The sequence below is a fragment of the Spirulina subsalsa FACHB-351 genome (assembly GCF_026130165.1).
Classification (GTDB): Bacteria; Cyanobacteriota; Cyanobacteriia; order Cyanobacteriales; family Spirulinaceae; genus Spirulina_A; species Spirulina_A subsalsa_A.
In genome coordinates this window covers 1-57,671 of the sequence record NZ_JAIHOM010000010.1, presented here as the reverse complement: position 1 = coordinate 57,671, position 57,671 = coordinate 1, and the positions used below count along the sequence as shown (strand labels likewise).

Annotated in this window: 40 protein-coding genes and 1 pseudogene (1 of these 41 running past the window's edge); 21 read left to right on the top strand and 20 right to left on the bottom strand. The window is 48.0% G+C overall.

Annotated features, from left to right (window positions below):
- Positions 1-688, bottom strand: the 5' portion of a protein-coding gene (locus K4A83_RS03210; RefSeq protein WP_265262958.1) for a class I SAM-dependent methyltransferase. It extends 533 nt beyond the left edge of the window; 688 of the gene's 1,221 nt are visible here — the first part of the coding sequence; it begins with the start codon at positions 686-688; the stop codon falls past the left edge of the window.
- 243 nt (positions 689-931) lie between these two features.
- Between K4A83_RS03210 and K4A83_RS03205 the strand changes: the two genes are divergently transcribed.
- The gene (locus K4A83_RS03205) at positions 932-1,105 is read left to right on the top strand and encodes a hypothetical protein (protein WP_265262957.1); all 174 of its coding nucleotides are present in this window, start codon (positions 932-934) and stop codon (positions 1,103-1,105) included.
- A gap of 163 nt (positions 1,106-1,268) precedes the next feature.
- Here the strand turns inward: K4A83_RS03205 and K4A83_RS03200 are convergent, their stop codons facing one another.
- From K4A83_RS03200 to K4A83_RS03190, 3 genes and pseudogenes are all read right to left on the bottom strand, one after another.
- Positions 1,269-7,001, bottom strand: a complete 5,733-nt coding sequence (locus K4A83_RS03200; RefSeq protein WP_265262956.1) for a PAS domain S-box protein — start codon at positions 6,999-7,001, stop codon at positions 1,269-1,271.
- A 158-nt stretch (positions 7,002-7,159) separates the two neighbouring features.
- Entirely contained in the window at positions 7,160-9,016 is a 1,857-nt protein-coding gene (locus K4A83_RS03195; protein ID WP_265262955.1) for a response regulator, read from the bottom strand.
- 143 nt (positions 9,017-9,159) lie between these two features.
- Positions 9,160-9,471: pseudogene (locus K4A83_RS03190) on the bottom strand (hypothetical protein); the annotation flags it as partial.
- Positions 9,472-9,672: 201 nt separating this feature from the next.
- Here K4A83_RS03190 and K4A83_RS03185 point away from each other — a divergent pair.
- Positions 9,673-10,371: a response regulator transcription factor gene (locus tag K4A83_RS03185; protein WP_265262953.1), complete on the top strand. Its 699-nt coding sequence runs from the start codon at positions 9,673-9,675 to the stop codon at positions 10,369-10,371.
- A gap of 127 nt (positions 10,372-10,498) precedes the next feature.
- On the opposite strand, the gene dnaK is transcribed toward K4A83_RS03185, so the two are convergent.
- Complete coding sequence (gene dnaK, locus K4A83_RS03180; RefSeq protein WP_265262952.1) at positions 10,499-12,409, bottom strand: molecular chaperone DnaK; 1,911 nt, start codon at positions 12,407-12,409, stop codon at positions 10,499-10,501.
- Positions 12,410-12,743: 334 nt separating this feature from the next.
- Here dnaK and K4A83_RS03175 point away from each other — a divergent pair, with 334 nt between their 5' ends.
- Together K4A83_RS03175 and K4A83_RS03170 are read left to right on the top strand one after the other, a co-directional pair.
- Positions 12,744-14,387, top strand: coding sequence for a YcjF family protein (locus K4A83_RS03175; protein ID WP_265262951.1), 1,644 nt, complete (start codon positions 12,744-12,746; stop codon positions 14,385-14,387).
- A 173-nt stretch (positions 14,388-14,560) separates the two neighbouring features.
- Positions 14,561-16,828, top strand: a complete 2,268-nt coding sequence (locus tag K4A83_RS03170) for an ATP-binding protein (protein WP_265262950.1) — start codon at positions 14,561-14,563, stop codon at positions 16,826-16,828.
- A 119-nt stretch (positions 16,829-16,947) separates the two neighbouring features.
- Here K4A83_RS03170 and K4A83_RS03165 read toward each other — a convergent pair whose 3' ends face one another.
- From K4A83_RS03165 to K4A83_RS03155, 3 genes are all read right to left on the bottom strand, one after another.
- Positions 16,948-17,148, bottom strand: coding sequence for a hypothetical protein (locus K4A83_RS03165; protein ID WP_265262948.1), 201 nt, complete (start codon positions 17,146-17,148; stop codon positions 16,948-16,950).
- 64 nt (positions 17,149-17,212) lie between these two features.
- A complete protein-coding gene (locus tag K4A83_RS03160; RefSeq protein WP_265262947.1) occupies positions 17,213-17,959 on the bottom strand; it encodes a carbonic anhydrase in 747 nt (248 codons plus the stop codon).
- A 328-nt stretch (positions 17,960-18,287) separates the two neighbouring features.
- Positions 18,288-19,202: an ABC transporter ATP-binding protein gene (locus K4A83_RS03155; protein ID WP_265262946.1), complete on the bottom strand. Its 915-nt coding sequence runs from the start codon at positions 19,200-19,202 to the stop codon at positions 18,288-18,290.
- A gap of 320 nt (positions 19,203-19,522) precedes the next feature.
- On the opposite strand from K4A83_RS03155, the gene K4A83_RS03150 reads away from it, so the two are divergent.
- The 4 genes from K4A83_RS03150 to trpE all read left to right on the top strand — a co-directional run bounded on the left by K4A83_RS03150 (position 19,523) and on the right by trpE (position 25,141).
- Entirely contained in the window at positions 19,523-20,380 is an 858-nt protein-coding gene (locus K4A83_RS03150; RefSeq protein ID WP_265262945.1) for a tetratricopeptide repeat protein, read from the top strand.
- Between the two features lie 20 nt (positions 20,381-20,400).
- Entirely contained in the window at positions 20,401-21,444 is a 1,044-nt protein-coding gene (gene fni / locus K4A83_RS03145) for a type 2 isopentenyl-diphosphate Delta-isomerase (protein WP_265262944.1), read from the top strand.
- Positions 21,445-21,544: 100 nt separating this feature from the next.
- Positions 21,545-23,341 (top strand): signal peptide peptidase SppA, encoded by a 1,797-nt coding sequence (gene sppA, locus K4A83_RS03140; protein WP_265262942.1) that lies wholly within the window; start codon positions 21,545-21,547, stop codon positions 23,339-23,341.
- 267 nt (positions 23,342-23,608) lie between these two features.
- Positions 23,609-25,141, top strand: a complete 1,533-nt coding sequence (trpE, locus tag K4A83_RS03135; RefSeq protein WP_265262940.1) for an anthranilate synthase component I — start codon at positions 23,609-23,611, stop codon at positions 25,139-25,141.
- A gap of 76 nt (positions 25,142-25,217) precedes the next feature.
- Here trpE and K4A83_RS03130 read toward each other — a convergent pair whose 3' ends face one another.
- On the bottom strand, positions 25,218-26,507 hold the full coding sequence (locus K4A83_RS03130) for a septal ring lytic transglycosylase RlpA family protein (RefSeq protein WP_265262939.1): 1,290 nt from the start codon (positions 26,505-26,507) through the stop codon (positions 25,218-25,220).
- A 243-nt stretch (positions 26,508-26,750) separates the two neighbouring features.
- Between K4A83_RS03130 and K4A83_RS03125 the strand changes: the two genes are divergently transcribed.
- On the top strand, positions 26,751-27,659 hold the full coding sequence (locus K4A83_RS03125; RefSeq protein ID WP_265262937.1) for a PhzF family phenazine biosynthesis protein: 909 nt from the start codon (positions 26,751-26,753) through the stop codon (positions 27,657-27,659).
- Between the two features lie 48 nt (positions 27,660-27,707).
- On the opposite strand, the gene K4A83_RS03120 is transcribed toward K4A83_RS03125, so the two are convergent.
- The 4 genes from K4A83_RS03120 to K4A83_RS03105 form a co-directional block, all read right to left on the bottom strand.
- The gene (locus K4A83_RS03120) at positions 27,708-28,247 is read right to left on the bottom strand and encodes a GIY-YIG nuclease family protein (RefSeq protein WP_265262936.1); all 540 of its coding nucleotides are present in this window, start codon (positions 28,245-28,247) and stop codon (positions 27,708-27,710) included.
- 171 nt (positions 28,248-28,418) lie between these two features.
- Complete coding sequence (locus tag K4A83_RS03115; RefSeq protein WP_265262935.1) at positions 28,419-29,333, bottom strand: histone deacetylase family protein; 915 nt, start codon at positions 29,331-29,333, stop codon at positions 28,419-28,421.
- The gene (gene cobQ / locus K4A83_RS03110) at positions 29,334-30,827 is read right to left on the bottom strand and encodes a cobyric acid synthase CobQ (RefSeq protein ID WP_407809799.1); all 1,494 of its coding nucleotides are present in this window, start codon (positions 30,825-30,827) and stop codon (positions 29,334-29,336) included.
- A 93-nt stretch (positions 30,828-30,920) separates the two neighbouring features.
- Positions 30,921-31,337, bottom strand: coding sequence for an Npun_F0494 family protein (locus K4A83_RS03105; RefSeq protein ID WP_265262933.1), 417 nt, complete (start codon positions 31,335-31,337; stop codon positions 30,921-30,923).
- A 125-nt stretch (positions 31,338-31,462) separates the two neighbouring features.
- Here K4A83_RS03105 and K4A83_RS03100 point away from each other — a divergent pair, with 125 nt between their 5' ends.
- Positions 31,463-31,897 (top strand): peroxiredoxin, encoded by a 435-nt coding sequence (locus K4A83_RS03100; protein WP_265262932.1) that lies wholly within the window; start codon positions 31,463-31,465, stop codon positions 31,895-31,897.
- Between the two features lie 54 nt (positions 31,898-31,951).
- Here K4A83_RS03100 and K4A83_RS03095 read toward each other — a convergent pair whose 3' ends face one another.
- Positions 31,952-32,314 carry a hypothetical protein gene (locus K4A83_RS03095; RefSeq protein ID WP_265262931.1) on the bottom strand — a complete coding sequence of 121 codons (363 nt, stop codon included), beginning with the start codon at positions 32,312-32,314 and terminating at the stop codon, positions 31,952-31,954.
- Between the two features lie 322 nt (positions 32,315-32,636).
- Here K4A83_RS03095 and K4A83_RS03090 point away from each other — a divergent pair, with 322 nt between their 5' ends.
- Together K4A83_RS03090 and rpsU are read left to right on the top strand one after the other, a co-directional pair.
- Positions 32,637-32,912, top strand: a complete 276-nt coding sequence (locus K4A83_RS03090) for an RNA recognition motif domain-containing protein (protein WP_265262930.1) — start codon at positions 32,637-32,639, stop codon at positions 32,910-32,912.
- Between the two features lie 223 nt (positions 32,913-33,135).
- On the top strand, positions 33,136-33,315 hold the full coding sequence (gene rpsU / locus K4A83_RS03085; protein WP_017306637.1) for a 30S ribosomal protein S21: 180 nt from the start codon (positions 33,136-33,138) through the stop codon (positions 33,313-33,315).
- Between the two features lie 188 nt (positions 33,316-33,503).
- Here the strand turns inward: rpsU and dusB are convergent, their stop codons facing one another.
- Entirely contained in the window at positions 33,504-34,502 is a 999-nt protein-coding gene (gene dusB / locus K4A83_RS03080) for a tRNA dihydrouridine synthase DusB (RefSeq protein WP_265262929.1), read from the bottom strand.
- A gap of 444 nt (positions 34,503-34,946) precedes the next feature.
- On the opposite strand from dusB, the gene K4A83_RS03075 reads away from it, so the two are divergent.
- The 4 genes from K4A83_RS03075 to K4A83_RS03060 all read left to right on the top strand — a co-directional run bounded on the left by K4A83_RS03075 (position 34,947) and on the right by K4A83_RS03060 (position 42,849).
- The gene (locus K4A83_RS03075; RefSeq protein ID WP_265262928.1) at positions 34,947-40,418 is read left to right on the top strand and encodes a CHAT domain-containing protein; all 5,472 of its coding nucleotides are present in this window, start codon (positions 34,947-34,949) and stop codon (positions 40,416-40,418) included.
- Positions 40,419-40,481: 63 nt separating this feature from the next.
- A complete protein-coding gene (locus tag K4A83_RS03070; protein WP_265262927.1) occupies positions 40,482-40,949 on the top strand; it encodes an SRPBCC family protein in 468 nt (155 codons plus the stop codon).
- Between the two features lie 130 nt (positions 40,950-41,079).
- A complete protein-coding gene (locus tag K4A83_RS03065) occupies positions 41,080-42,507 on the top strand; it encodes a tetratricopeptide repeat protein (protein ID WP_265262925.1) in 1,428 nt (475 codons plus the stop codon).
- Positions 42,508-42,522: 15 nt separating this feature from the next.
- Positions 42,523-42,849 (top strand): hypothetical protein, encoded by a 327-nt coding sequence (locus K4A83_RS03060; RefSeq protein WP_265262923.1) that lies wholly within the window; start codon positions 42,523-42,525, stop codon positions 42,847-42,849.
- Between the two features lie 148 nt (positions 42,850-42,997).
- Here K4A83_RS03060 and K4A83_RS03055 read toward each other — a convergent pair whose 3' ends face one another.
- Entirely contained in the window at positions 42,998-48,319 is a 5,322-nt protein-coding gene (locus K4A83_RS03055; protein ID WP_265262922.1) for an AAA family ATPase, read from the bottom strand.
- A gap of 371 nt (positions 48,320-48,690) precedes the next feature.
- Here K4A83_RS03055 and puuE point away from each other — a divergent pair, with 371 nt between their 5' ends.
- On the top strand, positions 48,691-49,617 hold the full coding sequence (gene puuE, locus K4A83_RS03050; RefSeq protein ID WP_265262921.1) for an allantoinase PuuE: 927 nt from the start codon (positions 48,691-48,693) through the stop codon (positions 49,615-49,617).
- A 25-nt stretch (positions 49,618-49,642) separates the two neighbouring features.
- On the opposite strand, the gene K4A83_RS03045 is transcribed toward puuE, so the two are convergent.
- On the bottom strand, positions 49,643-50,620 hold the full coding sequence (locus K4A83_RS03045; protein ID WP_265262920.1) for a threo-3-hydroxy-L-aspartate ammonia-lyase: 978 nt from the start codon (positions 50,618-50,620) through the stop codon (positions 49,643-49,645).
- 124 nt (positions 50,621-50,744) lie between these two features.
- Here K4A83_RS03045 and cobW point away from each other — a divergent pair, with 124 nt between their 5' ends.
- Positions 50,745-51,782 carry a cobalamin biosynthesis protein CobW gene (gene cobW, locus K4A83_RS03040; RefSeq protein ID WP_265262919.1) on the top strand — a complete coding sequence of 346 codons (1,038 nt, stop codon included), beginning with the start codon at positions 50,745-50,747 and terminating at the stop codon, positions 51,780-51,782.
- A 231-nt stretch (positions 51,783-52,013) separates the two neighbouring features.
- Here cobW and guaA read toward each other — a convergent pair whose 3' ends face one another.
- Positions 52,014-53,633, bottom strand: coding sequence for a glutamine-hydrolyzing GMP synthase (guaA, locus tag K4A83_RS03035; protein ID WP_407809798.1), 1,620 nt, complete (start codon positions 53,631-53,633; stop codon positions 52,014-52,016).
- Between the two features lie 252 nt (positions 53,634-53,885).
- Positions 53,886-54,980 carry a cobalt-precorrin-5B (C(1))-methyltransferase CbiD gene (cbiD, locus tag K4A83_RS03030; protein ID WP_265262918.1) on the bottom strand — a complete coding sequence of 365 codons (1,095 nt, stop codon included), beginning with the start codon at positions 54,978-54,980 and terminating at the stop codon, positions 53,886-53,888.
- Between the two features lie 128 nt (positions 54,981-55,108).
- Here cbiD and K4A83_RS03025 point away from each other — a divergent pair, with 128 nt between their 5' ends.
- The 3 genes from K4A83_RS03025 to K4A83_RS03015 all read left to right on the top strand — a co-directional run bounded on the left by K4A83_RS03025 (position 55,109) and on the right by K4A83_RS03015 (position 56,997).
- Positions 55,109-56,233 carry an ATP-dependent 6-phosphofructokinase gene (locus tag K4A83_RS03025; RefSeq protein WP_265262917.1) on the top strand — a complete coding sequence of 375 codons (1,125 nt, stop codon included), beginning with the start codon at positions 55,109-55,111 and terminating at the stop codon, positions 56,231-56,233.
- A 63-nt stretch (positions 56,234-56,296) separates the two neighbouring features.
- A complete protein-coding gene (locus K4A83_RS03020) occupies positions 56,297-56,782 on the top strand; it encodes an acyl-CoA thioesterase (RefSeq protein ID WP_265262916.1) in 486 nt (161 codons plus the stop codon).
- The gene (locus K4A83_RS03015; RefSeq protein WP_265262915.1) at positions 56,779-56,997 is read left to right on the top strand and encodes a PIN domain-containing protein; all 219 of its coding nucleotides are present in this window, start codon (positions 56,779-56,781) and stop codon (positions 56,995-56,997) included. Before K4A83_RS03020 ends, K4A83_RS03015 begins: the two co-directional genes overlap by 4 nt.
- Positions 56,998-57,069: 72 nt before the next feature.
- Here K4A83_RS03015 and K4A83_RS03010 read toward each other — a convergent pair whose 3' ends face one another.
- Complete coding sequence (locus tag K4A83_RS03010; RefSeq protein ID WP_265262913.1) at positions 57,070-57,231, bottom strand: hypothetical protein; 162 nt, start codon at positions 57,229-57,231, stop codon at positions 57,070-57,072.
- Positions 57,232-57,671: the final 440 nt, after the last annotated feature.

Here is a 57,671-nt window from a genome sequence, read left to right as displayed (position 1 = left end):
CGCGGGTATTTTCTAAAGACCAGCGTTCCTTTTCCCGTTGCACCAGAGGGTTATTTTCCGGCAACGTGGCAAAAAGCTCCCGCCCCACCTTTACCCCGTCGGTATAGTCTCCCCGTTGTTGGCCTTGGAGCAGTGCGATCGCCTCCTGCATTAACTGAATTTCCCAACGACCCAACTCCGCGTAAACAAAAACATGAAAAATCCCCCCCGGTGCAAGTTTTTGGGCTAACGCTTGAATACCAGCGATGGGATCCGGGAGATGGTGGAGAACTCCCACACAGTTAATCATCTCAAATTCTCCGGGAATGGGATTCCGTAGTGTCTCGGAACTAGAATCACCCACTTGAGTTAAATCCATCTGGTGGAACGTCACCCGCTCCGCTCCTGACCGACGACAGCGTTCCCTTGCCACTTCTAGCGCTCCCGCACTGAGATCCACCCCCGTCACCGTCGCCTCGGGGTTTAAATGCACCAGATACTCCGTCCCCACACCCGTCCCACAGCCCGCGTCCAAGATCCGAACTGTTGAAGTTTCTGGTTTGCGTCCCGTGCAGAAATTATAGGCGGCGACCCAATTCCAGCGCCAATTATACCCCGGTGGGGGTTCATCTAAAATTGGTTCCGGGGGAAAGGGGTAAGTATCGTAAAGTTTAGCCACCGCTTGGCTAACAGTTTTTGCGTCCGGCATGGCTCAAGGGTTAAGTGTGAGGTGAACAGATCCAGATTAGATTCACAGGGGACTTTGAGCAAGAGGTGGGGCAATCTTGACAAGTTAAGCATGAATGTCCTCTGATCAGGGTCAGTAGTGACCGCATCTTTGATAGAGATCACTCGAAAAGGCGATCGCATTCACTGAATATTGCGCTCCTTATCACATCCGCCCCCCCGTGTTTTCCGACATACTTAATGTATCGAGTTAAATCAGAAAACCATGTTAACTCTACTAGATATCATCCAAGAAATCGCCCGTCTCGGTAAAATTACCCCTGAACTGGGTCAAGAATTGGACATTCTGCTCTGGTCTAGATCCTTTGACGATTCAGAAATCAGCATTTTGCGCCAGCTAGATCAATGGATTAGCTCCGGCCTCGTACAAGTAGACTAATTCCCGGCTAATTTTCCGCCCTTCAACTTCTCTCTGTATTTCACAAAATATTGCGGGATTTCCCCGCTTTAACTTCAAGCATCGCCAACAGTTACCAGTAATCAGTTATTTTTTGACCTGTTGAAATAGATGGAATCCCCGTCCGTTTAAGGCGGGGCGGATGTCAATGATTCTTGATGATTGGGATAGTAAAAAAGAAACAACTCCCTTCTCCGACTCGACTTTGCACCCAAATTTGTCCGCCATGTTGTTCCACAATACTCCGACAAATGGCCAACCCTAAACCCGTACCGCCTTTTTTCCGAGAATCCGAAGCATCCACTTGATGGAAGCGCTCAAAAATACTCTCGATTTTATCCGCCGGAATCCCTCGGCCTTGATCTCGCACAGAGAATACAACACAGGCCACAGAATCGGAGGTTAAACTGTCCGCGAGAACCCTTGCTGGATCTTGGCGTTGGAGATCAAGGGGATTATTGGCATCATAGGACAGAGCCTGCACCGATAACCAGATTGTGCTATCTGCCTCGGAGAACTTAATCGCATTACTCAACAAATTCGTTAACACCTGAATCACCCGATCTGCATCCGCCTCGAATTCAATCGCCCGGATTTCCGCCTCCAAGCGAATCCCGGAGCGAGTAGCCATCACCTGCATTTGCTCTGTTGCTCGGATTAGTAAGTCTGCACTATTGACCTGTTGAGTAATCAGCTTGATTTTGCCCGATTCTAGGCGTTCTAGCTCCAGAATGTCATTGACCAAACGCACCAGACGTTCAGCACTTTCGGCAGCAATTTGAATCACGCGATCGCCCCGTTGAGACTTACAATCCACCAAACCACTCGCCAGTAGATTCAACGCCCCATGAATCGAGGTTAACGGGGTGCGCAGTTCATGACTCACCACCGAAATAAACTCATCCTTCATCCGTTCCACCGCGTAGCGTTCCGTGATATCTTCCCCAATACTCAAAGTCCCCACTACATGACCCTGAGAATCCCGCAACACCGTATTATTCCAAGCAATCCGCCGTTCTTCCCCAAACTTCGTTAATAATGACTCCTCATAGCGCGCTTGTCCCGCATCATGGAGCATCGCCTCAAAATGGTGATGGGTACTTTGACGCTGGGCTGCCGGGAGGAAAAACTCAAACCAATCCTGTCCCATCACTTCCGCTTTATTATAACCTGTAACTTTTAATAAGTAGGGATTCACATAATCCACCTTCCCCCTTGGCGTTAAATTCACCACCAACAGAGGAATATTTTCCAAAAAACTACGCCAGCGCCGTTCCGACTCCCGCAAGGTAGCCTCACTGCGTTTCTGTTCACTAATATCCCGGGCAATAGTCGAAAGTAACTGCACCGTCCCCATTCTTTCCCCCTCCCGCAAGGAACGGTGAGCAATAATCAACTGAGAGAGGGGAATTTCCTGACCATCATGGCTCAAAATCGCCGTTTCTCCGATCCAAGTTCCCTCCCGAATGGCCGTGGGGATACCTTCCGAGCGAATCAGATGATCCGCCCACTGAGGATAAGCCGAAGAGAGTCGCTGACTATGAAAAGAACGTTTCGTTTTGCCCCCCTCCCCTTTACCCCAAGGTAAGGGATGGGGCGGTGTTTCATCTGCATCCCAGAGAGATTCATCCGACGGTACCCCCAGAATTTGCCGGGCTGATTGGTTCATATACACAATCTCACCTTCTGGGGTGACAGAAGAAATAAAGTCTGGGGTAGCCTCAATAATGGCAATCAGTTGATTCCGTTCTGCCTCAGCCTGTTGGCGCTCGGTGATATCCTGCATCACAATCATCCCTGCAAAGCGCTCTCCCTGCTTATTGCGCACCGGGAGCGCCTGATACAAATATAAACGTCCTTGATATTCAATTTCTGCGCTGCGAGTTTCCCCCGCCAAAGCCGCATAATAGAGGGGTTCTAAATCCCGGCACAAATCCGGCGGCAGAACCTCCCAAATCGTGCGATCTTCCAACTGTTCCCGGGATAAGCCTTGAGTCGCCAAACCCACCCCATCGGCGATGGTATAGCGCAAGTCTTGATTAAACAGGAAAACCGCCCCCTTGGGGAAATTACGCACCAAAGTCCGATACTGTTCCTCACTTTTACGCAATTTCATTTCCGTCCGGTGACGCTGCATTAACTCGTTTTGTAGGCGCTCATTGGCCGTTTCCAATTCCACCGTGCGATAGGCCACCCGTAACTCTAGCTCCTCCTTGGCATAATGAAGCATTTGTTCAGCTTGTTTACGCTCGGTGATATCTTTAGCAATCCCTGCCCGACGGTACACTTTCCGGGAGTCCCGATCCACAATAGGAAACCCCCGATCCCAGACCCAGCGCATACTCCCATCAGGTCGGACAATGCGGTATTCAAGATCAAAGCGTAAATTTTGGGGGTTACGAATGGTGGAGATAGCGCGGTGTTTATCCTCTGGGTGAATGGCGGCAAAAAAGGCCTGGGGGTTTTGATACAATTCCCGGCGAGAACGACCCCAAATCTGCTCATAGGCGGGACTGACATAGAGCATCTGAGTTCCATCAATGCGACTCATCCAGAATACATCCTCGATATTTTCCGCCAGTTGTCGGAATTTCTCCTCACTTTCAATCTGAGCGCGATGGGTGCGTAGGGCCATGATGCCATAGCTTAAATCGTTGGCCAATTCACAGAGTAGTTGCACTTCAGCCTCATCAAAGGCTTCGGGTTCCGTGGAATAGAGGTTTAAGACTCCCATCGCGGGGGTTAGAGGGAGAGGGGGGGGAAAACTGCCTGCTATGGTGTCTTCTTTCTCTTCTCCCTTACTGTTCTCTTGAACCCAATGGCCGAGGTTTTGATAACTTTGGTTTAAGGGAATGGCGATCGAGGAACGATAGCCTCGCTTACGGGCTTCTTCTCGCCAGGGGGCATAGTGGGGGTCCGTGAGGATATTCTGTAAAACGGCGGGTTTTCCGGTGCGGATAGCGATTCCCGTGGGGCCGCGGCCTCGTTCTCGATCAGCCCAAGTAATCTGAAGTTGGTCTAAATAGCCCGCTTCCCAACCCGCTTGGGCAACGACGCGGACACTTTGGGCGGAGTCATATTCAGGATAACCGACCCAAGCGAGACGGTATCCGCCCACTGTCACCATAATTTCGCAGATTTGCTGAAAGAGGGCTTCTTCGGTGTCGGCGTGAACGAGGGCTTGGTTACAATCACTGAGGGTTTTTAGGGCGCGGTTGGCTCGTTGGAGTGCGACTTCTGAACGTTTGCGATCGCCAATATCCGTATGGGACCCCACAACTCGCACCGCTTCCCCCTCTTCATCCCACAAGGCTTGACCCCGATCCAAAATCCAGAGATACTCCCCATTCTGACAGCGCACCCGATGTTCCGTAATATAATACGGCGTTTTTTGGACTAAATGCTCCTCCAACGCCTGCATCACCATCCCATAATCCGCCGGGTGAATGCGCTCAGTCCACGCCTCCAACGTCTTCTCCCAATCCCCCGGTTCATACCCCAACATGGTTAATAAACGGTCGGAATAAAACACCTCCCCGCTCCGAACATTCCAATCCCAAATCCCATCATGAGTTCCCCGGAGGGCCAATTGCCACCGTTCCTCACTTTGTTGTAAGGCCGTCTCCTTCTCCTTGCGTTCGGTAATATTCACCACCTGCCCAATCACATAATGGGGACGACCCTCAGCATCCCGCACTAAAGCACAGTGCAGCAAGGTATAGACCACCTGCCCATCCTTACAGATATAGCGTTTTTCTAAGTGAAAATCCGAAATCTCCCCCCGCACTAACTGTTCATCCAACACGATATCTAAGGGCAAATCCTCCGGGTGAGTATAATCGTGATAGGTGATATGCTCTAACTCTTCTAAGCTATACCCCAACAACTTCGCCAGAGCCTGATTCGGACGATTCGGCCCACCATCCAACGGCCGGACTAACATCCCGATGGGAGACTGTTCAAACGTCACCCGGAATAACTCCTCACTTTGTTGTAAAGCGGCCGCCGCTTCTAAGCGTTCTGTGATATCCGTCGAAATACCAATCACCCCCACCAGATTCCCCTGGTCATCGGCAATGGGAGAGTCCATCACCCAAGCGGGAAAGGTAAACCCATCCTTATGGCGCACCCAAAATTCCCCCGACCAACTTTCCCCCCGTTCCAGATTGACCATAATCTCCCGGCCGACCTCTTGGGCGTTTGTATCGGCCACTGTCTCAAATAAAGACCGCCCTAGCACTTCCTCCACCGACCAGCCATAGAGTTTTTCCGCGTGGCGATTCCAATAACAAATCTTGCCATCAAAGTCGGTGACAATCACGGCCTGTTCCACCACATCCAGTAAATTGGCTTGAAAGCGGATTTGTTCCACCGCTCGGTAGTGGTCGGTAATATCATGACCTTCCACAATCAAAAACTGCACCTCTCCACCATGATCTCGCACCGGTTTAAGAGAAAAATCAAAAATCCGCTCTTGATAATCCCACGCTTGACCCTGTTTATAGAGGATACTGGCCAGATAAACCGAGGGAGTCAGTCCCACGGACTCCGGAGAGGCTGTCAGAGGGTCTTGGAAACGAGGCCGCACCTTCAAAGCACAGCGCACTAATTGCCCCCCAGCCGCTTGCTGAATGGCTAACTGTAATTGCTGGTCAATGGATACATTGGCATCTCCCTGCCAACAGGCGGGCGAACCTTCTGTTGATTGGGATAAGGGACAATAGTTCAAGGTTAAGGGACAATCCCCCCTCGTTTCTCTCTCGGCCGAGTCTTGGTCTGAGGTGATGGGAGAGGAAGGACAGAGCGTGACCTGGGCATTTTGAAAAATCTGCATACTCCACAACATTCTGCCCTCGACGGCCGTTTGTTCGGCCCAGTCTAAAAAACTGGCATTGGCTTCTAATATCACCCCTTCAGTTGTTAACAAACTCATGAACTGAAAGGTCTGTTCAAAGATGGCATGAAAGCGCTGTTCTGTATTTTGTAAGGCGGTAACGGTGGAGTAACGTTCAAGGGTTTGAGCAAATAAATCTCCCACTAAACGCAACAAGGAAACGGTCTGGCTTGACCAAGTTTGCTCTCGTTCAAAGCTGGAAAAGCCCACATAGCCCAGGGTGTAGCGCGCCCCCCATAGGGTTTCTTGCCGGGAGATCAAGGGAACGACTACGAGGGAATGAATGCCAGCACTTTCTAGGGCAATCCGTTCTGGGGTGGCTTGGGGCGGCAGTTGGTCAAGGTTGGAGATTTCAATGATTTCTTGCCGATACATTTTTTCCATCCACCAGGTAAACGGTTCGGTGGGTAAATTGCGCCGAGGGGTGGCGGAGGGAACGCCCGGACGACAAGCTTCATAGGCTAAATGCCCGTCCTGTCCGTCTTCGGAAAATAACATGATAAAACTGCGGTCAAAGCCTGTATATTGCAGGATTTGGGTCAGTGCTTTTTGGATGGTTTGGTCGAGTTCGGAAGGGTCTTGAAGATGGACAAAGCTATTTAACAGGGTGACAACCAGTTGCTCAAAGGACTCTGAGGGGGGCGAGGGGGGCGGTGAGGGCTGTTGTAGGGCTGTTACCTCTTGGGCGACCCAGAGGACGTTCTGGGGGGTGCAGGGGCTAATCTGAGCGCTGAAGTGGGTTTGATTGGGGAGACTATAGGAGAAGGGTTGGGGGTGTTGTTGGGTTATTACTTGTTCTACGATCTGCCAAAATTCCGGCTGCTGCTCAAAGGCCTCTAGCAACAGGGAAAAATGTTCTGAGTCGGGCTGGTTTGCTGTCTGGGGCAAAGGACGGATCTCTCGTTCTGACCAATCAATCCAGAAGAGATGGCTAGGAAATGTACTTAGAAATTGATCAAGGGTTAAGGGTAAGGATTCAAACATATTACGAGGTAATAAGGAATGGGGAATAGGTAATAGGGAATAGGGAATAGGTAATAGGGAATGGGGAATAGGGAATGGGGAATGGGGAATAGGTAATAGGGAATAGGGAATGGGGAACAATTAATAATTATTAATTGTGAAGTTCCATAGTGTACTGATTACTGTTTTCCAGAAATGGCAACCCGGCGCTGTAACTGACTCCGTTCTAAACGGTTGAGAATGCGGGCAATTAATTCCGGTTCAACAATGGGTTTTTGAATATAATCATCGGCTCCAGCCATAAAGACCTGTTGAATGGTGTCTGAGTCCCGATGGGCTGAGAGAATAAGAATGGGAATGGTGTACCATTGGGGATCGTTGCGCAGGACTTGGCACAATTCAATTCCACTAATTTGAGGCATTTGTACATCTAAAATTAGCAAATCAGGATGGGATTGTTTGAGAACATCCCAAAATGTTTTAGGATTGTCCAAGAGAATTAAAGTAAATCCCCAAGGTTTCAAGATAACTTCTAAACACTCTAAAAGTTCTGGGTCGTCATCCACAATCATTAATGTGGCCACTGTGGCCTTGGATTGATGGAGAACTTGCTGTAGGGTGCCGAGAACATGAAAGGGAGAGAGGGGTTTTTGTAAAAAGCCTTGCCCCCCTAAACGGGCGACTTTTAAACGGTGATCAAAGTCTTCTCGGGCTGAGAAAACGACGATGGGAATTTTGCTCTTGGGAGGAGCAAGTTCAGTCAGGAGTTCAAATCCGGCGCCTGGGGCTTGGGGAAAGTTAAGGTCGAGTAGAATAATATCGGGTTTGGCTTGGGCGATCGCATCCCGGGCTTGTTCTACACTGTAAGCGGTACGCACGGTTATTCCCCACTGTTGCGCTTCCTGACTTAACACTTCCGTTAAGGCTACATCATGATCCACAATGAGCAGAGAGGCTTTTTCCCGGAGGGGGACGGAGGGTGAAGCTATCCTAGAAGGGGGAGATGTTTGGGGAGTAGGGTGAAGGAGTTGCCGCAAATGGTTCACCGCTAGGGAGAGTTGGGGCAAATTGAGGGGCGTTGCCTGTAAATACTGCTCAATCACCCGCGCTTGTTCTGAGGCCCCGTGGAGTCCAAAACTGCCCAAAGATCCGGCTAAAGTATGAGCTTCTCGCTTACTTTTGTCTCGCCATTCCCCATCATCAGGATTAATCTGTAACGCCGCGATCGCCTGTTCAATAATATCAATCCGTTGATCATATTTATCTCGATTCCGCTCCCAAATCTTCACCATGTAACTCGGCATGGAGTTGGCCGGGGGGGTGCTATTTGGTTTTGGGGGGGCGGGGGGTTGAGGCGAGACGGCATCTGGAGTCTTGAGACGATACCCCAGACCATATAAGGTTTCAATCACATCTCCCGCTCCCGCCCGTTTTAACTTTTGCCGTAGACTCTTAATTTGGGTGCGCACGGCATTTTCTGAAGGGGGATCATCAAAGGACCAAAGATTGTCGAGTAAGGCACTTTGACTAAAAATCCGTTCTGGGTTGCGCAAAAATAAGTCTAACATCTGGTATTCTTTCGCGGTTAACCGTAAAGGTTGCCCTTGAAAGGTGACAATACAACTACTCGGGTCAAGATGAAGCTCCCCCCATTCAATCACGGGTAGGGCGATATCGTTCCCCCGTCGCAGGAGGGCGCGCACCCGGGCTAATAACTCCTCTAAATTGAAGGGTTTGGTTAAATAATCATCAGCCCCCGCGTCTAAAATCGCCACCTTGCGGGTCTGGCTTTGATCTCCGGTCATGAGTAAAATGGGAGTGCGATCGCCTTTTTTGCGCAATTCTTGGCAAAACTCCAGCCCATTCATTTGGGGAACGAGAAAATCCAACAGGATCAAATCATATTCAAAAGCCTCCGCCAAATCCCATCCCGTCTGACCATCCGTCGCATGATCTACCAGATAGTAATTACTGATCAACGTTTCGGTCAACAGTTCCGCCAATGTCTCGTCATCTTCAATCAGAAGAATTCTCACTGTTTTTCCTAAGCTTCTATACTGTACAGTCGGTTGACACTCCCATCGCTAAAAGCGAGGGATTCTTGGTTCAACGAGTTTCCTTAATGTTTTAAGGCATATCTCTTCCTAGCTTTTTTGTAGTTGTTTGATTGGGGTTGACCTTTCTTCTTACAATTGTCATAGAAACGAGAAATAGCAGACCATGCCCTTTCTGCCGATGCTTGTCTAGCTGTAGAGTTAAGGTCATTAGCGAACTTAAATTCTTTGGCTAAAACCGCACAATACTTATTGAGAGAATATTGATCTATTTTATCCTCTGGTTTAGCATCCATCCAAAGTCTTAAAGCTTTGTTTCTGATGAACTGAACTGTGCGAAAGGGGGTTTGGGGGGAAGCCCCCCAAATAACAATGGCATCATCAATGGCAGTAGACTGATTTGGTTTTAATACTGCTTTCATTTCCAAGACAATCATTGTTTATTGACCTCAAACAACTAGATGTATGCTAACATATACAGCACAAATTGTCATGCTCTATCCCTGAGCCTTAGCTAAAGAGTCGTGCTTCGCTGTTTCTATACTGGTCGGGTTTCATCCCGTCGGTAAAACCGAGGGTCTTCACCCGACATTGCAGATAAGCCCCAACGCCGAATTGCTGATATTTTAATCAACCTCATGGAACTTCTAATCGTCGAAGATGACCCAGAAATCGGTCAACTCCTACAAGACACCCTAACTCGTGAGGGTTTTTCCTGTCGCCTAGCCACTGATGGTTTACAGGCACTAGAGGACTTTCGTCTCTATCAACCCGATCTGATTATCCTCGATTTAATGCTGCCCCAATTAGATGGTCTGGAAGTTTGTACCCGGATTCGTCAAACCACCCACCTCAAAGACCCCTATATTCTCATGCTGACCGCCAAAGGAGAAGAAATTGACCGAGTAATTGGCCTCTCCACCGGGGCGGATGATTACCTCGTCAAACCCTTTAGTCCTCGGGAATTAGTCGCCCGTGTCCGGGCTTTACTCCGTCGCAGTTTACGCCAAGCCCCCAGTCGCACCTACCAAACCGCTCATTTTCGCATTGATTTAGAGCAACGGGTTGCCACTCGTTCCCTGTCAGAAGAGGCCGAAATCCTCGATTTAACCCCCCTTGAATTTAATCTCTTAGCCACCTTCTTAAGTTATCCCGGCCGGGTTTGGAGTCGTAGCCAACTGATTGAAAAACTCTGGGGAGATGACTTTTTTGGCGATGAACGAGTAGTGGATACTCATATTGGTAGATTGCGCAAAAAAATAGAACCCGACTCCTCCCAACCCACTTTTCTTAAAACTGTGGTTGGCGTTGGCTATAAGTTTGAAGATGTTGGGTGAACTACCCCACCCTGCCGTTGGCGAGGATGGGGCTTCCTGATTCAACTTAAACGTCCAGAAAAAAAGAGAGGAGAGAGTGCAATTTACACTCTCTCCCCTCCGCAGCCTGTTATTCAGCAGACCCTTTTTATTCCTTGGTTTCGGAGAATTCTGCATCAATCACATCATCTCCGCCCCCTGTGGAACCGCCACCCGTGGGGCCAGCATCATCGGGGCCAGCACCGGGGGCTCCGGCGGCATCTTGGTAAACACTGCTACCAATGCTGTAGAGAGTTTGTTGTAACTCAGGCATGACGGTTTTAATTTTTTCGTCGTCTTCCTTCTGTACCGCTTCTCGCAGGTCTTTGATTAAGGCTTCGGCTTTGGCTTTATCATCGGCCGAAACTTTATCGCCTAAATCCTGTAACTGCTTGTCTGCTTGGTATACCAAGGAGTCGGCTTGGTTCTTGCGGTCGATTTTCTCCCGGCGCTCTTTGTCGGCGGCGGCGTTGGCTTCGGCTTCCCGTACCATGCGGTCTACTTCGGTGTCGGGTAAGGTGGAAGCCCCTGTAATACTGATGGACTGTTCTTTTCCGGTGCCTTTGTCTTTGGCGGTGACGTTCAGAATCCCGTTGGCGTCAATATCAAAGGTGACTTCAATTTGGGGGACCCCACGAGCGGCGGGAGGAATGCCATCTAAGCGGAAGGTTCCCAAGCTCTTGTTATCCTTCGCCATTTCCCGTTCCCCTTGCAGGACGTGGATTTCCACGTTGGTCTGTCCGTCCACGGCTGTGGAGAAGACTTCGGATTTTTTGGTGGGGATGGTGGTGTTGCGGGGGATGATTTTGGTCATAACACCGCCCAAGGTTTCTACCCCAAGGGAGAGGGGAGTCACGTCTAACAGGAGGATATCTTTCACTTCTCCGGCCAGAACACCCCCTTGAATGGCGGCACCGACGGCGACCACTTCATCTGGGTTAACGCTTTGGTTGGGGTCTTTACCTAATACCCGTTTAACCAGTTCTTGAACGGCGGGAATCCGGGTGGAACCGCCGACGAGGACGATTTCATCAATGGCGCTTTTGTCGATTTTGGCATCCCGAATGGCGTTTTCTACGGGGATGCGAGAACGGTCGATGAGGTCGGCACAAATTTCCTCGAATTTACCCCGGGTGAGGGTGGTGTCAAGGTGTTTGGGGCCGTCTTGGGTGGCGGTGATGAAGGGGAGGTTAATCTCCGCTTGAGTGACGCTGGAGAGTTCGATTTTGGCTTTCTCGGCGGCTTCGGTGAGCCGTTGGAGGGCTTGACTATCTTTGCGGAGGTCAATGCCTTCAGTTTTGCGGAATTCTTCGGCGAGGTAGTCTACGATTTTTTTATCAAAATCGTCGCCTCCTAGGTGGGTGTCGCCGGAGGTGGCTAATACTTCAAATACGCCGTCGCCTACTTCGAGGATGGATACGTCGAAGGTTCCACCCCCTAGGTCAAAGACGAGGATTGTTTCATTGCTTTTTTTATCTAAACCGTAGGCGAGGGAGGCGGCGGTGGGTTCGTTGATGATGCGCAGAACTTCTACCCCGGCAATTTTCCCTGCGTCTTTGGTGGCTTGACGTTGGGAGTCGTTAAAGTAGGCGGGGACGGTAATCACGGCTTGGGTGACGGTTTCCCCGAGGTATTTACTGGCATCTTCAATCAGTTTGCGCAGCACTTGAGCGGCAATTTCTTCGGGGGCAAACTGTTTGTTGAGGTTGGGACAGTCGAGTTTAACGTTGCCGTTGCTGTCTTGTAGGACTTTGTAAGATACTTCGGTGGTTTCGTTGGTTACTTCGCCGGATTTCCGCCCGATGAACCGTTTTACGGAATAAAAGGTGTTGGCGGGGTTCATTACGGCCTGACGTTTGGCAATTTGACCCACTAGGCGATCGCCATTTTTGGCATAGGCTACGACGGAGGGGGTGGTTCTAAAGCCCTCGGCGTTAGCAATAACGGTAGGTTTGCCCCCTTCCATGACCGCTACGCAGGAGTTGGTGGTTCCTAAATCAATTCCGACAACTTTTGCCATAATATTAAGTCTGCTCCAAGCTAACAACAATGAGTTTCCAAGAGAAACTGAACCCAGCTTTGCTCTCAGCCTGCCCTTGCTCTCTTTACAACTGATTATTCTCCTTTCTATACTGACGGGGAGGGGATGATCTCTGTAAGTGGTATTTTCCGAACCTCTCAGGACGGTTCGGGAATGGGGAATAGGTAATAGGGAATAGGGAATAGGTAATAGGGAATAGGTAATAATTCTTAATTCCCCGACTCCCGACTCCCGATTCCCGACTCCCGACTCCCGACTCCCGACTGGGCGCTAAAGCGCAACTACGAACCTGACTCCCTATTCCCTATTTACCGTGACTATCTACCGACTATTGATTTTAATTGTAGGGATTAGCTTTATTCTGGGGCTAATGATCTGGTTGGTGGATGCTATTTATCGGCTTTATTTCCAAATCTCCTTTACCGCCCCGCTTTTAGCGAATCTTCTACTGTTGCTGTTGATTGTGCTGTTGGGGGTGCTAATTGCGGCGTTTATTTACTATTTCAATCTCTTTTCTGGACGCAAAAGTTCCACGTCCCGTAATAGCGCCCGCTTGGTGCAATTGCCCGCCCAGAAAACTGAAGCGGCGGGGGAAAATTTAAAGGCGATTCGGCAACAAGTGGCGCAGATTCAGGATGAAATTAGTCGTCAGGCCCTGTTGGAGCGATCGCAGGAAATTGAACGCAACTTAACGCGGGGTAATATTCGCGTGGTAGTCTTCGGGACGGGATCGGCGGGGAAAACCTCGGTGGTGAATGGTTTAATCGGTCGTATGGTGGGGGAAGTGGGCGCGCCGATGGGGACGACTCAGGCCGGGGAAACCTACCGTTTGCAGTTACAAGGTCTATCCCGTGAAATTTTAATCACCGATACACCGGGAATTTTAGAGGTGGGGGAGGCGGGCAGTCAACGGGAACAATTGGCCCGGCAGTTGGCGACGGAGGCGGATTTGTTGTTATTTGTGGTGGATAATGATTTGCGCCAGTCGGAATATACTCCGTTGCGGGTGTTGGCGGAAATTGGTAAGCGATCGCTCATTGTGTTAAATAAGGCGGATCTCTATACGGAACAAGAACAAGAGGTCATTTTGCAACAGTTGCGCGATCGCGTTCAATCCTTTATTCCCCCCTCCGATGTGGTGGCCGTCTCAGCGAATCCCCAAGCCGTAGCCCTAGACAGTGGCGACTGGGTAACGCCAGAGGTGGAAATTATGCCCCTGATTCGCCGTTTAGCCGCCGTTTTACGCGCCGAAGGGGAGGATCTCATTGCCGACAACATCCTCTTGCAATCCCAGCGTTTAGGGGAAGAAGCGCGGCGCTTAATCGACAAACAACGACGCAGACAGGCCGATAAAATTATTGACCGTTTCCAGTGGATTGGGGCCGGGGTGATTGCTGTGACTCCGGTTCCCGTGGTGGATTTGCTCGCCACGGCCGCCGTTAATGCTCAAATGGTGGTCGAAATTGGCAAAATATACGGCTGTGAATTGAATATGGAACGCGGCCGTGAATTAGCCCTCTCTTTGGGCAAAACTTTAGTCAGTTTAGGAGTGGTTAAAGGGGCGGTGCAAATGCTCTCTACCCTCCTCCAACTCAATGTAGCTACCTATTTAGTCGGGAAAACCATCCAAGGCATCACGGCCGCCTATTTAACGCGCATTGCCGGGAAAAGTTTTATTGAATACTTCCGCCATAATCAAGATTGGGGCGATGGTGGTATGACAGAAGTTGTGCAAACTCAGTTTAAATTGTTGCAAAAAGAGCAATTTATGAAGGGCTTTGTCAAAGATGCCATTGTAAAATTTGTCCAACCCATGCAGGACACCATAAAAATTCGGGCTGAGTTAGAAGAAACACCCCCCGAAATTGTTCCGATGCCCCTAGAAAAAACTTGGCAAAACCCCCTGCTAGTGGACGATTGGGACATCCCCCCCTCCTCCCCCTCCGATGATTGGTAGGGCTTGCTGAATAAATTTGCTCATGGGCATAAGTAACAATAAATAATTGTTCAATTATCTATTTTCAGAATCAACCTTGCACTTATTCAGCAAGTCCTATTTTAGGGTGGCTATGTCAGGAAATCCTTAGAAAACCTTAAAATTTCGTGATCTTGTCGAAGGGATTAGACACAATGAGTGGAAACACTGACTATCCTTGTAGTCAGCGCCCTTCTCTTGAGAGATGGGTTTTTCAGGATTTACTGACTTTTATACTGAGGGCTAGTGAAGTGTTACCTCTTTCTCTGACCCGATTATCCACCCCTTGGATAGATCGTACTCCCTTGATGATAGCCGGAGACGTTTTAATCTCTGATGCCGTCCAAAGAATGCACCGCAGCGGAAAATCCTATGCCGTTGTGGTGCAAACGGTGGCACCTGTCCATTGTTTAGGTATTTTCAGCACCAGTGAGGTTATGGGTGCGATCGCAACTGGGGTGAATCTCGCCACCACATCCCTACAAGACATCGTAACACCCCCCATTCACACCCTGATTGAAGCAGAAGTTCAAAATTTATACCCTATTTTGAGTTATTTTGAGCAATATGCTCTCAACCACGCCCCCGTTTTGGATGATCAAGGCAACTGGGTAGCCATCATAGCCTATGAATCCTGCTTAAAAGCCTATCACGCAGAGCAAAAAGCTCAACAAAGACAGCCCCTGTTACTCCATCCAAGGGGTGAAATAGCCCTAAAATCTTCCGTAGCCCTAGCATCAGAAGAAATCATACCCCCTCCTGCACCCACTTCCCCAGACCTCAATCCTCGGGTACGCCAATTGTTACAACATTTTTGCCAAGGGGATTATTTATCCCAATATACTGATGGCAAAACCCTAATCGAATCGGCATTACATCATTTGATGCGAGCAGAAATTAATGAGCGATTAACTCAACAAATTCAGGTTTGTAAAAGCCAATTAGCCACCGGGGAAGACCATTTTCGCCAACTGGTTGAACATATTGATAGTATTTTTTGGATTACCAATCCTGAACGGACTGAAATTCTATATCAATCCCCTGCCTATCAAAAATTTTTTGGTGAAGGTCAAGACTCTGAAATGGTTTTTCCTGCGGCTTGGTATCCTTTAATCCACCCCGCAGATCAGGAAAAAGTGATTAACTTTTACAATAGGGATCTAGTCGAAAAAGATTCCCAAGAATTTCGCATCATTCAACAGGATGGCACAGTGTGCTGGCTGCGTAATCGAGCCTTTCCCATTCACAATTCCTCCGGTGGTATTGATTGTTTAGTTGGGATTGCTGATGACATTACACTCTATAAACAAACAGAAGAAGCCTTACAAAAGTCTCTACAAACCCTCTCCGATTTTAAATATGGCTTGGATCAAATTGCTCTGGTTGCCAGTGTTGATAGTCAGGGGCATATTTTAGAAGTTAACGAAAAATTTTCTGAATTAGCCCAAGCGTCTCCTGAGCAATTATTGGGGCGTTTTTATGGTGATCTTTGTGTTCCTCCTGAGTCCGAAACATTTTGGCAAGAAGTTTGGACAACCTTAGCGCATAATTTCATCTGGCAAGGGGAAATTCAACATCAAACCCCTCGTCAACGCACCTATTGGGTAAATGTCACCTTTATTCCCTTTTTTAATGAAGCGGGAAAACCTCAACATTATCTAATGATTGGCTTTGAAATTCAAGAACGAAAACGGGCAGAAGCGGAAATGCTAAAAACCTTAATTCGAGAGAAAGAACTGGGCGAACTAAAATCTAATTTTATTACCATAACTTCCCATGAATTTCGCACTCCCTTAACAATTATTCAATGTTCTGTGGAACTGCTTACCTCCTATCCTCTTTCGCCAGAAGATCAACAGGAGGAACTCCAAGCGATTCAAGACGCGGTTGCTCACTTAACCCATTTATTGGATGATTTACTAATTCTGAGTCGAGGGGAATCGGAGCAACTTCAGTGTAAATGGAATTTAATTAATGTCTCCCAATTTTGTCAGCGTTTGCTAAAACAATTAAAGGCACAGTATCCTGATCATCGCCTAAAATTTGAGGACAAAACAGAAGAAAAACAAACCGTTGCTTTTATTACTGATAGCACGTTATTACAACAAATTTTAATTAACCTGTTGAGCAATGCTCTAAAATATTCTTCACCGGATGACCCAGTAGAATTGAAAATGACCCAAACGAAAAATCATTTAATTCTAGAAGTGTGCGATCGCGGTATTGGCATCCCTCCCGAAGCTCAAGAACACCTCGGCACAGCTTTCTATCGTGCCAGTAACGTCGGATCTACCCCCGGCACAGGTTTAGGTTTAGCCATTGTCAAAACCTATGTTGATCTTCTCCAAGGTACTCTCCAGATTCAGAGTCAACTCGGAGAAGGCACCACCGTTAAAATCACCCTCCCCCATACCCCCAGTTAACTTTTGAGGAGTTTACTGGAGCTATAGCGTTTCCATTTGAGTTTTGTAATCCACAAGGGAAAGCAAAGGGAACAGTTCATCCCCACCCACGAGGGGATGGGGAATTCTCGGCAATCTTTTTAAATTTCATCTGGAATGACCCATTGGGTCGGTTCGCTTAACTTCTTCAAACGCGCCGCTTCCGCAATTTCTAGCATTTGGTCTAAAGAAGTCGTTTCCATAAATTCGCTCGCTTGTTTAACATATTCACGGTTAGGACATTGATCCCCCAACACACAACCATTAACACAAGCTTCTGCGCAATTAATTTCAGTTTCCATTGCACTTTTCCTCAAAACACTACTGAGAGGGATATTCAGCAAGCCCTAAATAGGACAACTCGCCCTAACTTTTAAGGGTTTGATGATGATAGGATCCGCGATAAATACGATGGGCTTGTTCAGGAGATAACCAACTGGCAGGATGTCCAATACTGTTAGGTAGCAATTCCTCGGGATCTAAGGGTTCTAACGGACTCGATGGCGCAACATATTCATGTCGAACCGCATCATAGGCAAACACCTTGCCATTTTCAATATGATACACCCAAGCACTGAGATGTAGCTTCCCTTGACGGAGTTTTGAGTGAATCACCGGATAGGTTCTCAGGTTCTCAATTTGGGTTAAAACATTCTCCGCAATGGTAATGCTTAATAAATCTTCTCCCGTTAGGTTAGAGTAATTCTCTTTCACTAAACGGCGAGTTGCCTCTGCTTCTTTTAACCACTCATAAACTAAAGGCATTTCTTCCTCTAGTTTGTCTAATTTAAGCAGTCCTTTCATTGCCCCACAGTGGGAATGACCGCAAACAATAATATCCTTGATGCCTAATGCTTGTACCGCGTATTCAATGGCCGCACCTTCCCCGCCATTGGTTGCCCCGTAAGGAGGAATGATATTCCCCGCATTCCGAATCACAAACAGTTCTCCCGGATCGGCATCTGTAATCAAATTGGGGTCAATGCGGGAGTCAGAACAAGTAATAAATAAAACTCGGGGATGTTGACCTAAAGAAAGTTGTTGAAATAGGTCTTGGTGCTTACTAAAATAATCGGTTTGGAAGTGACGCAAACCGCGCACTAATTTTTCCATATTAGCTCGTAATTTAGGTTGAAATAGAGAGTTTGGACTGTACCAGTTATCTTGAGGTCAATCAAAGCAGTTCACAAAGTATTAAAATGGCAAATAAGTTTACCAATCCTCAACCTTGTATAATTCAATTATCTCCCCTGTAATTCTCTTTTTTCACAAAGAGCAATGCCTTAAAAAGCAAAAATCACTGAGGATTTTTGAACCAGAGAATTTTTAACAATAAGAATTGTTAATCATGATCATAAGTCGCTGCTGACCTCAAACTGGGTCAATTATACAATAGAAAACGACCCGCTTTAAAGTCAAAATGGGACGGGAAACCATTTAATCAACCTTGGGCTTTTTGGGTTAACTCTAGAAATAACCGTTCGAGATCATAACCCGTATAAAAGACCTCCGCGGGATAGACTTGATGTTCTACTAATTGCTGAATCACCCATTCACTGTCTAGACCTGTAATATCAATGGCTTCCTCTTGGCGTTGAAAAGGGGGAATGGTGGGTAAACCTTGTAAAACCTTTTCCACGGCATCTAAATCCTTGGCTTTCACGCGGACATTTTTTTCCTCTCCGCGTAATTCGGCGATCGCACCCTGGGCCACCAATTTCCCCTGATGTAGCACCGCAATACGATTACAGACCTGTTCAACCTCATTCAACAAATGACTAGAGAGGAAAATTGTCACCCCCTCCTTAGCCAACTGTAGAATAATCTGGCGCATTTCCTGCATTCCTGCGGGATCCATACCGTTAGTGGGTTCATCTAGCACTAATAACTGGGGTTGATGTAAAATCGCCAATCCCATCCCCAACCGTTGTTTCATCCCCGTGGAAAACTGAGCAGTCGGGCGTTTCCCCACCCCTTGTAAACCCACCAACTCCAACACCTCATCAACACGCTGGGAGGAGACTTGGGGATATAACTGACTCATCAACCGCAAATTCTCCCGGGCTGAGAGATAGGGAATCAAGCCCGGAATTGCTCCCACCAAGGCCCCCACTTGCCGTAAAATTTGTTTTTTTTGAGGAGTTACCCGACGCTCTAACACCCGCACCTCTCCCCGCGTCGGACGAGTTAAACCCAAAATCATGCTAATGGTGGTAGTTTTCCCCGCACCATTGGGACCTAAAAAGCCGAAAACATCGCCTTTGCGCACCGTTAAACTCACATCCTCGACTGCTTGCAGCGCGCCATATTTTTTCTGGAGATGGTGAGTTTGTAAAACAATATTACTACTATCCATAGGGGATGATAAGGGGGCTATTCAACTGAGAGGTTTGCTCGGTTCTGCACCATCAAGATAACACTTAACGGTATAGCTAGGGCTTGCTGAATAAGTCCGAGTGTCGGGAATCGGGAGTCGGAAACAATTATCAATTGTCAATTATCAATTATCAATTCCCTATTACTTCTCCCCCTGCTCCCCTGCTCCAGTTATTCAGCAGACCCTAGCTAGAGTTTGGCCTACTCCCGTTAGCTTCCCGCAGGAATGGCTAACTCGCCATTCCGAGGTATCTGTGCGAAAATAGCAGCTAAGAGTTGTCTTTAGCCTGTGGGATTATCGTGAGAACTACCCAGAAAAGAAGTCCTTGGATTTACCTTGTGCTAGTAGCGGTGTTGGTACTGTTTATCGGTGTTCCTCTCTTGCCACTGGTGAGTAGCGCCTTGCGAGGGGGAACCCGTCCGGTAGCCAATAATTCAGCGTCAGGATTCCAGCTTTCTGTTGCGGATCAGACAGAATTGGAAAATCGGGCCCATAGTTATGAGTTGGTGCTGCGAGACGACCCCAATAATACAACAGTTTTAAGACGCTTGCTGGAAGTGCGATTAGAACAAGGGAAACTACAACAGGCGTTAGCTCCCTTAGAGACATTGAGTCAACTGCAACCAGAGCAGCCGGACTATACCATCTTATTGGCCCAAGCGAGACAACATTTAGGGGATTATGAGGGGTCTTTCCGGGCCTATGATCGCATCTTACAAGCCAATCCGGGGGATGTGAACGCGCTGCAAGGAATGATCAACCTTCAGTTACAACAAAATCGCCCTGAGGGAGCCATTGGAAGGCTTCAGGATACGTTAAAACTGGCTGCTCAAGCCAATGCAGCGAATCCGGGGAGTGTAGATGTGGCTTCGGTGCAGTTGTTGCTGGGGTGGGTGTATGCCTACCAAGAACGATTTACGGAGGCGATCGCCATTTATGACCAAATCATGAGCGCCAATCCGGGGGATTTCCGTCCCGTCTGGGCAAAAGCTGAAATTCTCAAGCAACAAGGACAGTATAGCCAAGCGAAACCGCTCTATCAGGCCGCCGTTGCCTTAGCTCCCCCGCGCTACAAAGACCAAATTCAGCAAATTGCCGATCAACTGGCCCAAATGCCCCCCCCGACTCAGGATTCTCCCGAAGAAAGTCCCGAATAATCTCTAATTATTCTCAAATTATGTCTATTTTGCCACCCCTCAGCACAACCCAAACCCGCAAGGCCGACCATCTGCGGATCTGTTTAGAGGAAGATGTCCAGTTTAATCGCCAAACTAACGGACTAGAACGCTACCAGTTTAGTCATTGCTGCCTACCCGAATTAGATTATGAGGAAATTGATCTGACCACTCAATTTTTAGGTCGTGCTGTGGGGATGCCTGTATTAATTTCTTCCATGACGGGAGGAACCGATCAGGCGAAGTTAATTAACCAGCGTTTGGCGGTAGTGGCGCAACAGTACGGTTTAGCGATGGGAGTAGGGTCCCAACGGGTGGCTGTGGAAAAGCCGGAGGTAGCACATACCTTTGCTGTGCGATCTTTTGCTCCGGATATTCTCTTATTTGCCAATTTGGGCGCAGTGCAATTGAACTATACTTATGGGGTGGAAGAGTGCTTAAAGGTGGTGGATATTCTAGAAGCCAATGCCCTAATCCTCCATTTAAACCCTCTACAGGAATGTATCCAACCCCGAGGCGATCGACATTTTAAAGGATTACTTGACAAAATAGAAAAAATATGCTCTAAATTACCTGTTCCGGTGATTGCTAAGGAGGTGGGGAATGGCATTTCTCCGGTGATGGCGACACGCTTGGTGAATGCCGGGGTGAGGGTGATTGATGTGGCGGGGGCTGGGGGAACGTCTTGGGCGCGGGTGGAAAGCGAACGGGCGGAAAATTGGCTACAACGGCGACTCGGGGAAACTTTTGCGGATTGGGGTTTACCGACGGCTGACTGTGTGGTGAGTATTCGCAGTTTGTTTCCTAATTTGCCCCTGATTGCGTCAGGAGGGCTGCGCAATGGGCTGGATGTAGCGAAAACTTTGGCTTTGGGGGCAAATTTGGCGGGGTTAGCGTTACCCTTCCTGAAGGCGGCCTCGGAATCCCCTGAAGCTTTAGAGGAGTGGGTGCAATTGTTGCAGGCTGAACTCAAAACTGTGCTTTTCTGCACAGGAAATTCTACGATAGAAGCGTTACAACAGTCTTCTAGTTTGCAACAACGTTAGGAACTGGGGGGGGAGAATTAAGCATTGATAATTGATAATTGATTATTATTCCCCATTCCCCATTCCCTATTCCCTATTCCCTATTCCCTATTACCTAATCATGTTGCGTTTCCTTCAACAAGTTATTGCCAGTTTAATCGGTACCTTAGCGGCCTTGCTGATTTTATCGACTATGGGGCTGGGATTGTTTACCCTTTTGATTGTGGCAGCCTTAAGTCAAGAAGAATCCCCCCGACTGCGGAATCAATCGATGTTGGTGTTTGATTTGTCCTTGGAAATTCGGGACACAGAACCGATTTTGCGTTTTTCCGAGAGTTTTGGTAGTGGGTCCCCGAGGGCGATCGCACTTCGTCGAGTCATCCAAAATCTGGAGAAGGCCGCCCAAGATGATCGGATTGTGGGTCTATTGTTAGATGGGAGCAATGGGAGTCCAACGGCTGGTTATGCCACCCTGAAGGAAGTGCGCGCTGCCTTAGAGCAGTTCAAGGAGTCGGGCAAGACGATCATGGCCTACGACGTGAATATGGGCAAAAAGGGCTATTATTTGGCATCTCTAGCCGATCGTCTGATTTTAAACCCGATGGGGGTATTAGAACTCAATGGGTTAAGTTCCGAACAATTCTTTTTAGCCGGGGCTTTAGATCAGTTGGGGATTGGGGTGCAGGTGGTGCGGGTGGGAGACTACAAATCCGCCGTTGAACCGTTGATTCAAGAAGAGTTAAGCCCAGAAAATCGCCAACAGATTAGCCAACTGTTACAAGAAATTTGGGGAGAGTATTTAACGGTTGTGAGTGCGGGACGAGAACTAAGTGTATCTCAAGTGGAAACTGCCGCCAATGAACAAGGGATTTTATTACCCGAAGCGGCCTTAGCTGCCAATTTAATCGATGAGGTAGCCCACTACGATGAGGTGATGGGGGAAATCAAGGAGTTAACCGGACAAGACAGCACAACGCGCAATTTCCGGCAGGTGAGTTTGAGCAATTACACCACCATGGCAGTAGAAGCGGCCGCCCGCAAACCCTCCCAGAATAAGGTGGCGGTGGTTTATGCGGAGGGGCCTATTGTTTATGGCCGAGGGGGGGAACGACAGATTAGTAGCGATCGCCTTGTTCGACAATTGCGCACCATTCGCCACAGTGACGAGGTGAAAGCCCTTGTCCTGCGAGTGAATAGTCCGGGGGGCAGTGCCACCGCCTCAGATATTATCCTGCGGGAACTGCAACTGTTAGCGGAGGAGAAACCTGTAGTCGTCTCTATGGGCGATGTGGCCGCATCTGGGGGCTATTGGATCGCGACGGGGGCTGATTACATCTTTGCCCAACCTAACACGATTACAGGCTCTATCGGCGTGTTTGGGGTGATTCCCAATGTGGAGGAAATCTCCAGTAATAACGGCATTACTTGGGATGGGGTGAAAACCTCGCCTTTTGCGGATATTGAGAGCATTTCTCGCCCCAAAAACGAGGCCGAGTTAGCTTTGTTACAAAACTTTGTCAATCAAATCTACGACCTGTTTTTAGAGAAAGTGGCCAACAGTCGGGATTTATCGCCCAGTGCGGTGGCTGAAGTGGCTCAAGGTCGCATCTGGTCAGGGATAGCGGCTCAGAATCTGGGCTTAGTGGATGAGTTGGGAGGTTTGGAAAATGCGATCGCCCATGCCGCCGAAAAAGCCGAATTAGGCGATGATTGGGAAGCGGAAGAGTACATCGAAGAACCCCGTTTAGAAGATATTCTCTTTCGTCGTCTCGTGATGATTTTCCAGGCCGAAACCCAATCCCAAGATCCCATTACGACAGAATTATCCCGCTTGCATGGAGAATTAAGTGTATTAACTCAACTCAATGATCCTCGGGATATTTACAGCCATCTGCTCTTTGATTTACGCATCCGTTGACACTCCCACCGTTCAATCAAAAATCATAAGAAAAGGGTGGGAGTTTGGAAACTCAGTAGTGGAATCAGTAGAGGTGTTTTGACTACGCCTTTGAAGCTCAATCTTTGGGCTATTCAAGAATCTCAGCGTCTAAAGACGCTGAGAGTGTCAAAACGGCACGCTTCGCGTTAGCAAAGCTCCACGAAGTGGTACAGCAAGCCCTAGATTAGGATTTTGATCCCCCATCATAGGATAATGGGGGGATGACATCACGGCCTGACCTGATCTATGATTTTTCCCGATTTCAACCAATTTTGCGAACTAGCAGCCCAAGGAAACTTTATTCCGGTATATCAAGAATGGGTGGCTGATTTAGAAACTCCCGTTTCAGCCTGGTATAAAATCTGTGCCGGACAACCCTATAGCTTCCTTTTAGAATCTGTAGAAGGGGGAGAAACTCTGGGGCGTTATAGTTTATTGGGCAGTGATCCCGTTTGGGTGTTAGAAGCGAGGGGAGAGCAAACCCAACAAATCCATCGGGATGGCACGGTGATTGAGTTTACAGGCAATCCTTTTGATGTGTTGGCGGATTGTTTGGATCCCTATCATCCTGTGCAGTTGCCCCAACTGCCCTCGGGGATTGGGGGGTTATTTGGCTTTTGGGGGTATGAGTTAATCCGGTGGATTGAAAATCGGGTTCCGGTGTATCCCATCACGGAGGAGGATTTACCGGATGGGGTATGGATGCAGGTGGATAACTTGCTGATTTTTGATCAGGTGAAACGGAAAATCTGGGCGATCGCCTATGCGGATTTAAGAGATCCATCGGTGAACCTCCAAGACGCTTATCAAGCGGCCTGCGATCGCGTGACTACCCTTGTCTTAAAGTTACAACTCCCCTCCCCCACCGAAGCTAAACCCCTCGAATGGAAATCCCCGGACAGTCCTATTTCTCAAACCGCCTCCCTCTCCTCTGAAAGTAATACCCCCCCAGAGCAGTTTTGCGCCAACGTGGAGAAAGCGAAGGACTACATCCGCGCTGGGGATATTTTTCAAGTGGTGTTATCTCAACGGCTGTCTGCCTCCTATCGGGGTAATCCCTTTGATCTCTACCGCTCCTTGCGTTTGATTAATCCCTCCCCCTACATGGCCTATTACAATTTCCGTAATTGGCAGATTATCGGCTCTAGTCCAGAAGTGATGGTACGAGCGCAAAAAGACGCTGAGGGAGGCACAGAAGCCATTTTAAGACCCATTGCCGGGACTCGCCGCCGGGGACAAAACCCCCAAGAAGATAAAGCCCTAGAGGTGGATTTACTCCAAGATCCCAAAGAAATCGCCGAACACGTTATGCTCGTAGACCTAGGACGCAATGATTTGGGGCGCGTTTGTCAAAGTGGGACGGTTACAGTTGATGAATTAATGGTGATTGAACGATATTCCCATGTCATGCACATTGTTAGTAATGTGACGGGAAAATTACAGCAGGATAAGAATGCTTGGGATCTACTCAAGGCGACTTTTCCCGCCGGAACCGTGAGTGGTGCGCCCAAAATCCGGGCAATGGAGATCATCCACGAATTAGAACCGGAACGACGAGGACCCTATTCGGGAGTTTATGGGTACTATGATTTTGAAGGTCAGTTAAATAGTGCGATCGCCATTCGGACAATGGTAGTCCGCCCCCAAGGCCCCGATCAGCATCTTGTCTCCGTTCAAGCGGGGGCTGGGGTAGTGGCTGACTCTGTACCCGACAAGGAATATGAGGAAACCCTCAATAAAGCCAAAGGATTGTTAGAGGCCATTCGCTGCTTACGGTAGGGTGCGAAGTTCTCCCCCGCTAACCCTAGGGGTATAACGGGCGGCCCCTGCTGACTTTAGGTTGGGGATCACGAATCTAGAGACGAGAATAAGATTCCATCACCACCGCTCGATAGCGCACGACACCCGAATGCTTACTATCCAGACAGCGCGCCACCCCTCGGGATAAATCAAGGGTGCGGGGATAGATATAAGGGCCTCGGTCATTAATGCGCACAATTACGCTTTCCTGACTTTCTAAATTTGTCACCTTGAGATAGGTATTAAAGGGTAAATAGGGATGAGCGGCGGTAAATGCTTCTTGATCATAAATTTCCCCATTGGCCGTCATGCGACCATGAAAATAGGAACCATACCAAGAGGCTAACCCCTCAAACTGACGACGGGTTTCCACTAAACCGTACATCGCCCGTTGAGCTTCTACCAAACTCAAGGCCTCGGCTCCAAGTGCTTGACGGAGATGATTCACCCAATGAATGACCATTAATTCCCGATGGGGTTCTTCGAGGGGGGTAATATTAGAATCCACTAAAAATAAAAGGCGATCGCCGACCATCCCCGCCGGATTGCCCCCCAACAGACTGGGCTTAATCTCCGTCGGATCTAGATCCCCCTTATTCAGCAAATAGCGTAAACGTTCAGCCAAATCTTCAATCTGTTGACGGTTCTCTAATTTCATCACCGTCTGACCATTGACCAAAAGATGAAACTCCTCCCGATAGTTGGAAGGAGTTTCCGGTTGCGATCGCCAACTCACCCATTGTAATCGCTCAGGAAAAGTTAGTCTGCGGGTTTCACCATTAACCACCTGAGTAATTTCCACCACATTTTCCGACTCTTTAGCCATTTCTGACCAACGGAACACATTCTCAACCACCTGCATCAAACGCTCTCTCAGGCTCGTGTGATGGGTCAATTTAGGCTGAGACTCCCCCAATTTCTCCGTCTGTGGTTGCTTCGACCATTGAGGAGTAGGAGACAAGGGCGAAGGACAGAACCCATCCTGAGCGGAATTTTGCCAAGAGATAGTTTTTCCCCGTAAGGGGCGGGGGACTCCTTCATAGGAGCGAAAATCCGTTTCCCAACTCGAAAGCGTCTCAGGAAGACGATGAAACGCCACATCAAGGGGCTTTTCGTTGCTCGGATTGTAGCCTCCGAGATGTAACCCTGCGGTTGCCCAAGACCATTGCCAAGGGGCAGAGGGCATCCATGAACCCAAATCTGAAGAATAACTCAATAAATGACTATTTTTAGGAGCAGATGCTAGGCGTAATCCTGTTAAACGAGAGTCTGTCAGGATAAATTGGCTAAACCCTAGTAAGATCCCGACACAGGATGTCACCCAGGCTAGTCTGAAAAAAGTCATGAGCAGTATTTTTTAAAGACGACACACCGGGAGGAACGAAACGTACCTTAGTATACATAATTTCCTCGGGGATCAAGCAAATTTTGATCCCCGCCTCTCTCAAGGCCCCTCGTTCCCTGTTGACAGAGCGCAGGGGATCAGGAAAAGTGAATAGGGGACAATCCCGCCCAAGCCGTTAATATCCCACCCTTGGGGTGTGGGGGCAGAAGGTCAAAATCCCCCGGTCTTGCTGATTTCTTCTCTATGCTCAAAACCTTTATGCCGCACTTGATTCCCTTTTATATTGTGGATGTTTTTGCCCTGGGGTCTTATACGGGAAACCCTCTTGCCGTCATCACTTCAGCCGATTTCTTAGATGATCAACAGATGCAGGCGATCGCCCGAGAGATGAATTACTCTGAAACCACCTTTATCCTCAGCGATACTCCCCGATCTGGTGGCTACGACGTGCGCATTTTCACCCCGAAACAAGAACTCCCCTTTGCCGGACATCCCACCCTCGGCACCGCTTACATCCTCAAGGAAAAAATTCTCTCCTCCCCTCCCCACTGTCTCACCCTGAATCTAAAAGTTGGACCGATCCCCGTCACCGTCCAAGGGGATCATCCCCTGGGTGAAATCCTCTGGATGCAGCAAAATCCGCCCCAATTTGGCGAAACCTTCCCCCGAGAAACCTTGGCCCCTGTCCTTAATCTTTCCCCAGAGTCCATTGATCCCCGCTTCCCCATCCAAGCGGTATCAACTGGAGTTCCTTTTATTATTGTTCCCCTCAAAACCCTCTCCGATGTCCAACAAATTAGGCTTCAGCGTGACCGTTATTTTGAGCTAATTACTAACAGCGAGGCTAAATGTATTTTAGTCTTTTGTCCAGAAACCTATCAAGGGGATCATCAACTCAATGTGCGCGTCTTTGCCGACTATTTAGGCATCCCAGAAGATCCCGCCACGGGCAGTGCTAACGGTTGTCTAGCAGGCTATTTAGCCGAACATAATTATTTCAATCAACCGACGGTAGACATACAGGTTGAACAAGGGTATGAAATAGAGCGCCCCTCCCTGCTGTTTTTAAGAGCAAAACCAAAAACAGAGGGGATCGAGGTACATATTGGGGGGCAAGTGGTGATGATTGCCCAAGGGGAATTATTTGTTTAATGGGTGACTATCGGAAAATTAAACCGTTTTAATTCTGGGATGCGTCTATCATTTTAAGTCTAACAATCCTTGTTCTTTTAACTTGGGGTTAAAGCGCATATCTAAGGTAACGCCGCGCTGTTCTAATTGCTTTAAAATCTCTGCTTCGAGACGACGCGCTACTTTTTTCAGTAACTTAATCTTCCCTAAATCATCTTGCTTTTGATAAGCTTCTTGCTCTTCTTCGGTCAAGGTGAACTTAGCATCAATTGGATTATTCCATGCCCCTTCCTCCTCATCATTTCCTAGGGGAATTGCGCCATTTTCCATCAGCCAAGCTTGCTTAATTTCTTCTAAAATCGTCCGAATAGGACGGTCTATAGTTTGAATCTTTAGCCAATAACAATTAAACGGTTTCCGGACTAAATGCTGTTTTAAGCTGACCTCAATATCCCGGGAATAGTTGACTAGCTGTAAGGTTTTTTGTTGATCAAAAATGGCATAAACCCCGATTTTTTTATGCCAAGACTCAGCAATTTTTCCCTCTTCGGTTAAATAGGGAATAAATTCTAAACTGGCTAACGTGGGATATTCAGAGGGAGTCACCATATAAGAGAATAGATTGAGTTCACCCAAACATTGTAAACGAAAACCCGTTACTCATTAGTGACAAGTTAGGTCTGAATGTCCTCTGGTTAAGGTCAGGGAATAGGGAACAGTAATCAGTCAGATGTGGGAATTGATAATTGTTCCCTATTCCCTCTGGCCTATGTTCACTGATTACTGTTTACTGACAAGGGTTTCACTAGCGGCTTGATGAAGTAGACTATGGCGACGGACGAGGGTCATGATATCTTGAGCGTAGCCTCCCCCAATGACGGCGGCGAGGGGGTATCCGGCACTATAACAGGTCGTTAATACCATTTTCTCCCGTCGATAAATCCCCCAATCACTGAGGGCTAATTTCCCGAGACGATCTTCAACGTGGGTGTCTACTCCCGCATCGTATAAGACCAAATCCGGTTTCACGGCACTGAGCAGATCGGGCAACTGTTGCGCCAAAATTTGTAAGTAGCCATCATCATCTAAACCAATGGGGAGGGGAATGTCGAGATCGCTATTTTGTTTGCGGTGGGGAAAGTTTGCTTCGCAGTGCATGGAAAAGGTGAAGACTCGGGGATCATCCCGAAAGATAAAGGCTGTGCCATCTCCTTGGTGAACGTCAAGGTCAAGGATGAGGATTTTCTGGACTTTCCCTTGATTGAGGAGGATTTGAGAGGCGATCGCTAAATCATTAAAAATACAAAATCCGGAGCCGTAACTGGGGAACGCATGGTGTGTTCCCCCGGCAGTATTACAGACAATCCCCTCCTCTAAGGCTAACTCGGCGGCTAAAATTGTCCCCCCCACCGCCGTACAGGTGCGCTTGACTAACTCCGGGCTCCAGGGTAAACCGATGCGGCGCTGGGCTTTGGGGTCTAAAGTTCCCTCACAATAGGCCGCTACATAGTCGGGGGTGTGGACTTGTTCAATCCAAGTGCGAGGAGGAAGGGTGGGGGTAAAAACGCGATCGCCTGTGGTAATCCCCGTCTGCAATAAATAATCATAGAGCCGTTTAAATTTCGGCATGGGAAACCGATGTTGATCCGGTAGGGGGGTAACATAATCCGGGTGATACACAATGGAAACGGTCATCTACAAGTACATGGGTAGAATAGGGGCTAAATTCAAATTATGGGAGACTAAATCAGCAATCCCATCTAAGATCATTTCCCGTTGTTCTCGGTAGTTAGGAACTCCCGTCGGCAGGGAAGATAACCCCCGACGTTGGCGCAAATGATTCAGCCAAGACCTGCGCCACGCCCCGTTATCAAATAAACCATGTAAATAGCAGCCCCACACCGTTTGACTGTGATCCACGACTCCTAATCCGGGATCATCAAAGAGAGGATGACAGGGGGGAATTTGAGTGTCTTTATTGCCTTCAATGGGATGAGTGCGACCTTGGTGGATTTCGTAGCCATCAATGGGTAGACCTTTGTGGGGAAAGTGGGACAAACAACTGCGTTGACGGACGATTTTATTCCGGGTGATGGTGGTACGCACTGGCAGGAGATTGAGGCCGGGGTAATACCGATCTTCCCCTTCTAGGCCTTCGGGATCGGTGATCAGTTGTCCCAACATTTGAAAACCGCCACAGATTCCTAATACATTGCCCCCAGCGGCCGCGTAGTCTTGGATTTTCTTGGCCATCCCACTGTCATGGAGGGCTTTGAGGTCGGCAATGGTGGTTTTAGACCCGGGGATAATTAGGGCATCGGGATAGGCGAGGGAGTCGTTGAGGTGGATATATTTCAGGGTGACGCTAGGTTCTGCGTCGAGGGGGTCAAAGTCGGTAAAGTTGGAGATGCGGGGTAAGCGGAGGACACCTATGGTAAGTTCGGAATTGGGTTTGCGCGATCGCCTTTCCAACAAACCTAAAGAATCTTCGGCCGGGAATAGATTCTCACTCCAAGGAATCACCCCCAAAACCGGAATTTTTGTATAGTCTTCCAACCATTGAATCCCCGAATCTAATAGGGAACGTTGTCCACGAAACTTATTAATCACAATTCCCCGAATCAAAATCCGCTCCTCCGGGTCTAACAGGGCGAGAGTTCCCACCACATGGGCAAAAGCTCCCCCCCGATCAATATCTACGACCAAAATGGTGGGAGCGTTGAGATATTTCGCCACCCTCATATTGGTTAAATCCCGGTGTTTTAGATTAATTTCCGCCGGACTGCCTGCTCCTTCGCAGATAATCAGATCAAATTCTGCCGAGAGACGTTGTAGAGAGTCTCTAATGGCTTCCCAGCCTAACTCAAAATACTGCTCATAATACTCTTGGGCTGTGGTGTAACCAATGGGTTTTCCTTTCAGAATGACTTGAGAGGTCATATTCCCTTGGGGTTTAAGGAGAATGGGGTTCATTTCCACCAAGGGATTCACCCCGGCCGCCCAAGCTTGCACCGCTTGAGCATAGCCAATTTCGCCCCCTGTTGCGGTGACGTAGGCATTGAGTGCCATGTTTTGACCTTTAAAGGGAGTAATCCGCCAACCTCGATGGGAGAGAATGCGACAGAGGGCGGCCGTGATCATGGATTTTCCAGCATTGGAGGTGGTTCCAACCACCATAATGGCTCTCATGGGCAACAATTAGGGGTAGAGGTCAAGGAACGAGCAGGAGTCAATTGGTGCTTATTCCATTATGCCCGTGATCTCCCTGAGAAACCGGGAATCTTAGAAAGACCCACTCAACCACCGGGCGATCGCATTTAAAACCCGTTGCCTCAGAGTCGGCGGAGGAAATTCCCCTTGCTTTTGCCAGTGGTCTACAATTTGACGACCCAAGGGCGTGAGGCGAAAACTATCGGTAATCCCCTGACCGTCTACTTCTCGCCGTAAAACTCCTACCTTAATCAGCCAGTCTAACTGACTTTCAGCCCTTCTTTCCAAGACAGGGGAGCGGGTATACCCTTGTTGTACTCCCCTTTGTCCGGCGATCGCCCCTAATGCCACACTTTGCACCCGCATGGTCGCCAACAAAAGTAACAAAAACGGCGAACAAAATAAAGCCCGTTCTGCCCGTTCGATGGTGCGTTCTCCATAGTGAATTTTCCCAGAATTCCCTTGAGTTTTAGGCGTGCTAATAGTCATAGATTCATTAATAAACAGTGGCTCTATCGGAAGTGGGAGATATTTCTCCCCCACTCCGAGGCTCTGTAAATCATTGTAAAATTTATGAGGACATTCGTTGATTTTGAGCAAGGAACTTTCTCATTATGGCTTTAGCAGTCGGTACCAAAGCGCCCACCTTTACCACCAAAGACGACCAAGGAAACACCGTTTCCCTCTCTGACTTTGCCGGAAAAGTCGTCGTCCTGTATTTTTACCCCAAAGACGACACCCCCGGTTGCACCAAACAGGCCCAAAGCTTCCGGGATAATTACGAAGAGTATCAAGGGAAAGACATGGTAGTTTTAGGGGTGAGCATGGATGATGAAGCCTCCCACAAAGCCTTTAAAGAAAAATATGGTCTTCCCTTTACCCTCTTAACCGATGTGGATGGCACCATCAGCAAAGCCTACGATGTGGAAGGAGGCGGCTATGCCAAGCGTGTCACCTACATTATCGATGGGGAAGGCAATATTACCCATGTCGATGCGTCCGTGCAAACCTCTACCCATGCCCAAGATATCTTGAAAGTTGTCGGCTAGAAATTTATTATCAATTATCAAAGTTTAAACTTTGATAATTGATAGTAACTGACTCTACTCCTCGTCAGGAGTGGTCAAAGCTTCCGACTCAGTAGGTTGCTGTAATTGCTGCATCCGTTCCAACTGAAGACGGCGAAACTCCTCACTCGCCCGGTTTAACTGACGGTTGCTGTCTCGGCGAAAATCACCCAGAGAACGCCCATTGCCCATTGTTGCCCGGTGGATTAAATCAAAGGGGTTCAACCCCTCTGTATTGCCGAAAAGAGAATTCACCTCATTATTTTGAAACCCCTCCCGACTGGGATTATGGTTAGTTTGGGCCAACAGGGGAGAAGTCGCTCCCCCTAAGAAACTCAGGAAAACCCCGAGACTTAACATAGATGGCCAAAAATTCCGGTGTCGAAAATTCTTATACATAGCAATTGAGACTATTCTTAACAACTGATTGATTTCCCGAGGGGAGATCCGGAACAAAGACTCCATTCCACAGTAGATGTTTCAAGACAAGGGGGGCTGAAATCCCTGCCATAGCAATCATTGCAATTGCTGGCAGAAATGATACCCTTTCCGTGTTTCTATGTTAAACTACGGGAGTGAGTATGTGTAAGTTCGGATTAAATCGTTTGTTGATTCATTGTTCATTGATGTTAGTTCATCGTTCATTGGTACAGATTAGCAGGCCGATCTCCGAATCTCAACTGCTCTATTTTTAGTTTTGCATTGGCTTTGGAGATACATTATGTCGATTTATGTGGGCAACCTCGCCTATAACGTCACCCAAGACGACCTATCAGAAGTCTTTGCGGAGTACGGTACCGTTAGGCGGGTTTATCTCCCCACAGACCGTGAATCCGGTCGCCCTCGTGGTTTTGGTTTTGTGGAAATGTCCAGTGACGAGGAAGAAGATGCAGCGATTCAAGAGTTAGACGGTGCAGAGTGGCTGGGACGTTCTCTGAAAGTGAATAAAGCAAGACCCCGGGATGGTGGGTCGGGAGGTGGCGGCCGCAGAAATTAATTTGGGTCTACTAGAAGTTGAAAAACCCGCTTAATGCGGTTTGGTTTTTCAACTTCTAGTGTTATGATGAAAAAAGGCATTTCAACATCCCTGCCAAATAAGAGCATGGGGTGTCTTGATCTGTCTATTTTGTTGATTTACACCAGCCGATTAATTCAATCCGGTTGATTCAATCCGGTTAATTCCATAATTGTGAACAAACTAACCTTTAGGAGGAAACTGAATGACGCAAGTAACCGTTGGCGAAAATGAAGGTATTGAATCTGCACTCAGACGATTCAGACGGGAAGTATCAAAAGCGGGAATCTTCGCCGATATGAAGCGTTTACGCCACTTTGAAACCCCCCAAGAAAAGCGCAAACGCAAGGCGATCGCACGGCGTCGGAAAAAACGTTTTAGCTAAACTGAAGTAGTATAAAATAACTAGCACCCCCAGATCGTCTCTGCATTGATCTGGGGGTATTAGTTCAGGGAACAGTTAAAGTAGGTTGGGTGGAACGAAGTGCAACCCAACATTTCCCCATCCTAGTGTATCCCCAACCCCAATGTTGGGTTACGCTAGCGCTGCACCCAACCTACGAATAATAAGGCTTAAATCAAGACACTATCTAATAAAAAATAACCCTCCTCAACCGACGTAATCCGCGACAACTGATCCCGCAATTCCCCCGCACCGGGAAACCCCTTCACATACCACGTCATATGTTTCCGAGACTGATAAATTCCCCGTTGTCCCTTATACTCCCACAACCCTTGTAAATGCTCTTTCGCACATTGTAACCGCTCATCTAAAGAGGGTTGGGGTAACAACTGCCCCGTTTTCAAAAAGTAGTCAATTTCTCCCACCAAAAACGGATAACCCAACGTTCCGCGAGAACACATTACCCCATCCGCCCCTGTTTCCATCAAACAACGGACGGCACTTTCTACCGAGAAAATATCCCCATTAGCAATCACCGGAATAGAGAGAATTTCCTTCACCTTAGCAATCCATTCCCAACGTGCTTGTCCCGTATATCCTTGAGCGCGAGTCCGCCCATGAAGGGTTAACATTTGCGCTCCGGCATCTTCTAAACGTCGGGCAAAATCGAGAATATTAATTTCTTGATCATCCCAACCAATGCGGGTTTTTACAGTAACAGGAATCGGCACAGCTTCAACTACTGTTTTAACAATTTCTGCCGCTACTTCTGGCTGACGAAGGAGAGAAGAACCGCCCCCTTTTTTGGTAATTTTATTAACAGGACAGCCCATATTAATATCAATGGTATCCGCTCCTTGAGCCACAGCCTTCCGTGCAGCTTCGGCCATAAAATCAGGGCGACAATCAAAGAGTTGAATACTAATGGGATGTTCTTGGGGATCCACTTCCATCACCCGGGGAAGTTCTTGCAAATGATGAATTTCCGAAGCTTGTACCATTTCAGTATAAAGCATGGAACTGGGGGCATAACGTCGGACTAAGCGGCGAAATACTAAATCGGTGACACCGGATAGGGGAGACTGTAACACCCGACTGTTGACCTGCACGGTGCCGATGGTGAGGGGGGTGGAGAGTTTGGTCTGTAGGGTGGGGGATAGGGATAACATAGCGGTTTCGGCGACTTTCGGAATATTTATTAATGATTATAGAGTTCCATGTAGGAAGATTTAAAAAAGTCAGGAACTTTTTATTTATTTTTGGAGTCCTTGACCGAATGGAATTCATGATTTTAGGGTAATTTTGCCCCAATTAATAAGCTTTAAGCAGAGAAAAAATCTAGGGCAGACTGGAGATTTTCTCTGCTTTGGCTAGAGAGTAAATGAGTTCGTTTTTATCTTTGGAATAAGTGATTTTGCCGATTTTTAACAACTTCATCAAGTCTATACATTCCATTATGTGAAACTATGCCATCATGAAATTAGGGGTTATTAGATCCTCACTTCAAAGGTTTTCCATAAAAGGTGAAGTTTATCAGTTTAGGGTCGCATCAAATAATAGGGAATTATTATGTCATAACTGAGTGGTTTTTATAACTCACGGGATGGTAAGAGATGAGTAAGGTTGTGGGACAAGTTCAATCAATCTGGAGTCGAGTGAGTGCGTTGGTTTGCCCTTCTGCCAAAATTGCTGGCTACACCTTGGGAACAGTTCTAGTCTCCCACGCTGCACCCCTTGCCGCCCAAACCATCATCCCCGCCAACGATGGCACCGGGACGATTATTCTGGAAAATGGCGATCGCATTGACATCACCGGAGGCAGCTTATCCAGCGACGGGGCCAACCTCTTCCACAGTTTGCAACAATTCGGACTCAACCCCGGGCAAATTGCTAACTTTCTCTCTAACCCCCAAATTGACAACATCCTCGGTCGCATTGTGGGGGGAGATCCTTCCTATATTAACGGCTTAATCCAAGTCAGTGGGGGTAACTCCAACCTCTACCTTATGAATCCAGCCGGGATTATTTTCGGCCCCCATGCTCAACTCAACGTTCCCGCCGACTTTTTCGCCACAACCGCCACCGGGATAGGATTTGGGGAGAATCAATGGTTCAACGCTTGGGGCGATAATGACTATCAAACCCTCATCGGCACCCCCTCCCAGTTTGCCTTTGACTTGTCCTCCTCGGGAGGGATTATCAACGCCGGCCATTTAAGCGTCACCCCCGGCCACAATTTAGGCCTCTTAGCCGGAACCGTGATTAGTACAGGAGAGCTAAACGCCCCCACAGGCAATTTAATTATCGCCTCAGTCCCCCAAAGTAGTCGCATTCGTTTGTCCCTTCCCGGACACCTCCTCAGCCTCGAAATAGAAGCCCCTCGGGACACCCAAGGGCAAATTATTCCCTTTTCCCCCTTAGACTTGCCCAGTCTCCTCACAGGGGCCCCTGAGACAGGTTTAAGCACCACTCCCACCGGAGAAGTCACCCCCCGGCACAGTAACACCCCCCTCAGCACAGGGGATGTCTTGGTGCAGCAAAGTCAGGCCGGAAACACCCTGATTTCTGCCCAGAGAAACTTAGCCTTAATCCAGAGCCAACTGTACAGTTTAGGGGATCTGTCCTTATTAGCAGGCGATCGCATTTTAATCCAAGATAGTCCCAGCACCCCCTTCATTGCCCAAGCCGGTGGCAATTTATTAGTTCAAGGCAACCAACAAATTAACATTTCTGCCCTCAACCATCCCCACAGTGGACTCTGGGCAGGGCAAGATTTAACCCTACGTTCCAGCAGCACCGTCAACGGCGACGCTCACTATTTTACCGGAGGAGATTTCCGCATTGAACAACTCGATGGCACTATAGGCGATCTCGCCAGTCCCGACGATCCCATTATTTTCGCCCAAGGTAACGTTTCCATCGGTAACTATACCGGAGCCTCCCTACATATTTTAGCTGGGGGTAGTGTCACCACCGGAGATATTAACATCACCGGAGTAGATACTACTGACCAATCAATTAATCCCAATAATTGGAATCCCTTTAATGGAGTAGATACCATTGCCAATTTAGCCAATGTTTTTTTAAGTAATGGCATAGCTTTAGAAATAGACGGATCTTGGTACCCTACCCTAGACATTCGTGCAGGGATTAACTGGAATCAATTTGGGGGTGGCGCACCGGGCAACGGGGGAACAGCCAACGCTCCAACTGCCACCCATTCCGGCCTAACTTCTGGCGCGATTACGACTGGTAATATTCGAGTTTCTGCCCCCAATGGAGTCGTTTTACTGACGAATCAATACGAACCTAATCATAGTTTAGCGGGCAATATTAACACGGGTTCAATTAATACCTCAATCATGGTAAATAATCAGGATGGGGGAGCGGTTTATATTGACTCTAAAAATGGTATTAATATCAACGGCTCAATTTATACTTATAGTTATAGTTCCTCTGGGTCTATGGGAGATGGTGGGGATGTTTTGCTCAACGCCGTCAATAATATTACTATTACCGGAGGTGGGGCATGGGGGGCTTTTGATGTCTCTAGTTATCATGGCAAAGGCGGAGATATTCAGATATCCAGTTTATCGGGATCAGTCAATGTCAATGATGGGATTAATAGTTATTCTGTCAATGGCGATGGCGGAAATTTATCCATTCAAGCTCGTTCCACTATTAGCACAGGTAATATTGTAGTAAATTCTCGTCAATCTGGCGATGGAGGAACGGTTAATTTAAGCAATTTTCAAGGGTCAATTTATACGGGACATATTAACACATCATCCCAGAATGGAGATGGGGGAAATGTGAGTATTACTCCCTTTTATAACATTGTAACGGGAAATATTAATACTCGTTCTGAATATGGATATCAAGCCGGAAATATTGACTTAGATAGTTATTATGGCTTTATTGAAGTGGGGGATTTAACGGCCTCGTCTAACTGGGGAGATGGGGGTAATATTAACGCTTGGACTTATTTTGGTTGGATTAATACTGGAAATATCGATACCCATTCAATTTGGGGCTTTTGGGGTGGTGGAAATGTGAATTTATACACGGGATATTATGATATCACAACGGGGAATATTAACACCCGTTCAGAATATGGCTATCAAGCCGGAAATATTAATTTAACTGCTTGGATAGGGGAGATTAAAACCGGAAACTTAACGGCTTCTGCTTGGGAGGGAGATGGGGGAAATATTAGCCTAGATTCACTACAGTTAATTGTTACTGGAAATCTCACGACAGAATCTACCTATGGCAATCAGGCAGGACAGATTACATTAAATAGTGATGGGGCTTCAATTTATACGGGAAATATCAATACATCGGCCTGGTGGGGAGATGGGGGAAATGTGAGTATTACTCCCTTTTATAATATTGTAACGGGAAATATTAATACTCGTTCTGAATATGGATATCAAGCCGGAAATATTCACTTAGATAGTTATTATGGCTTTATTCAAGTGGGAGATTTAACGGCCTCATCTAACTGGGGAGATGGGGGTAATATTAACGCTTGGACTTATTTTGGTTGGATTAATACTGGAAATATCGATACCCATTCCACTTGGGGCTGGTGGGGTGGAGGAGATGTCAATTTCTACACCGGATCTGGTAATGTTACTACGGGAAATATTAACACCTCTACCCAAGGAGGGTACTATGGGGGGGATCTTAATTTAAGAACCTCATCTGGTGATATAAAAACAGGTCATCTCAATTCATCAGCGTTTGATGGTGATGGGGGCAATATTAACCTAGATGCACAGGAATTAATTGTGACGGGAAATATTACCACAGAATCCACCTATGGCAATCAATCCGGTGAGGTGAGATTAAATAGTAATTGGGCTTCGATTTATACGGGAAATATCAATACATCGGCCTGGTGGGGAGATGGGGGAAATGTAAGTATCACTCCCTTTTATAACATTGTAACGGGAAATATTAATACCCGTTCTGAATATGGATATCAAGCCGGAAATATTGACTTAGATAGTTATTATGGCTTCATTGAAGTGGGGGATTTAACCGCCTCGTCTAACTGGGGAGATGGGGGTAATATTAACGCTTGGACTTATTTTGGTGATCTTAAAACCGGAAATATTGATACCCGTTCCACTTGGGGTTTCTGGGGCGGTGGGACTGTTAATTTCTACACCGGATACGGTAATGTTACCACGAGTAATATTAACACCTCTACCCAAGGGGGTTACTATGGCGGTGATATTCGTTTAACTAGCTTGCAAGGGGGAATTAAAACCGGGCAGTTAAACACCTCTGCTCAAGAGTATTGGGGGGGAGATATTAGCCTAAGAGCGACGGACAATATTCAAGCCCAAAGTCTCAATACTCAAGGGAGAATGGGGGGCGGTGATGTTACTATCAATACTCCTCGATTTTTCCGGGTGACAGGAGCATTTGAAACGGCTTCTGGTTTGTTAGCAAGTATTGCAACGGGAGGGGGATTCTATGGCGGTCAGATTAGAATTGCTCATGGTGGGGAAGGTGTAGTTCCCTTTAAAATTGGGGATGGGAGTGTCAATGGGACAATGGGGGCAATCACGACGGGAGAGGTGACAATTGTTCCGAATCGCTCATTTTTCTTTACCTACGAAAATAATAATTTAAAAATCATTTCAGTCCCCGGAGTTGAACCCAATTCTGAGCCGGAGACTGAGGTTCAAGTGGCGACGAATCCTTCTCCTGAAGCCATTAAGTCTACGAAAAAAATGGTAGAAAGTCAGACAGAAGAGGCTGAGGTTAAGCCGAAACAAGAAGTGCGCTTAAATGAGGGGGGGCATCAAGAATCTATCAGTGTAGATAGTGAAGCGTTAGAAGCGTTAGAGGGGGAATTTTCTAATAGTTTTACGTCTTATTTAGGGCTGGAAAATGCGCCTAGTTTAACGTTACAGGAAACCCAAGCAAGATTACGGGAAACGGAACGGTTAACGGGGGTAAAAACGGCTTTAGTCTATGGCTTTTTTAAACCGGAAGGGGCAGCAGAGGAAGACGTGGCGTTATGGGAATACCCGCGTAAGGCTGGGAATCGTTTTCTGGGTCAAGGCGATCGCGCTCAACCCAACGATCATCTAGAATTAATCATCGTCACCTCCAACGGCGGCATGAAACGCTGGCGACTCGAAGAAGCCACCCGCGAACAAGTCTTAGCCCTCGCCGAAGACTATCGGGCCCGCGTCACCAATCCCCGCCGCACCAGTTACCTCAAACCCGCCCAAGACCTCTACAATGTCCTAATAGCCCCCTTAGAAGAAGCCCTAGAAACCGAGGGCATTAGCAACCTTTCCTTTATTCTGGATGCTGGATTGCGATCGCTCCCCCTCGCCGCCCTACACGACGGAGAACAGTTCCTGATCGAAAAATATAATATCGGCTTCATGCCCAGTTTTAGCCTCACCGACGGGCGTTATAACGACCTCAGAGCGCAAAAAGTGCTAGCCATGGGTGCCTCATCCTTCCTCAATGATCAAGCTACCCCCTTACCTGCCGTTCCCAAAGAACTTTCTCGCATTACCCAAGACACTAAACAGGGTATTGCCTTCCTCAACGAACAATTTACCCTCTCCTCCTTCCAACAAGCACGGGCTGACAATCCCCACCCCATCCTACACCTTGCCACTCACGGCGAATTCCAACCGGGGGACTTCAGCAACTCCTACATTCAATTTTGGGACCAAAGACTCCCCCTCAATCGCCTGCGGGAACTCAACTTAAACAATCCCCCCGTTGATTTATTAGTGCTGAGTGCCTGTCGTACCGCCTTGGGGAGCCCAGAAGCCGAATTAGGTTTTGCTGGATTTGCGATCGCATCCGGAGTCAAATCTGCCCTCGGCAGTCTCTGGTACGTCAGCGATGATGGCACCCTCGCCCTCATGTCCTCCTTCTACCATCACCTCACCACCGCCCCCGTCAAAGCAGAAGCCCTCCGACAAGCCCAAATCGCCATGATACGCCAAGACTTCAGCGCCAGTCCCGACACCCCCCCCGAGCAAGACTTCTCCCATCCCTACTACTGGAGTGCCTTCACCCTCGTTGGCAGTCCTTGGTAAACCCAAGAAAGGCAAGCCATACAGTAGAATAAAAAAGAAAATTCGCTTCCCCTGCTTCCCCTTATGGCTGATTGGTTAGAACATAGCGTTCAAGTTGAAGTAAACGCGCCCATGGACTTAGTATGGAGTCTCTGGTCCGATTTAGAACAAATGCCACGCTGGATGAAATGGATTAAATCCGTCGCCGTCCTCCAAGACAATCCCGACTTATCCCGTTGGCAACTCGAAGCAGGCAACCTAGAATTTAGTTGGTTATCCCGCATCTTAAAAGTCGTCCCCCATCAAATCATTCAATGGGAATCCGTAGACGGTCTCCCCAATCGTGGCGCAGTACGTTTTTATGACCGTCATGATAGTAGTATTGTCCGCCTCACCGTTGCCTACGCCATCCCCGGTTTTTTAGGTCAGTTAATGGATAACTTATTCTTAGGTCGAGTCGTTGAATCCACCATTCAAGCCGACTTAGACCGCTTCCGAGAATATATCCTAAACCTACAACAAAACAACCAACCCAATTCATCAGGTTCGTAGTTGCGCTTCCGCGCCCTAGTTTCAGGGCTAAAGCCCAACAACCAACCCAGTTTGTAGCCCCCATAACCATCCGGAAAAACACCCCTAACCCTTGTAGATTAAAACAATCAGGTTAGGGGTTAAAAATACAGTGTCTCTTGCACAAGCCATCCACCACTACCAACAGGCAATCCTTGAGATTAACGCTAATTTATTAACTCAAGTTCTGCACAAAGAAAACGTCGCCAAAGTCCTAACAGCGCGGGATGCCGTGCAACAACAACTAGACCTAAAAGATCATAGTAAAGTTTCCGGTTCCCTCCTGATTACCCTAGAAATTTTAGACCATCAACTGCAAGACATTTTCCGAGAACTTCGTAAACCCGATCATAACCTAGATGAACTCGACGAATGGTTTGATCAATGGCGAGCTATCTTAAAACCCACCCCCAGTTATTGGTGGTGGTTTCAAGCCCCCTCCGACTCTCAAAACGGAATTTTACGCCTGCTTTCCATTATTTGCCTAACAGGTTCTTCCGCCATTTGGTTAAGCTTAATTCCCAGAATTCTAGTCAGTGGAACAGGCTTAATCGGTATTATGACCATCTTAATTAATAGTTTACTTCCCCTAGGAAATGCAGGCATTTTAGCCAAAAATTTAGGACAAGAAAAAATTGAGCGTCTCCTCCGGGGATTTCGCCTACAAAACCGTTTACAGTCCTTCCATACCCTCTTTTCCCCAGAACATAAACTCGGTCCCCCAAAACCCTTTTCTGACCGAGATCGGTTTTCCTTTTCCCTGCTAACCCTTCTTTGTTCCATCCTCTTTGTAGAGTTAGGTTCAGCCCATTTAGCACATTTTTATTTCCGACAAGCTAGCGAAGCCTACGATAAAAAACAATTGAAAATTGCTTTAGAAAAATACGAACTATCCTTGAGACTCAATCCAGATAACCCCAAAATTTATCTACAATTAGGCAATATCAACCATGAATTAGTTGAACTAGATACCGCCATAAGAAATTATAAAATTGCCGTACAATCTCCCGATTGTTCCGCAACAGCCGCCGCATCTCTTGCCAGTATTTACTTAGCCCAAAAAGATTATAGTCAAGCCGATAATTGGCTATGGAAATCCGTTGAAGATGCCAGAAAAGCCAGCCAAGCGGGTGAAAGTTATATCATTACCGATCAGCAGTTTAAGAACCTAGAACAACTGCTAACCATTCATCTGAACTTAGAACAAAATTCTCAAGCCTTACGCTGGATTAATTTGGGTTTAGGAGGGGTACGAAATCACCCAGAAAAAGAATATGTTCTTTTAACAAGTTTAGGCAAAATTCAACTCAAATCTCAAGCTAATTCTGAAGCTAAATTTCAGCTACAGAAAGCCATTGATTTAAAACCTCAAAAAGCATTAGCTTACTGTTTAATGGCAGAAGCTTTAGCGGTTGAAGGCTTAAATGGAGAGGCTATAGTAGCTTGGGAACAATGTAATGCTAATGCCGATCAAACTAATCCAGAAGAGTATCAATATCAAATCAAAGCACGTTCCTATCTAGCGGAGGATCTAGAGTAATCTAGACAACAAACTATGCTGAAACCATTCACCCTTTGCCTTTACCTCATTTCGGTGTTAATTCCTCTGTTGATTAACAATATTCAAACGGCTGTTATGGCTGAGAATCGTCTTAAAATTGCTGAGTTAATCGTAGCAGAAGGTTTAGTAGAACGGAAACAAGCGGGGGAGTCTCAATATAAAACTGTGCAGGTGACAGTAGACCTTTTTCATGGTGATTTATTGCGCGTGAGACGGGGAGGAAGGGCAATTATTCGTTGTACTTCTAATGGTACGACTTGGTTAATTCCTGATGATAATATCCCCAGAGGTGTGGCGAATACTTGCACTCCCCCTTCCTGATGTCCTGAATCCTGTCTCCCTTATTTAGGGTCTGCTGAATAAGCCCAACGCTAGACTCAATAAGGGAATAGGCAATAGGGAATAATTCTGAATTCCCCGACTCCTGCAAATCCCCGGATTCCCGACTCCCGGACTTTTTCAGCAAGCCCTAAGTGGGATCTTGCTCCCGACGCTTAACCACTAACAGAGTGATATCGTCAAACACCTTATGGGACGCAATAAAAGTCTCTAAATCGTCGATGACGGCTTGATGAATGGCCGATGCGTCTTTGTCCCAGTGGCGGCGGATGACATCACAGAAACGGTCTAAACCGTAAAATTCTCCGGCTTGATTTTCGGCTTCGGGGATGCCATCGGTGTAGAGGACAATTCCATCCCCCGGTTCTAAGACTAGGGAAATTTGTGAGACAAAGGAGCTAATATCATCTACTAAACCAATGGTCATTCCTAAGTTCATTGTATCAATGGCTTCTAAGTGACCATTGGCGCGCACGACTAAGACTAATTCATGTTGACCGCTAATACTTAATAACCCTTCTCTATAGTTGAGAACGGCTAAACTCAAGGTGCGGTCAACTCCCATGCGTTGCACATTTTTGTAAATGGTGGCGTTAACGGTGTTGAGGAAACGGATGGGGTTTTGCTCGCCTAATTCGCGTAGGGTGCGGACAATGGTTTGTGCCATCAACATGACTAAACCACTTTCTAAACCATGTCCGGTGACATCTCCAATGCTGATGGTGATGACATCTTCTTCTACTAGGACATCATAATAATCTCCTCCTACTTCATCGGCCGGGGCCATATAGCCTGCAATTTCTAGGGGTGTAATGGCTTGTAATTCTTCGGGTTTGGGTAAAATCATCTGCTGTACCCGTCGGGCTACGTCTAATTCTGCACCCATGCGCAGGTTTTCCGCCCTTAATCGTTCGTTAAGTTGGCTAATTTCGGCATTGGCGGCGGCGAGTTGGGCGGTGCGTTGGGTGACTTTATCTTCTAGATTGTGATAGAGTTGAGCATTTTCTAAGGAAATGGCGGCTTGGGCGGTGAGGAGGTTTAACATCTCAAGGCGGCGGGGGGTGAATACTTCGGCGGTCAAGTTGTTTTCTAGATAGAGGATGCCGATGAGGCGGCCTTGGTTGAGGATGGGCGTACAGAAGAGGCTTTTGGGGTGATGTTGGTTGAAATACAGATCCCCGATGAATTGATTATCCTGTTCACAGTGATTGAGGAGAATGGGGCGGGCGGTTCGTTTGACCCAATGAATCAGGGTTTGGGGTAGGATTTGCACTTGGTCTAGGGTGAGGTGAATGAGGGAACAACTGTTGTGTTGGCAGTGGGCGACGACTTCCCATTGTCCCAAGGTGTTGAGGACTAAGACTCCCTGATCGGCTCCGGCATTTTCGAGGACAATGTGCATGAGTTTCCCGAGGAGGGCATCAAGTTCGATTTCTTCGGAGAGGGCTTGGGAGGCTTTGAGGGCGGAACCGAGGTCAAAGAGGGTGGTGGTGGTGGTGAGGGTGCCGAAACTCTGGGTAGAAACTCGGGGATTGGTGGCGGTGACGGTGAGATCGGGTTTTTCGAGGATGGGGGTGAGGAGATGGGAGTAATTTTGTTCGAGTTGGTGGATTTTGGCTTGAGCGCCCCAGTGGGCATAACAGTAGTAGGCTTTTTGAAGGTAGGCGCTGGCGATGATGTCTTTGCCCCAGTCGAGGTAAAAGTAGGCGGCGCATTCGTAAGCTAGGGCTTGTTCGTGGAGATATTGATGTTCTTTGGCTTGGGCGATCGCCTGATCATACAAATTCATGGCCTGTTCCCGTTGCCCCAAGACTTTCGCCTGTTCTGCGGCGATGAGATTTACTTTATGTTGGAAGTTCTGGGGGGCGTGGGTGACCCACTGGCTCAGTTGGGCGTAATCTTGCTCAATTTGGGCGAAGGATTGGGGTTTTTGGTCAGTCTCTAGGCGGGGGTAGAGGGCTAACTGGGCGAGGGCGCGATAAAAGGGAATTTGGGTGATGGGCAATAGCCCCCCGCCTGCGAGTTGGTATTGACTGGCGGTGGCGGCATGGTTGAGGGTGGCTTGATAATCTTGGAAAATGTAGGCGAGGATGGTTTTGGCGGTCCAGAAGAAGAACAGGGCGCTGAAGGCGTTGGCGGCTTGGAGGGCGGGGATTTGTTGGGATTCCTGGAATTTTTGACCTTCGAGTTGGGTGGGATTTTCCCCTGGGCTGATTAGGTTGTCTACAAATTGCCCCCACAATTGGGCAATACTATGTTGAATGGTTTGGTGGAGGCTGCCTGTGAGTTCGATATAGTATTCTTGTTTCTGTTGGATGATGGGAAGGAACTCGCCCATGAGACAAAGGTTGTCACAGTAGTTAATGGCGGAATAGCAGGCAAATTCGAGATCCCCGTTTTCTAAGCCTGTGAGGACGTTTTGGGCGAGGGCTTCGACGCGATCGCGCACTAATTCTTTCCAGTTCCGAATGAAGGCGTAGAACAGTTGATTGACTTTACAGGTCAGTTCTACATCTTGATATTGATCGAGGGTATGGAGGGCTAATTCTCCGAACCGATAGCCTAACTCAAGATCCGTCAGGGTGGCACAGAGGAACATCCCATAGAGGGCGTAGGCAAAGGCCCCGAGGCTTGAGTTGCCGTGGGTGATGGAGAGGTTGAGCAGGGTTAAGATAACTTGGGGCAGAAGGGCGGGATTGGCAATGAAGGCGGGGGCCCAAAGTTTACTTAAAATGCGTAGGGCGGCGAGAATCCGAGGATTGGTTAAGGGGGGGAGATGGTAGAGGGTTGCAACTTGAATCTGGGGTAGGGGGGCATCATGGAGGGGAATTTCTAGCCGATTTAACACCTCTAGCCCCACATTTAGAGCCTCTTGACATTGATTTTGGGCGACGTAACACTGAATGCGAATTTCGTAGACTTTAACCGTATCCAATACCGATTGTCCCTCCCTTAGAACGATCTGAATTTGTTCATCGGCCGTCAGGAAGTCGCCGTTTAAGTAGCTCACCTCGGCCAGTAAGCTATGTAAGGGGAACAGGAGATCATAGTGGTCTTGCCAAGGGTGGGAGGAGGAGCGCCTAAGGAGGACAATGGCTTGGTGGAGATAATTGGCCGCCGCACTGTAGGCCGCCGAAGCTCTCGCTTTCTCAGCTGCCCGCAGGTTTAACTGGACGACTTCTTCCCGTTCTGGCTGACTTTCCAGCAGGGATTCCCCCATATTCAACTGGTTAACAATTTGAAAGAGATTCTCTTCTCCTTGGGAGGTGTTTTGGAGCAGTAGACGACCGATGGTTAAATGGGTGATTTCCTTGTCTCTCGGGGGAATTAAACTATAGGCCGCCTGTTGTACCCGATCATGTAAAAAGCGATAAGTCACGGTTTGTCCGGCCAAGGGATCGGATTCTGGCTGATCTTCCCCTTGGGGAACATAGGCCAAGAATTTGTAGGTTTCGTTCTCGGGTACAATAAACCCCTCTTGCAAGGCTTCCCAGAGGCTGGTCGCGACGGTTTCTCTGTCCTGTTTGTGAACTACAGCCAAGGTATTTAAATCAAACTGATTGCCAATACAGGCGGCGAGTTTCAGGATGTCTTGGGTGGATGGGGGTAATTTGCGTAAACGTTCTACCAAAAAGCCTACTATATCGTCGGTGATGGCTAAACCGCGTACTGCGGTTAAATCACATTCCCAGTGTCCTGACTCCAGATTAAAGGTGATTAAACCGTCCTCATAGAGGCTTTTTAGGAATTGGGTGGCAAAGAAGGGATTGCCTTGGGTCTTTTGGTAGAGTAATTGGGAGAGGGGGGTGGCCAATTCCCAGGAGCAGCGTAAGGTATCGGCCACCAGATGGTTAATGTCCTCGGGGGTGAGGGGGGTGAGGGTGAGGGGGCTTAAATTGGCTCCTTGTTGGGCAATTTCCCCGAGGGTAAGCAGGAGGGGATGGGTCGGATGGACTTCATTATCTCGATAGGAGGCTAAGATTAATAAGTACCCTCCTTCTGCTTCGGTCATTAGGAGTTTCAACAGGTTTAAGGAGGCGGCATCGGCCCACTGGAGATCGTCCAGGAAGATGACGAGGGGATGCTGGGGTGTGGTGAAGACTTGAACAAAGTTCTTGAACAGGAGATTAAAGCGGTTTTGGGCGGCATTGCCGGAAAGTTCGGCTATGGCAGGCTGAGGGCCGATAATTTGTTCTAATTCTGGGATGACTTCAATTATGACTTGGGCGCTGTCTCCTAGGGCCATGAGGATTTTATTTTTCCAGTTGGCTAATTGAAGGTCTGGTTCTCCTAGGAGTTGTCCGATTAAGTCCTGGAAGGCTTGGACAAAGGCTGATAAGGGAATATTGCGATTAAATTGGTCAAATTTGCCTTTGATAAAATAGCCCCGTTGTTTAACGATGGGTTTGTGAACTTCGTTGATGACGGCGGTTTTCCCAATGCCGGAAAATCCGGCTACGAGAACCATTTCTGCTTGTTTATGCTCTTGATGGGGGTCAGCAACACGCTGGAAAATGTCTAAGAGGGTTTGTACTTGGTCTTCTCGTCCATAAAGGGTTTCTGGGATTGAAAAGCGATCGCACTGATCTCGTTCTCCCAGAGTAAAGGGTTCTATTTTCCCGGTGGTTTCTAACTGCTCTAAACAACGTTCGAGGTCGTATCGTAATCCCCAAGCGCTCTGATAGCGGTTTTCGGCATTTTTGGCCATTAGTTTTAAGACAATGGCCTGTAAGATGGTCGGAATTTTCTCGCCGTTGGTGTCTTCGGGAAAGCGCACCCCTTGGGCAATATGACAATGGACTAATTCCATTGCATCGTCACTTTTAAAAGGTAATTCTCCGGTTAACAGTTCAAAAAATGTCACCCCCAAGGAGTAAAAATCGGTGCGGTAATCAATGCCTCGGTTCATGCGTCCGGTTTGTTCGGGGGAAATATAAGCTAGGGTGCCTTCGAGAACATTGGGGTTTATGATGTGGTGGTGTTCCTTGGGCAGTATGCTGGAAATGCTGAAATCAATCAGTTTAATCTCCCCGGTTTCCGGGTGTATGAGAATATTGGCGGGTTTAATATCTTTGTGGATGATATGCTGTTGAATCAAGTACCCGAGGGCTTCGGTGAGTTGGATGGCGAGGGCGAGAAAGGCCTCTAGGGAACGGGGAGAACGATACCAATAGTCAGATAAGGCGATCGCACCATCATCAGGCATCACTAAAGCATAACTATTCCCCCGAGTTTCCAGCCCCAGAGGTTTAACAATGCGGGGATGTTCCAGTTGGCTGGTAATAGTATATTGATGGCGAAATTGAACTAACTCCTGAAAATCGGGGTGGGGATTGCGCAGAATCTTGATAATAACGGGCTGTTTTTCTGGTTTCCGAATGGCACGATATACCAGAGTACGATTCCCAGAATACAGTTGATCCAGTTCTTCATAACCAGCAAGTTGGAGCATAGCAATCTGTGTGAGCCATCCGAAATATTAGAGAATCCGACATCCTCCCCAGCTATCACGGCGTGGGGATTCTCAGTCTGACCATTACATGGCCTCCTGACGGGTAGACAAACAAGCCACTGCCCTAGGCTGGGGTCTAACGTGGTGGGATAGATTCTATGATTCTATACTGATAGCGTGCTTTCATCGCTGTGGGCTAAGTGGTTCTGTGGCATTATACTAACTTAGTTTAATCAATTTCTAGCTGCGGTCGGTGGGGCATCGCTATACTCAAGACTGATCTTGAGAATCAAAAAAAGCCGTCCTAGAAGGCGATGCACTGAGCCTGTCGAAGTGACGGGGTTTTAGACCCATTCTTCTGATAAAGCACTATGACCCATTCTGCCCCCTATCCCCGTGATTTGATTGGCTATGGACGCACCCCCCCCCATGCCCAATGGCCCGGAGATGCCCGGATTGCTGTTCAGTTTGTGATTAACTACGAGGAAGGGGGAGAAAACTGTATCTTACATGGAGATCCAGCATCGGAGGCTTTTTTATCGGAGTCCATCGGAGCGGCTCCTTTATTAGGGGTGCGCAATATGAACATGGAATCCATGTTTGAATATGGCAGCAGAGCAGGGTTTTGGCGACTCTATCGCCTGTTTACCGGGCGGGGTGTACCTGTCACCGTTTATGGGGTAGCAATGGCGTTAGAGCGCAATCCTGAAGCTGTTGCGGCCATGTTAGAGGCGGATTGGGAAATTGCTTCTCATGGCTACCGTTGGATTGAGTATCAGTATTTTGGGGAAGAACAGGAACGAGAACATATTCATCATGCGATCGCCATTCACACCAAAATGACCGGAAACCGCCCTCTGGGCTGGTATACAGGGCGCATCAGTCCCAACACTCGCCGCCTCGTGGTCGAAGCGGGGGGGTTTCTCTACGACTCAGATAGTTATGCCGATGATCTCCCCTATTGGGTTTTAGACTATGGCAAACCCCATCTGGTTATCCCCTACACCCTCGATAACAATGATATGCGCTTCGCCAGTTATCAAGGCTTTAACAGTGGAGATCAGTTTTTCACTTACCTACGAGATGCCTTTGATACCCTATATGAAGAGGGGGCAACCCAGCCCAAAATGATGAGCATTGGGCTACACTGTCGTTTAGTCGGACGACCGGGACGCACGGCCGCCCTAACTCGGTTTTTGGACTATATTCAACAACGGGAGCGAGTTTGGCTCTGTCGTCGGCTGGACATTGCTCATCATTGGCATCAGGTCCATTATCCTGCGTCCCCTAGTGAATAGCCCATAAATAGGGTGGACGAATCGATTAACAACGCAAAACCTGATCAAGCTCCACATTGCCTCCCGTGATAACCACCCCTACCTTAGAACCGACCGGAGGAGTAAACTTACCCTGTAATAATGCCGTTGCGGCTAAGGCCCCTGTCGGCTCAATGATGACCTTTAAGCGCTCCCAAAGGTAAAACATCGTTGTCACAATGGCCTCGTCCTTGACCGTCACCATATCATCAACGTAGTGCAGAATCAGGGGGAACGTGAGACTCCCTAAACAAGGAGTACGAGCGCCATCAGCAATGGTGTCTGGGTTTTCTACCCGTTGTAAGGTTTTGGTATAAAACGAACGGGTGGCATCATCTCCCGCCCTTGGTTCTACACCAATAATGCGACAATGGGGAGAAAGGGTTTTAGCGGCGATCGCACAACCCGACAACAACCCCCCACCACCACAACAAACCAGCAAATAATCCAAATCCCCCACCTCTTCCAATAATTCCTGAGCCGTCGTCCCTTGTCCAGCAATCACCGGCTCATAATTATAGGGGGGAATCACCATCATTCCTCGTTCCTGAGCAATCCGATGCGCCAGTTCCTCCCGCACCGCTTCCGCCCGATTATACAAAATCACCTCAGCCCCATAGCCTTGGGTCGCCTCAATTTTCACCCGGGGGGCATCTTTCGGCATCACAATAGTTGTTTTAATCCCTAACAATCGTCCCGCATGGGCGATCGCCTGAGCATGATTACCGGAAGAGTAAGTAATCACCCCCCCTTGTTTCTGAGACTCCGAGAATTGAGATAACGCATTGTAAGCCCCCCGAAACTTAAAAGACCCCGTTTTCTGGAAATTTTCCGCCTTAAAAAACACCTGACAATCCACCTTTTCATTAATCAGACGAGACGTTAAAACCGGGGTACGGTGGGCAACCCCCCGGAGACGTTCGGCGGCGGCGGTGATATCCTCATAGGTCGGAGACAACTGGATTAAGGGTTTAACTTGGGTCATAGTTTTTGGTTCGATGGTATCTCTTCTCGATTCGTCCTACAGAAAACGGGTTTCTGGGATAATTGTGTCATCCTAACGAGGATTATGGACAAAAACGCTCTATAGATTGGGAGATAACTTAAACATGGCTGCTAAAATTCCCGTCACGGTCATCACTGGGTTTTTAGGGGCAGGGAAAACTACCCTGATCCGTCATCTACTGCAAAATAACCAAGGTCGGAAAATTGCCGTATTAGTCAACGAATTTGGCGAAGTCGGCATTGATGGCGAACTCTTGCGAGATTGCCAGATTTGCGACGAGGGAGAACAACCGACCGATAATATTGTGGAATTGACCAATGGCTGTCTCTGTTGCACAGTACAAGAGGAATTTTACCCCACCATGCAGCAAATTTTAGCCCGGCGCGATCGCCTTGACTCCATCCTGATTGAAACCTCCGGCCTCGCCCTGCCCAAACCCCTCATTCAAGCCTTCCGATGGCAGGAAATTCGCAACTACGCTACCGTTGATGGTGTCGTAACCGTCGTTGATAGTCAAGCCCTTGCTAGTGGGGTCCCCGTCGGCGACTTAGCCGCCCTCGAAGCCCAACGCCAAGCCGATCCCAACCTTGACCATGAAACCCCCCTCGAAGAACTCTTTGAGGATCAACTCGCCTGCGCCGATTTAGTCCTCTTGACCAAAGCCGATCTACTTGATGCACAAGAATTGGAAAAAGTCAAGAGTTGGTTAGAAAAAGAAATCCCCGCCGGATCTAAAATCATCCCCTGTCAGGAAGGCCAAATCAACCCCGACATTCTGCTGGGATTCAATGCTGCCGTTGAAGACCAACTTGACCAGCGCCCCAGCCACCACGACCACGAAGAAGACCATGATCACGACGACGAGATCAACTCAGTCGAGTGGATTACAGACCAAGCCTTTGATCCCAAACGTCTCACCCAACAATTAAAACACCTTGTAGAACAGGAGGAAATTTATCGAATTAAAGGGTTTGTCGTGGTAGAAAACAAACCCATGCGCTTAGTCTTACAAGGTGTAGGGAAATCTATCCAGTCTTTTTATGATCGTCCTTGGCGACCCGAAGAACCCCGCCAAACTCGCCTAGTTTTCATCGGCAAATCCTTAAACCGTGAGGACATTTTAGCCATCCTTGACCGTTAATAGGGAAGGAGAAATACAATCTTGACAAGTTAAGATCCCAAGTTAGAAGTCAAGAGCATCGGGAGTCGGGAGTCGGGAGTCGGGGAGCAGGGGAGCAGGGGAGAGGGGGAGCAGGGAAGAGGGGAATTGATAATTGATAATTGACAATTGATAATTATTACCTATTACCTATTACCTATTACCTATTACCTATTCCCCATTACCTATTCCCCATTACCTATTCCCTATTCCCTATTCCCACTCAATGGTTCCGGGGGGTTTGGAGGTAATATCATAAACCACGCGATTAACCCCCTTAACCTCGTTTACAATGCGGTTAGAAATGGCCTCTAAGAGGTCGTAGGGCGCACGGGACCAGTCGGCAGTCATACCATCTTCACTAGAGACACAACGCACTACTACCGGATGGGCATAGGTTCGTTGATCTCCCATCACCCCAACACTGTGAATCGGTAACAAGACTGCGAAAGCTTGCCAGAAGTCATTATACATATCCCACTTGCGGATCTCATCCCGCACCACAAAATCCGCGTCGCGCAAAATATTTAACCGTTCGGCTGTCACTTCGCCAATAATGCGAATGGCTAAACCTGGGCCCGGGAAGGGGTGACGACGGACAATTTCTGGGGGTAAACCAATGGTACGGGCGAGTTGGCGCACTTCATCTTTAAACAGTTTGCGCAGGGGTTCAACTAGCTTAAATTGTAGGTCTTCGGGCAAACCTCCAACGTTGTGATGGCTTTTGATTTTCACGGCCACTCGTTCCCCGGTTTGGGGGTCTACGTTGGTGTCGGCAGACTCAATCACATCGGGGTAGAGGGTGCCTTGAGCGAGATAGTCAAAGGGACCTAAGCGCCGGGATTCTTCCTCAAAGACGCGGATAAATTCGTGACCAATGCGACGGCGTTTTTCTTCGGGGTCTAAGACTCCTACCAGTTTTTCTAAGAAGCGATCGCGGGCGCTGACATATTCAACCTTAATATGAAATCGTTCGTTAAAGATTTCCATTAAGCGTTCCGGTTCCCCTTTCCGCATAAACCCCTGGTCGATGAACATACAGGTGAGTTGGTCGCCAATGGCGCGATGAAGAAGAAACGCTAAAGTAGAAGAGTCCACGCCCCCAGAAAGGGCGAGGAGAACTCGTTTATCCCCAACTTTGGCGCGGATTTCCCGGATGGATTCTTCTAAAAAGGCCTCGGTGGTCCAGGTGGGTTCGCAGTCGCAGATATGATAAACAAAGTTCCGAATCAGGGCGATGCCATCGACGGAGTGGACAACTTCGGGATGGAATTGGACTCCGTAGAGTTGCCGTTCATGGTGGGCGATCGCAGCGCAGGGGGTATTATCGGTATGAGCCAGAACCTGAAAGCCCTCTGGTAAGCTGGTGCAAGAGTCCCCATGACTCATCCACATAGTGGAACCATCTTCAACGTTAGTTAGCAAGTCTGTGGGGTCGTCAATAAAGAGGGAGGCTTTGCCATATTCGGCTTGTTTCGCCCGTTCAACACTGCCCCCCAGTTGTTTAACCATTAACTGCATTCCGTAACATACCCCTAAAACGGGAATGCCTAAGTCCCAGATTTGGCTATCACATTGGGGAGCATAGGGATCGTACACCGAACTGGGACCGCCGGATAAAATAATCCCCCGGGGACTGAGTTGGCGTAACTGTTCGGCCGTGGTGCGGTAGGAAAGCACTTCAGAATAAACTTGAGTTTCCCGAATCCGTCGGGCAATGAGTTCTGAATATTGGGAGCCAAAATCCAGAATGACAATCATCTGGCGATTGAGTTTTTCTGGGGCAGACTCTGAGGGCAAAGTCTCGGTCGGATTAGGGGTCATGGATTTCATTTGAGTCGTTATTCGATCTGATGTTTAGCAACAAGATTGAGAGGGTAAAATTGCACCCTGAGTTTTGTCGTTCAGGATGAGTCAAGTTGAAAGCGAAGCGGGCAACCCTTACAGAGTTACCAGACTCTCAGATACAAACTTATTAATCAAAACAGTTAAAACAGTTGCTATTACCCGCAACGGTGGGGAAATGAGCCAATTAAATAAGAATTTAAATTTCGGGGAAATAAAAAATGGGCGATTCAACGAATTCTAGCACAATTCCGATAAAAGCGTTGTGCCGTAAGAACTTCTGATAATTACAGTGCGATCGCGCCGAAAGAGCAAACAGCCTACGCGCAAGGGGTTTTCACTGTGTTGCCGGACATAGTGTTCTGAACGTTGATCAATGGCTTCAGCTAGGTGTTCATACACCCCTTGAGCTTGTCCCCGTTGTTGTAACCCTTGTAGGGCTTGTTCGGCCGTCTCACAGTTTAGGACGGCCTGCAAATCGGTCAGGGGTAAACCCGCTTTAACCCCAAACGCGGTGAGAATTTCTAATCGTCCATCGGCTAAATGGTGGTGGGTGTGGAAAATTCCCCCAGCGAGTTTTAAGAGTTTGCCATGGTAGCCAAAGAGTAAAACCGACTCAACCCCGGCCTCGGCTGCTGTCACCAGAAGAGCGCCCAACCAATTGGCTGTTTTAACGAGGCGATCGCTTTCTATCCCCATTTTCCGCGCCAAGTCTAGCCCATTCTCCCCCACACAAAACACCAACGTCTTGAACTGTTGGGCTTTTTGGCGCAACTGAGTTTGATAGTCCGCCAACTGTTCAGGAGAAGTGAGCGGTTGACTAATCCCCGTCGTTCCCAACAACGATAAACCCTCCACCACCCCAAAAGCCGCATTAGAAGTCCGTTCAGCCAATTTCCGCCCCTCCGGTAAAATCACCTGAACGGTAATCGCCCAATCTGGGGCTAACTCCCGTTGTAGATTCTCCCGTAACAGTTGCTCCCCGTAGCGATAAATAGCCGCCCGCCCCTCCTGTTGGCTAATTCTGCCCACACCTTCTCCCCCGGCGAGGGTAATAGCATCCTCATCCCCCTCTCGCCGTCGTCGTTCCACTAACGCCCAAACAGGGGTATGACGGGTTAAATCCAAATTATCCCCCGGATCACTGCGGGTAATGGCCAGGGCGCGATTTTCCCCCAAGGGTGCAACTTGTTCGACCTCAATCGTCACCCGTTGAGGGGGAGTGATCAGATCAATTTCGACCGATGCAAGGGCGTTTGACTCCTGAAGGCAGCGTAACGCCGCCACAGCCGAAGCACAAGCGAAAACAGGAAGGGTATAGCCGGAGCGAGTCATTAGATTCAGTCAACAGTAAATAGTAATTACTTTAAGGCAAATCTAAAATCAAACCCCGCAAAATTAAAAACTCCCCGAGAAAGACCCGACAATGATCCCTGTGCTTCTAGTTCTTAGAGGAACAAATCATGGGAGAAAAAAAACGGATCGGAGTCTTGACAAGTGGCGGCGACTGTGCTGGATTAAACGCCACCATTCGCGCTATAGTCAATCGCGCCGTCGTCACTTATGGGTGGGAAGTCGTTGGGATTAAAGGTGCCACCAATGGCCTAATGACTACACCCCCCGAATATATAGACCTACACCTGAGCAAAGTAGAATCCCTGCTCACTAAGGGCGGAACTCTACTCGGCACCACCAACAAAGGAGAGAAACGGCTTGAAGAATGCTTGGATCTCATCGTAGAAAACTACCACCGTTTGGGTCTTCATGCCCTCATCGGTATTGGCGGAGATGGAAGTTTAGCCATTTTGCACCGCATCGCCAAATACGGCAATATTAACTTTGTGGGGATTCCCAAAACCATCGATAATGATGTGTATTTAACGGAATATGCCATTGGGTATCAAACCGCCGTTAACGTGGCCACAGAAGCCTTAGATCGTCTCCATTCTACCGCCGAGAGTCATGAGCGGATTATGATCTTAGAGGTCATGGGACGGGATGCCGGACATATTGCCCTGAATGCGGGCATTGCCGGAGGGGCGCATATTATTCTGATCCCCGAAATTCCCTACAATATCGAGAATGTTTGCCGGAAAATTGCTGAACGGAAACAACACGGGTTTAATCATACCGTGATGATTGTTTCCGAAGCCGTTTATACTCGTAATGGCACTTGTCGCGTGGGTAAAATTGGGCAGTTCTTCGCAGATATGATTACGGAACTCACCGGAATTGATACCCGAGTAACGGTTTTAGGTCATGTGCAACGGGGTGGGATGCCCAGTCCGGCCGACCGAATTTTAGCCTCTTCCTTTGGGGTGGCCGCTGTGGATTTAATCGCTCAAGAAAATTACAACAAGATTGTCGCTTGGCAAAACCATCAAGTGGTACCGGTTCCCATTGAAGAAGCGACAGGCAAGATTCGCATTGTGGATCCCCATGATACCTTAGTGAAAACAGCAGTGGGTCTAGGGATTTATATTGGTGAACATGAAGGGTCCTTAGAAATCTCTCACAATGGTTCGGGACACCCTGCCCAAATGTTTCCCCTCGCAGACAGCAAGATTCTGAATGCCTCTATAGGATAAGATGCAAAGAGGAGGGGGATAGAATCTCCTCTCCTCTAAGCTTGTTGTGAAAATAGGGAATCGATGGGTCAAGAACAGCCACAATTACCACCGACAAGGGCGATCGCACCAGATAACGCCCTGCGCGCCAAAACCGAGGGCTGGTTTGAGTATTTGGTTAAAGCCCAACCTCACCATACCGACTATGGGGGGGTAGTATGGCACGGAGCCTATTTAACCTGGCTTGAAGAAGCCCGGGTGGAATGTTTGCGTTCCATTGGTATTGATTTTGCCGAATTGGTCAAGGTGGGGTGTGATTTACCGGTTGTGGATTTGTCTGTGCGGTACCATCGCGCTCTCCGTTTAGGACAGTCGGCCGTGATTAAAACCCGAATGTTAGAGATGACGGGGGTTAGAATCGATTGGGATTATCAAATGGTCGGCCTAGACCCTCAAGTATTATTACTCACGGCGAAAGTTACATTAGTGGCGGTAGACCGAGACAAGGGGAAAATTATGCGCCGACTCCCTCCAACGGTTAAGGATGCGTTGGTGCAGTTATCAAGGTGATCCAAGCAAACATGGTCATCTTGCCCTACTGTGATGCTGCCGCCGGATGGTTTGCGGCTGAACGGGCTAGGCTCACGACTTTGGGCCGAATGCCTTCATACCCGGATGGGCAGATCGCGGCGATCGCTCAGGTTAATCATTTGATTCTAGTGACTCGGAATGTTTCAGACTTTGTGGACTTTGAAGGACTGACGATTGAGAACTGGTTTGTTTAGTTGATTGGCGAGGGGTAACAGGAGATCTCGCCTAAATTCATCAAGGCGCGATCGATCATCTTCTAGTCAAGTTTAAGAACCTTGAACCCAGCCTGTACCTTTGCCGGTAGGACATTGAGGTTCTCGTTTGCCACCGGGGACAGAAATCCGTCCTTTTCCATGACACTTAGGACACTTTTTTTCGGATTTTTCTTTTTCTGGTTTTCCTTTGTCGTAAGGGTATTGTTCTGACATCGTGGTTTCTCCTTGAGTAATGAGCGATCACACATTGGGGTACTGGAGTAATGCGATCGCTCCCACAACCGCTTCTCCAGTGCGATCGCCTCTAGGGGATAAGGGGGAATCGCACAGTATTTCGGAACGCGAATAGCTTCTCTTAAAGAAATCTCTAAACGATATAGCGTTTTCGGTACTCATGAAGTCTAGCCCTCACCCCAAACCCTTCTCCCAAAGAGGGCAAGGGGCTTTAGACTGTACCTCATCGATTGAGAAACCGCTCTAGACTAGCCAATCAGTGTTTTTCTAACTCGTTCTAGTTGTTTTTGACCAGAAGTGTTGAATCGGTACTTATGAACTAGGTAAAAATGGACATAGTAACCCTGTCAAGAGGTAAATTTAACCAGGTGGGACTAGCTCTTTAAACCAGTGTACATAGCTAATTTTTTGGCACATAA

Bases quoted from the DNA above. Each gene is read 5' to 3' on its own strand.
- K4A83_RS03205 (WP_265262957.1), top strand. From the start codon at position 932: ATGTTAACTCTACTAGATATCATCCAAGAAATCGCCCGTCTCGGTAAA.
- K4A83_RS03200 (WP_265262956.1), bottom strand. From the start codon at position 7,001: ATGTTTGAATCCTTACCCTTAACCCTTGATCAATTTCTAAGTACATTT.
- K4A83_RS03185 (WP_265262953.1), top strand. From the start codon at position 9,673: ATGGAACTTCTAATCGTCGAAGATGACCCAGAAATCGGTCAACTCCTA.
- dnaK (WP_265262952.1), bottom strand. From the start codon at position 12,409: ATGGCAAAAGTTGTCGGAATTGATTTAGGAACCACCAACTCCTGCGTA.
- K4A83_RS03170 (WP_265262950.1), top strand. From the start codon at position 14,561: ATGAGTGGAAACACTGACTATCCTTGTAGTCAGCGCCCTTCTCTTGAG.
- K4A83_RS03165 (WP_265262948.1), bottom strand. From the start codon at position 17,148: ATGGAAACTGAAATTAATTGCGCAGAAGCTTGTGTTAATGGTTGTGTG.
- K4A83_RS03160 (WP_265262947.1), bottom strand. From the start codon at position 17,959: ATGGAAAAATTAGTGCGCGGTTTGCGTCACTTCCAAACCGATTATTTT.
- K4A83_RS03155 (WP_265262946.1), bottom strand. From the start codon at position 19,202: ATGGATAGTAGTAATATTGTTTTACAAACTCACCATCTCCAGAAAAAA.
- fni (WP_265262944.1), top strand. From the start codon at position 20,401: ATGTCTATTTTGCCACCCCTCAGCACAACCCAAACCCGCAAGGCCGAC.
- sppA (WP_265262942.1), top strand. From the start codon at position 21,545: ATGTTGCGTTTCCTTCAACAAGTTATTGCCAGTTTAATCGGTACCTTA.
- trpE (WP_265262940.1), top strand. From the start codon at position 23,609: ATGATTTTTCCCGATTTCAACCAATTTTGCGAACTAGCAGCCCAAGGA.
- K4A83_RS03130 (WP_265262939.1), bottom strand. From the start codon at position 26,507: ATGACTTTTTTCAGACTAGCCTGGGTGACATCCTGTGTCGGGATCTTA.
- K4A83_RS03125 (WP_265262937.1), top strand. From the start codon at position 26,751: ATGCTCAAAACCTTTATGCCGCACTTGATTCCCTTTTATATTGTGGAT.
- K4A83_RS03120 (WP_265262936.1), bottom strand. From the start codon at position 28,247: ATGGTGACTCCCTCTGAATATCCCACGTTAGCCAGTTTAGAATTTATT.
- K4A83_RS03115 (WP_265262935.1), bottom strand. From the start codon at position 29,333: ATGACCGTTTCCATTGTGTATCACCCGGATTATGTTACCCCCCTACCG.
- cobQ (WP_407809799.1), bottom strand. From the start codon at position 30,827: ATGAGAGCCATTATGGTGGTTGGAACCACCTCCAATGCTGGAAAATCC.
- K4A83_RS03105 (WP_265262933.1), bottom strand. From the start codon at position 31,337: ATGACTATTAGCACGCCTAAAACTCAAGGGAATTCTGGGAAAATTCAC.
- K4A83_RS03100 (WP_265262932.1), top strand. From the start codon at position 31,463: ATGGCTTTAGCAGTCGGTACCAAAGCGCCCACCTTTACCACCAAAGAC.
- K4A83_RS03095 (WP_265262931.1), bottom strand. From the start codon at position 32,314: ATGTATAAGAATTTTCGACACCGGAATTTTTGGCCATCTATGTTAAGT.
- K4A83_RS03090 (WP_265262930.1), top strand. From the start codon at position 32,637: ATGTCGATTTATGTGGGCAACCTCGCCTATAACGTCACCCAAGACGAC.
- rpsU (WP_017306637.1), top strand. From the start codon at position 33,136: ATGACGCAAGTAACCGTTGGCGAAAATGAAGGTATTGAATCTGCACTC.
- dusB (WP_265262929.1), bottom strand. From the start codon at position 34,502: ATGTTATCCCTATCCCCCACCCTACAGACCAAACTCTCCACCCCCCTC.
- K4A83_RS03075 (WP_265262928.1), top strand. From the start codon at position 34,947: ATGAGTAAGGTTGTGGGACAAGTTCAATCAATCTGGAGTCGAGTGAGT.
- K4A83_RS03070 (WP_265262927.1), top strand. From the start codon at position 40,482: ATGGCTGATTGGTTAGAACATAGCGTTCAAGTTGAAGTAAACGCGCCC.
- K4A83_RS03060 (WP_265262923.1), top strand. From the start codon at position 42,523: ATGCTGAAACCATTCACCCTTTGCCTTTACCTCATTTCGGTGTTAATT.
- K4A83_RS03055 (WP_265262922.1), bottom strand. From the start codon at position 48,319: ATGCTCCAACTTGCTGGTTATGAAGAACTGGATCAACTGTATTCTGGG.
- puuE (WP_265262921.1), top strand. From the start codon at position 48,691: ATGACCCATTCTGCCCCCTATCCCCGTGATTTGATTGGCTATGGACGC.
- K4A83_RS03045 (WP_265262920.1), bottom strand. From the start codon at position 50,620: ATGACCCAAGTTAAACCCTTAATCCAGTTGTCTCCGACCTATGAGGAT.
- cobW (WP_265262919.1), top strand. From the start codon at position 50,745: ATGGCTGCTAAAATTCCCGTCACGGTCATCACTGGGTTTTTAGGGGCA.
- guaA (WP_407809798.1), bottom strand. From the start codon at position 53,633: ATGAAATCCATGACCCCTAATCCGACCGAGACTTTGCCCTCAGAGTCT.
- cbiD (WP_265262918.1), bottom strand. From the start codon at position 54,980: ATGACTCGCTCCGGCTATACCCTTCCTGTTTTCGCTTGTGCTTCGGCT.
- K4A83_RS03025 (WP_265262917.1), top strand. From the start codon at position 55,109: ATGGGAGAAAAAAAACGGATCGGAGTCTTGACAAGTGGCGGCGACTGT.
- K4A83_RS03020 (WP_265262916.1), top strand. From the start codon at position 56,297: ATGGGTCAAGAACAGCCACAATTACCACCGACAAGGGCGATCGCACCA.
- K4A83_RS03010 (WP_265262913.1), bottom strand. From the start codon at position 57,231: ATGTCAGAACAATACCCTTACGACAAAGGAAAACCAGAAAAAGAAAAA.